This window comes from Parasphingomonas zepuensis (assembly GCF_036663735.1).
Taxonomy (GTDB): Bacteria; Pseudomonadota; Alphaproteobacteria; order Sphingomonadales; family Sphingomonadaceae; genus Sphingomonas.
On record NZ_JAXOJO010000002.1, the window covers coordinates 111,382 to 166,824 of the forward strand.

Genomic DNA, 55,443 nt, shown 5'->3' on the forward strand with positions numbered 1-55,443 from the left:
AGATGCCCCGGTCGCTCGGGCAATAGAAGGGCCCCATCGCGCTCTGCGCCGCGCCGCAGCCGGACTGGCCCTGGCCGCCATAGAAGACGAGCTTGGGCTGGGCGAAGCGTTCGCCGCTGCGCGAGAACAGCGCGGCCCAAGTCTTGTCGGCCGAACTGAAGGCGTTGCACGCGGCCTTGCTCTGGGCGTTCAGCGAACAGCTCGAAGCGGCATCGGTGCCGGCCTTGGGCTGCCCGGCCTGCTCCGTCGGAGCGGAAAGCTGGTTGCCGCCGCCGAGGATCGAGGGAAGACCGCCGCCGAAAACGGCGAATAGGATCAGCAGCACGACCACGCCACCGCAGCCGAACCGGCTGAACACGAGCGGCAGCAGCCCGAACAGCATGCCGCCGCCACCGCCGCCGCCGCCGAACCCCAGGCCGCCGCCCTGGCCGCGCTGATCCTCTACGTTGATGTTGGGATCGAAATCGTCGAGCCGCATTGGAGTTTCCCGGGGTCGTTGCCGATGCGGCATGAATGCGCGGCGGCCCTGGTTGTTGCAAGCGTCGCGCAGATTCCCGCGCGCGCCGTGTGGCGCGCGGGCGATGCATGACGCGTTTTTCATCAAAACGGCCGTTGATCCCGTCGCCCCGGCGGCGCATGTGCGCGCTGATGGCCGATGCGAAACATCCCAGGCCGCTGCGCCAAGCCGACGCGCTGCCGCTGCCCGAATGCGTCGCCCTGGTGTTGCAGGGTGGCGGCGCGCTGGGCAGCTATCAGGCCGGGGTGATCGAGGGTCTGGCGTCGAGCGGGATCGAGATCGACTGGGTCGCCGGCATCTCGATCGGTGCGGTCAACGCGGCGATCTTCGCGGGCAACCCGCCGCACAAGCGAGTCGAGATGCTCACTGCCTTCTGGGACATGGTGACCTCCTCCTTGCCGAGCTTCCCGATCTACCCCGACGATCATCTGCGCGAATGGCTGCACGAATGGTCGGCCGGCTATGTGATGATGGCGGGCGTGCCGGGCTTCTTCGCCCCGCGCCGGGTGTCCCCGGTGTTCGCCGTGCCGGGCACGCCGGAAGCGCTGAGCTTCTACGATTCAGCGCCGCTGAAGGAGACGCTCGATGCGCTGGTCGATTGGGATCTGCTGAACAGCGGGCCAGTGCGCCTGTCGGTCGGTGCGGTCGATGTCGAAAGCGGCAATTTCGCCTATTTCGACACGACCGATACGCGGATCGACGCGCGCCACATCATGGCCTCCGGCGCGCTGCCACCGGGCCTGCCGCCGATCGAGATCGACGGGCGGCTATGGTGGGACGGCGGGCTCGTCTCCAACACCCCGCTCACGCATGTGCTCGATCACCAGACCGAGCCGCTGCTCGCCTTTCAGGTCGATCTGTTCGCTGCGGCGACCGAGCGGCCGAGGACGATCATGGACGTGGCGGCGCGCGAAAAGGAAATTCGCTTCTCCAGCCGGACCCGGCAAGTGTCCGACCAGGTGATGCGCATCCGCAAGGACCGCGAGATCGCGCGCAAGGTGCTGGCCAAGCTGCCGGCCGCCCTGCGCGACGATCCCGACGTGCTGGCGCTGGCGGCGAATTCGGCGGAACATCCGGTCAATCTCGTCCAGCTGATCTATCGCACCAATGCCTGGGAAGGCGGATCGCGCGACTTCGAATTTTCCGCGCGCACGATGCGCGAGCATTGGCATGCCGGGCACGCGGCGGTGAACGAGACGATGGTCAACGCGCGGCTGGTCGCGGCGAATATCGAGACCGGCAAGAGCGCGGCGTTCGACCTGACGGCACATACCCCGACCATCTGACTTCAACGACGGAGAAAGCCATGTTCCTCAAGGGCAAGAGCGCGATCATCACTGGTTCCACCTCGGGCATCGGGCTGGCCTATGCCAAGGTGCTGGCGGGCGAGGGCGCCAGCGTGATGATCAACGGCTTCGGCGACGCGGCGGCGATCGAGACCGAGCGCGCCGCGCTTGAAGCCACGAGCGGCGCGAAGGCGCTGTACGACGCGGCCGACATGACCGATCCGGCGGCGATCGCCGCGATGGTCCGGCGCTGCCATGACGAGCTTGGCGGGCCGGACATCATCATCAACAATGCCGGCATCCAGCATGTCGCGCCGATCGAGGATTTCCCGGCCGACAAGTTCGAGGCGATCATCAAGATCAACCTGACCTCCGCCTGGTACATGATGCAGGCGGCGGTGCCCTATATGAAGGCCGCGAAATGGGGCCGGATCATCTCGACCGCATCGGCCCATTCGCTGGTCGCGAGCCCGAACAAGAGCGCTTATGTGATGGCGAAGTTCGGCATCGCCGGCCTGACCAAGACGATCGCGCTGGAGACGGCGACGGATGGCATCACCGTCAATTGCATCTCGCCCGGCTATGTCTGGACCCCGCTGGTCGAAAACCAGATCCCCGATACGATGAAGGCGCGGGGACTGACGCGCGAGCAAGTGCTGAACGACGTGCTGCTTTCCGCCCAGCCGACCCGCGAGTTCGTGACCGCCGAACAGGTCGCCGCATTCGCGCTGTTCCTGTGCCGGGACGAGGCGCGGTCGATCACTGGCGCCAATCTGTCGATGGACGGGGGATGGACCGCGGCCTGACGGAGAGCCCTACGGGTTCTTCCGGGTTGGCAAGCCGGACGCGGCATGGTTAGTTGCGCGTACGCTACAAGAAAGAACCGGTCGCCTTGAAAAGACTTACCCTGGGCCTGTGCGGCTGCGCAGTGCTGGCCGGTTGCGGCGGCAAGGTGGACAAGCCCGTCGCGATTGCCGCGGCGCCGGTGGTCGTGCCGGTGACGACGCCGCCCAAGCCAGTGCGACCGTTGCCGCCCTTGCCGGTCACGCTGAAGGTGACGAGCATGGACTGGCATATGGTGGCGACCGACCGCGACCGCGAGCGGTTGCGCACCTGGCGCAACGCCTGGGTGACCGCGCTCGGCAAGATCCGCACGGCCGGCCGCTCCGCCGAACTGACCGGGCAGGGCGCGCTGTTCGAGCCTGATCGCGCGCTGAGCAACGCCGCACCGCCCGCCGGACGCTATCGCTGCCGCGTGTTCAAGCTGGGCGCGAATGGCACCGCGATGCGCGATTTCACCGCCTATCCGCCCTATGAATGCCGCATCAACGACGAAGGCGAAGTATCGAGCCTGTACAAGGTCGGCGGATCGCAGCGGCCGATCGGCCTGCTGTTTCCGGACGGCGGATCGCGCCAGGTGTTCCTCGGTACGATGATGTTCGGCGACGAGAAGAAGCCGATCGATTACGGCCGCGACGATGGCCGCGATATGGCAGGTTACGTCGAGCGCGTCGGCGAGAAGCGCTGGCGGCTGGTGCTGCCCTGGCCGAAGTTCGAATCGATCGTGGACGTCGTGGAGCTGGTCCCGGCGGAATAGCGCGCCGCTCGTCATGACGCGTGGCGGGGCGCTGCCCCGATGGTGCCGCGAAGGTCAGGTCGCCTGCCGGATGCGGCCCCGCTGAGATTCTACCGCCGAGCGCTATATATAGCCAGCTGATCAGATCGGGCTTGATGGGGGAGTAACCCTTATGCCGATGCTGGCACATCGACGCGCGAAGTCCCTGCGGGCGACGTGCTGGTCATTGTCGATGCTAGCGGCACACCTTTGCGTCAGGAGAATCTTTGTTAACTCGACCGTGCGAAAGATCGTCGAGGCGGTCGGCGTTACGCTTGTCGTGAACTCCATCGGGAAGAGTGCCGAAAGGCTCGAAGCCATAGATTAAACTCACCGAATTACTGCATAGTGCCGCACCTATAGGTATTTTAAGCGCGCGTAACGAGGTTGCTTGGATAATATCGCCACACCTCTATTTCTTTAAATATCGGAGGGCGAGGGCCGGCAATGGGAAATGAGCTCAAGCGGCAGTTACTGGCTGTTTACCCTGACGGACGTGAAAAAGGATTCTGTATAACCATATCGTCACCGGAAAAGATCGGAGATGAGTATGTTTGTAACGTTGATTCAGAGGGCGTTTTGTCTGAAATGGCAATGAGGTCATTCGGAATTGATGGCTTGGGAGCGATGACTTATGCGCTGCATTTGATGGATGTGTTGATATTTGAAAGAGAAAATTCATTCAGGATCGAATGGCCAGATAGGACTGAATATTCTCGTTCGAAAATAGATAATTATAGGTGGTCTTGATTTTAGATTCTGGGCCGGCGCCAGGCTTGCGTCGCCGAATTTGCGACATTCCGTGCAACCACACTTGATTTACATTGGGCGCTTTATCGTGAAATTCGCCCCGCAGTCACCCAAAATCGACCGCGACCTCGATGACGAGCGGTCGAATCAGCGGCGGCAACTGGCCTGCTAGGCGACCGATCCGACACCACCATTGATTGGGACGGCGATGGCCGGATGACGGGCGAATACGGCGTTTCGGCAGCTGGTGTGAAGGCGGTAATATGTTTCTGCCATGAAGTGCCACCCTGCTGGAGGTCACTGCGAATCCTGCTGCTCGTCGAGGCCCGTTTTCCATGTCAGAAATCATGAAGAGGCTCGGGTTTATCGAGCAACTGCGCCCATATGTTGCCGACGATGCTGCCCTTTCGCGCATGCGCGTTGATTTGCATGATTTGATCGAGGCGAGTGAGTGGTTGCTGTCCGAGGTCAAAAAAAGAGAAACCGGTCTGATGACACCAGAGGAGCTGGAAAGCTTCTTGATAGATCTCGATGTACATTACATCCTTCATGTTTCCTTTCATATAAAATCTCTGAAAAGCGAAATTAACGCATCTCTCGAAAAATTTCCTGAAAATTGAATTATTGGAGGAAGGGGCCCAGTAGGTGGACGTTTTTGTCGTACAGCATGTTCATGAACTGGAAGACGGAGAGGAAGATGTAAAATTTATAGGCGTATATTCGGACATGAAAAATGCCCAAGATGCCGTTAACCGTACAGTGAAGCTTATTGGGTTTAAGGATAGTCCGCGTGGGTTTTGTATAGATAAGTATTTGGTTGATGAAGATCACTGGCGTGAGGGTTACGTAACCATAAAACACCGATGACGGGCTGTGGTGTAATTAACGGATGAGTGATTTTTTTTACGCGGCGGCACATGGATACACGGATAGTCCCTGCGGTCGCTACATTTTATGTCGTGGCGATAGGCGTGAGAGCGTGTATTTTTGGGGCGCCGACTGCTCTTTATATCTCGAGCTTCACGCTGAGGCGGTGCTGACGGTCCAATTCCATCTTCTTCTATGCGCCAGCTGCGTCGGCGTGTGGGGTTAGACGTGTCGGGAATGGCTCGGGACGCGCTGCCCCGGCCGACGGCGGACCTATTCAAAGACGTGTGAATGTCAGGCGCATTTCGACCATGCCCCGTCACGTATGTCGCTTAAAGTACTAATATAACAAATAAATTGTGCAATTTATGCGGAATCGAAAATGTCAGCAACCCTCATGACATTTTCAACACGCCGCTGCGGTGCGCTCGATTCAATTGCGTCGGCCGCGCAGCTAAATGGCTGTCTCTGCGCACTCGCCTGGGGGTGCCGCTCTTTCTCATCTCCGGCGAAAATCCGTGGCCAGGACCAGCGCGTCGATATCACTTCGACGCCCTCGGGCCCATCACGGGAGGATGCTCATTGGGCGCCGGTCTAGGAGGGCATCACGATAGGGTGTCCCTAGGTCTACAAAGATCCTTTCCCGGGCGGCAACCACTCCGCCGACCAATCCGGCAAACTATTTGTGGGCACGGTTTCTTGATGAATCGCAGCTACCGCCATGCCCGGATACACGATTGACGGCTGTCTCACCGCGCCGCTCCTCAAACGGTAAGAGTGGTTAAAATGAAACCGGATGAAAGGGTTGCACTGCTTAAACGGCTAGCGCGTGTCCGGAATACGGAGGTCGCACGCAACGGGAGGCAGGTCCCAACCAGTGTATCTGTCTTACTCTCCATGCTCGCTTCCGAAACAGATTCCGACGAAAGATATCAAATATACGAGCATATTGTATTTGAGTGTAAGTTTTGTGAACGGTCGGATCTCGAAGTAGAATTTGCAAAAGAAAAGCACTCGGAATTCAGTGAATTAACTTCGTTGACCAACTATTCTCAAGCATTGATTTCCGATGGTCAATTTTTTTTGGGGTTGGCGGCGGCTAAGGAAGCTCTGAATATTGCGATTCAGGAAAAGACAATAATAAATTCCGTGGCGGTGGATTATGTCCGTGAGGCGATAAGGACCAAATCTGTAGAGGCTGTAAATGATGCACTCAGGGCCCTTATCGCGTCGATGGATTGCCCGCGCACAGCCGACAGCGTGCTGGAATTGGAATGGATGGGCGATGCTCAATCGCTGGGCGCAGATGAGGGGCTGCTAGCAATCATTCGATCGATAGCCAACGATAACATAGGTCGTTGACGCGTCTGATAACTCCTTCGCGACTTCCGATCCTCCCGTTGGCCCATGCAGCGGCCGCGTTTCATCGGAGGTAGCTGATCACGAAAATAAGTAATTTAGCATTACGAATTTCGCTCTTGATGCTGGGGGAAGGCAAAATGCGAAAAGTTGGCCGTACGTTAGTGGAAATTTTATTTTCATTTCTGATGAGCGTCGCAATTTGCGGGATTATTGCGGCGATTTATGAAATCAGTATCGGGCGAAATGTAGGTTTTAATTCAGATTTGTTTCTTATTGCTCCATGGGGGATACTTCTTTTCCTGATTACATCATTCATCAGCGTAAATGGTAATTTATTGTTGGCCGCATTTCTGGTCTTTATCATGGCGGCACAAATGAAGATAAATAAATTTCCGATCAGATTGTTCGCTACGTCGGCTGTTTTTTGTATTTCAGTATTCGTCGGTATTTATAGATCTAAGTACATTGTCACATAGTTTATGTTTAATAGAATAGGCGAGAATTCCGGATTGCTGTGTTAATTCGAAGCCCGAACTCCCTTACGATCCACGCGTAAAGCTCCGGCGATTTAGTCGCCACCTCGGCGCGTGAGAAGGGCGGGCGCGACAACTGGACGTACAGCACAGCACTTGCCGTCATCGCGAAGAACTCGATCGGGTGGCTGAGCATATAGGCGCTGGGCGGATAAAGGCCGGCCGCACGCACGCTGTCGTAGAAACGGAGTATCTCGGCATTCTCATACCCGCCCGGCAAACGCAGCAGATGATAGCGGTGCAGCATCTCATGGAGCAGCACTGGATTGTCCGCCGGCACCGCGCGCCGTTCGAAATGAATGCCGTCCGGCCCGATGCGCGACATGCTGCCGGGCATGGTGTCGACCGCGATGCGCTGAGACGCGAAGAAGGCGAGGATGGCGGGATCGATCGGCAGCGCCTCGATCAGGGCGATCTGGGCGGCAAGCGCGGTGGCGATCTCCGGTGTCTCCGGGGCGCCCTGCCAGTCGATCCGGAAATGCGGCTCCAGCGCCAGGGCAGGAACAGGCAGGATCGTCGCGCAAAGGCCCCCGGCCAGCAACTCGCGGCGGCTGGTCCGCATCAACGGCCGGCGGCGTCTTCGACTGGGTGCAGGATCGCGGCATCCTCCCGGCGCTCGGGCCGGATATAGATGGAGGACAGGGTCGGGATCGCTGCCTTGAGCTCCATCTCGATCCCCTCGATCAATATTTCCGCCGCGCCCATGGGCAGCGTGTCGCGGAAATCGGCGCTGATCGCGACGAAGATGCTGTCGGGCGCGGTGTGGATCGTGCGGACATGGTTGACCCAGGTGATTTCCGGGCGCGCATCGACGATCGCGCGCACTTTCGCGACGATCGCCGGATCGGCACCCTCGCCGATCAGAAGGCCCTTGGCCTCGCGTGCCAGCAGCGCCGCGACCACGCCGAGCAGCAGGCCGATCGCGATGGACGCGGCGCCATCGATGCGGGGATCGGCCCAGGCATGGCTTGCCCAGACGCCGATTGCCGCGATCAGCAGGCCGGCCAGCGCGGCGGAATCCTCGAACAGCACGATGAAGCCGGCCGGGTCCTTCGAGGTGCGCACCGCCTGCCACCAGCCACTCCCGCGCACCGATCCGGCGAATTCGCGCATGGCGAACAGCCACGACGCGCCCTCCATGACGAACGCGATCGCGAGTACGACATAGTTGATCGTCGGATCGCGCAATGGCTCGGGCTCGGCCATGTGCATCCACCCTTCATAGACGGACACGCCCGCGCCCACCCCGAAGATCAGGATGGCGACGACGAAGCTCCAGAAATAGAGCTCGCGGCCATAGCCGAAGGGATGTTCGCGGTCCGGCGGCTGCCGGCCGCGGCGCTGGCCGTACAGCAGCAACAGCTGGTTGAGGCTGTCTACGACCGAGTGGAAGCCTTCGGTCAGCATCGAGGAGGAACCGGAAATCGCCGCCGCGACGAACTTCGCCGCGGCAATGCCGAGATTGGCGGCCAGCGCCGCATAGATGACGAGGTTGGAGCCTTGCTTCGTCGTCGCCAATATCAAGCTCCCTTCTGCAGCCATCTACGCGCAGAAGGCGGGAGCGCACCAGCGATTGAAACGATCCACGGTCGCGTGTTATAACATACGTATGAACGCACCGATGAAAACCTCGAAGAAGTTGAAGCTGATCAAGATCGGCAATTCGATGGGCGTGATCCTGCCCAAGGAGGTGCTGGCAAAGCTGGGCGTCGAGGCAGGCGATTCGATCGACCTTAGCGATACGCCGGGGGGGATCCAGATCCGGCGGCATGATGGGGGCTTTGCGGAGCAGATGGAACTTGCGCGCGCGGTGATGAAGCGCCGTCGCAACGCCCTGCGCGAACTCGCCAAATAACGGCATGGCGCAGGAGTGGGTCTGGGTCGATATCGCGGTTGCGCTTGCCGCGCACGGCGAGCAGCTTGCCGAGCATGGCGGTGCGGCCGGCGTTCGCGATATGAGCATGCTGGAAAGCGCCATGGCGCGCCCGCTCAATCTGATCGCTTATGGCGAGCCCGATATTGCCGATCTCGCGGCGAGCTACGCCTTCGGGATCGCGCGCAACCATCCTTTCGTGGATGGCAATAAAAGGACCGCCCTGGTGGTGAGCGAGACGTTCCTGGCGCTGAACGGCCATATGCTCGATTGCGATGATGTCGAACTCGTCACCACTTTCCTCGCGCTCGCGGCAGGCGAGTTGACGGTCGAGGCCCTGGCGACCTGGTTTCGGGAGCACGCCACTCGAGCGGCCTGACCGTGAAGAATTCCTACTGGGATCTTGTCGAGCAGCTACTTCATCGTCGCACATGGAAATGCCCGCCGGCGTTTCCGCCGGCGGGCATCCTTTCCTCCCCAGGAAACTTTCAAGGCACCGCTTGGGCGGCTTCCTATCGTGACGCACAGTACAACAGGCAGCCGCGCGGGCTGTCCTGGCGGCACCTATCGCTGTGTCGGGCGCAAGTCAGGCAGCTTCCCGACCGCGCCGATGTCGGGTTGTCGTTGCGGCCGGTCCTGGCGTTGAAATTCTGTAAACTATTGACAGAACGCAGATCTCTCGCGATTCCGGCGCGCGGCCTCAACCCGGCCCAGGCCTCGCAGGGAAGACACTATGGCGGACCGGAAACTCTTTGCAGGCCATGCGGTGCGACGCCTGCGGCGGCAGGCCGGCCTGACTCAGGCGGCAATGGCGGAGGCGCTGACGATCTCGCCCAGCTATCTCAACCTGGTCGAGCGCAATCAGCGGCCCTTGTCGGCCTCCCTGCTCGTGAAGCTGGCCGAAAGCTTCGACTTCGATCCGCGCGCGCTTGCCGCCGGCGAGCCGGGTGGCGGCGAGGCGGCGATCCGGCGGCGGCTTGCGGATCCGATGTTCGCGGATCTGGAGGTGGACCGCAACGAGCTCGAGGAGTGGCTGGCCGGTGCGCCGGGCGGGGCGGAGGCATTTGCGCGCGCCTATGATCGGATCGGCGCGGGCGCGGGCCCCTCGGACTTAAGCGATCCCATCGTCGAGGTGCGGCGCGAGATCGAGCGGTGGCGCGGGCATTTCGCCGATCTCGACGCGGCGGCGGAAAAGCTCGCTGACGAGTTGCGGCTCGGCGCGGGCGATCTTTACGGCGCGATCGCAGAACGGTTGCGGGTCAAGCATCAGCTGACCATCCGCATCCTGCCAGTCGACGTGATGCCCGATCTGCTGCGCCGGCTCGATCTCCACGCCCGGCAGTTGCAGCTGAGCGAGACGCTCGATCCGGCGTCGCGGACCTTCGCTGCGGCCTTCCAGCTGGCCCAGATCGAGGCGCGCGGCGAGATCGACGCGCTGGCCAAGGGCGCCGGCTTTGCCGATCGCGCGGCGGAGCGGCTCTATCGGCGGCATCTCGCGAGCTATTTCGCCGCCGCGGTGATGATGCCCTATGCGCGGTTCCTGCGGGCGTGCGAGGCGACCGGCTATGATCTGGAACTGCTGCAACGGCGCTTCGGCGCAGGTTTCGAGCAGGTCGCGCATCGCCTGTCGACGCTCCAGCGCGTTGGCGCGCGGGGTCTGCCCTTCTTCCTGGTTCGGATCGACCGGGCCGGCCAGGCCTCGAAGCGCTTTTCCGGCGCGAGCGGATCGCCGCTGGCCGAGGCGGAGGGGCGGTGCCCGCTATGGCGCGTGCACCACGCGTTCGACCGGCCGGGCAGTCTCGCCGTGCAGCTGGTGGAGCTGGAGGACGGGGCGCGGTGGCTCACCATGGCGCGCACGGTCGCACCGCAGGGTGGGCGCTACGGCGCGGTGCCGGTCGAGTTCGCGGTCGGGCTTGGTGTCGCCGCGGCGTTCGCCGGATCGCTCGCCGTCGCGCGCGGGATCGATCTGGCCGGGCCGGCGACGCCGATCGGGCTCGGGTGCCGGGCGTGCATTCGCGAGAAATGCCCGCAACGGTCGGCGCCACCGATGGGGCGGACGCTGCTGATCAACGAGCGGGAGCGCGGCGTCTCGCCGTTCACTTTCGGCGGCGATTGAGTGTCAGGTATTTACAAGATTACAGAACAAATCAGCATTTTGTGACACGGTGACGCACTACTCCCTAGTGGAATAGCGCGAAAGGCTGTCAATTTGTGTACCGATCTCGCCATCATCAAGCGAGGGACGGACTGTGACCTACCAAAGCGACATCACGCAAATGCGCCAGATCATCGGCGGCAAGAACGGTACGTGGGACGGGATCGACGCTGAGTCGGTCGCCCGCATGCGCCTGCAGAACCGTTTCCAGACCGGGCTCGACATCGCGCGCTACACGGCGGCGATCATGCGCAAGGACATGGCGGCCTATGACGCCGATCCGGCCAACTACACGCAATCGCTGGGCTGCTGGCACGGCTTCATCGGCCAGCAGAAAATGATTGCCATCAAGAAGCATTTCGGCTCGACCGAGCGGCGCTATCTCTATCTGTCCGGATGGATGATCGCGGCGCTGCGTTCCGAATTCGGGCCGCTGCCCGACCAGTCGATGCATGAGAAGACCTCGGTGCCGGCGCTGATCGGGGAACTTTACACCTTCCTGCGGCAGGCCGATGCGCGCGAGCTGGGCATGATGTTCCGCGAGATCGATGCCGCGCGCGAAGCGGGTGACCAGATCAAGGAGAAGCAACTGCTGACCGCGGTCGAGAATTACCAGACTCACGTCGTGCCGATCATCGCCGATATCGATGCCGGCTTCGGCAATGCCGAAGCGACCTATCTGCTCGCGCGCAAGATGATCGAGGCGGGCGCCTGCGCGCTGCAGATCGAGAACCAGGTTTCCGACGAGAAGCAGTGCGGCCACCAGGACGGCAAGGTCACCGTGCCGCACGAGGACTTCCTCGCGAAGGTCCGTGCCTGCCGCTACGCCTTCCTGGAACTGGGCGTCGAGGACGGCATCATCGTCACGCGCACGGACTCGCTCGGCGCCGGCCTGACCAAGCAGATCGCGATCAGCCACACGCCCGGCGATCTGGGCGACCAGTATAACGGCTTCCTCGATTGCGAGGAGATCACGCCGGAGAATGCGCGCAGCGGCGATGTCATCATCAACCGTGACGGCAAGCTGCTGCGGCCGAAGCGGCTTGCGTCGAACCTCTATCAGTTCCGCGCCGGCAGCGGCGAGGATCGCTGCGTGCTCGACAGCATCACCTCGCTGCAGAACGGCGCCGACCTGCTGTGGATCGAGACCGAGAAGCCGCATATCGAGCAGATCGCCGGCATGGTCGACCGCATCCGCGAAGTGATCCCGAACGCGAAGCTGGTCTACAACAACTCACCCTCGTTCAACTGGACGCTGAACTTCCGCCAGCAGGTGTACGATGCCTGGGTCGAGCAGGGCAGGGACGTCTCCGCTTATGATCGCGCGCGGCTGATGAGCGTCGATTATGACGGCACCGAGCTGGGCGACGAAGCCGACGAGCGCATCCGCACTTTCCAGGCGGACAGCGCGAAGCGGGCGGGTATCTTCCATCACCTGATCACGCTGCCGACCTATCACACGGCCGCGCTGTCGACCGACAATCTGGCGAAGGAGTATTTCGGCGAGGCCGGCATGCTCGGCTATGTCCTCGGCGTGCAGCGCCAGGAGATCCGCCAGGGCATCGCCTGTGTGAAGCACCAGAATATGTCCGGCTCCGACATCGGTGACGATCACAAGGAATATTTCGCCGGAGAAGCCGCGCTGAAGGCGGGCGGCGCGCATAATACGATGAACCAGTTCGCGGCGTAACGCTGACGATCCGGTGCGAGAACGGCTCGGGGCTAAAGCCCCGGGCCGTTTCTGTTGCAGCGTCTGGCGCGCCACCGCCGCTGGCCGATGAAATGCTACCGTTGCAGCATGTTTGTCCCGGCTTGCAGCGATTTTGCAGCCCGCCCTTGCGATCGGAGCCTCTCCCAATCGCAGGAGCGCACCATGGTTCCGCCTTCCCCGAGCGCCGCGCGCCGGCCTGAAAACATGTCGTTCGTTTCCGCATCGTCGTGGCGGTGACGATGGAAAACAGTTCGACCGTTACGCTGTTCCACCCGACATTGTCTCACAATAAGGGTCGCAAGCCGCCCGCCGCCGGCCCGACATTGCTCGGCCAGCGGATCGTCGCGCTGGATGTGCTGCGGGGCTTTGCGCTCCTCGGCATCCTCTTCCTAAACATCGAGACGTTCAGTGGTCCGGCCATCCTGCACGACGTGCCGATGGGAACGGGCAAGCCGGCATTCGTTGGCTGGCATGCCCAGCTCGATCTCGCGATCGTGACGATCAAATGGATGTTTTTCGAAGGCAAGATGCGGACGCTGTTCGCGATCCTGTACGGCGCCGGGATCGTATTGCTGACCGAAAGGCTGGATCGGCGCGGCCCGCCCGGAACGGCGTTCGGCATCTTTTGTCGGCGCAACCTGTGGCTGCTGGTCTTCGGCCTGCTGCACGGCACGCTGATCTGGCATGGCGATATCCTGACGCGGTACGCCCTGGTCGCGCTGCTGTTCCTGTATCCCCTGCGCCGCCTCGCGGCACGGCCCCTTGTCATTCTGGGCCTGTCGATCGGAATCCTCGGTGGCACCTTCGGGGTCGCGCGCACCGTCCATGCGCCGGAGGTGCTGGCGGCCGAACGCCTGCGCGCCGACGGTGAGGCCGCGCTTGCCGCGCACCGCATTCCATCCCCGCAGCAACGCGCCGCGCTGGAGGCCGACGAACGGGAGCGGTCCCGGCTTCCGGCGAAAACCGCAGAAAGCATCCGGGAGGGGAGGCTTCCCTATGTCCAGAGCATCGCGCCGCGCGCCGATACGTATCTGGATTCCCTGATGGGCTATTTCCGCAGCGGCATGTTCCTGGAGGTCGTCGGGAACATGCTGCTCGGCATGGGGCTCTACAAGACCGGCTTCCTGGCCGGTGCGCGATCGGGACGCCGCTATATGGCGACGGCGGCGCTGGGATACGCGATCTCGATGCCGATCGTCCTGGTCGGCATGACGATGGCCCATGCCGGCGGCTTCTCGCTGGCGGCGGCTACGCGCTGGCTGTATCTTCCCTATACGCTCGAAGTCGTCGCCGGGGCGGTCGCCAACGCCTCGCTGTTGCTGCTGATCATTCGCAACGGCTGGCTCGCGCCGGTCACCGCGGCTTTGGGGAATGTCGGCCGGACAGCGTTCAGCAACTATATTCTCACCAGCCTGCTGTGTCAGTTCGTCTTCGCCTGGGGCCCCTGGAAGCTTTACGGGGCGCTCGAATATTATCAGCAGGTCTATGTGGTGGTCGCGGTTTGGACGCTAAACCTTGCCGCGAGTGCGCTCTGGCTTCGCAGTTTTGCCTATGGCCCGCTTGAATGGGTCTGGCGCTCGCTGGTCTACCGGAAGCGCCAGCCGATGCTGCGACAGCAGGCCGCCTAGATCTTGAGCAGCAGGATCGGCACCACGACACCGGCGGCGAGCATGACAGTCGAGACCAGCCGGGTGGCGCGGCTGTTCAGCGCGATGACGATGCCGAGCACGGCCGAGAGGATCAGGCCGATCGACATCAACGCCGCGAATATCTTGAACGGTAGCGCGGATGGTTTCGGCTTCTGCGCGACCTTGGGGGCAGGCTTCGCTGCCGGTTTCGCATGCTCGTCGGCGTCCGTCGCCTTGGGCTGCGGGAGGCGATCGTCCTTGTGGACGCTGGCCAGCCAGACGATCCATGCCGGCGGGGTGCTTCCCCAGCCTTTCTCCTCCTGCAGGCGGAACGTCTGCAACGCACCGCTGAGCGCGAAGAAGATGATCGCCGGCGCCAGGAACATGCCGATATACAGGTGATAGCGGCGCAGCGCCTGCTGGGTCTTGGCTTTCATGCCGCAGACCTAGCTGGGGCCAAGATCGGCGGCAAGCGGGGGCCTGCTCAGCTCGCCCTGGTGACCCGCCACACCGTGTTGCCGAGATCGTCGGCGATCAGCAGGCCGCCGGCCTTGTCCACCGCCAGGCCGACCGGGCGGCCACGCGCCTGCTGTTTCGCATTCAGGAAGCCCGTCACGACATCCTGCGCCGGGCCGCTGGGTTTTCCCCCGGCGAAGGGCACGAACACGACCTTGTAGCCGTTGAGCGGATCGCGATCCCAGCTGCCATGTTCGCCGACGAACGCACCGTTCCGATATTGGGCGGGCAGGTTGGCGCCGGTGTAGAAGGCAAGCCCGAGCGGCGCGACATGCGAACTGAGCGCGTAATCGGGGACGATCGCGCGGGCGACGAGATCGGGACGTTGCGGCCTGACCCGCGCATCGAGATGCTGGCCGTAATAGCTGTAGGGCCAGCCGTAGAACCCGCCGCGCTGCACCGAGGTCAGGTAATCGGGAACGAGATTGGGGCCGATCTCGTCGCGCTCGTTGACGACTGCCCACAGCTTGCCGCTTTGCGGGTTCCACGTCAGGCCGTTGGGATTGCGCAGGCCGCTGGCGAAGATGCGGTGCGCGCCCGTCACGCGGTCGATCTCCCAGATCGCGGCGCGGCCGGCTTCGGCGGCGATGCCGTTTTCGGTGATGTTGCTGTTCGATCCGACCCCGGCATAGAGTCTCGAACCGTCCGGGCTCGCCACCAGGCTCTTCGTCCAGTGATGGTTGATCGGGCCGCCGGGCAGATCGGTCAGCTTCGTACCGGCGCCGTCGATGCGGGTGGCGCCGTCGACATAGGCGTAGCGCATGACCGCGTCGGTGTTGGCGACATAGAGATCATGGCCGACCAAGGCGACGCCGAAAGGCGAGGTGAGCCGATCCAGGAAAACAGTGTGCAGCTCTGGCTTGCCGTCGCCGTCAGCGTCGCGGAACAGGATGATCCGGTTGCCGCCCTGGGCCGCTGCGCCGGCGTGCTTCTGCACCATCCCCATGACGATGTCCTTGGGACGATGGATCGGCTCGGACGGCCCGCTGCTTTCGACGATCAGGATGTCGCCGTTGGGCAGGACATAGGGCTGCCGCGGATGCATCATGCCGGTCGCCAGCGCTGCGATCTTCAGCCCGGGCGCGACGCTTGGCGTCTCGCCTTTGGCCCAGGCGACTGGCTTGGCCACGCGTATCGGTGGCAGAAGATATTGCTGCGGCGCGGGCAGGACCGGGTTGGCGCCGATCTGCGTGCTCGGGTCGGCCGGTTTGCTGCCGCCGCATCCCGCGAGGCTCATGGCTACACCGGACAGGAGGATGAGCGATGCGCGCATGGGGATTCCTTGATTGAGCGGGCGCATCACGCGGCCGCTCCGACGCCGTCGCGGTGAACCATTTTCCAGCCCATCCAGCCGGTGAAGGCGAGGATCAGCACGACGATCGCGGACAGCGTAAGGCCGGTGGGCACGACCGAGGTGTAGCCGTCGCGGCTGTGAACAAAGGCATTGACCAGCGACAGCACGACCGCGATCGCATTACCGACGAGATGGGGCCAAGCCGGCTTGAGCGCACGGATCCGGCGGCTGAAGACGAAGTCGATCAGCCCGGCGACGACCGCGAGCCCGGCGAAGATCAGGCCTGCCGTCAACAGCCACACCGACATGGTTTCCCACAACATGTTGGCGGTCAGCGCGTAGATGATGTCGGTCACGAGGGTCGCCACGAAGCAGCCGATCGGGATGGGCACCAGCAAAATGTGAAGGGGATGTCCTGCCACCGTGGCGGTGGGTTGCCGGGTATCGGTCATCATCGGTCGTCCTGTCCCATCGGGAAAGCACGGTCCCGAGGTGGCGCTAGTACGATCCGGGTCGTCGAGGGTTCCGGCCAATGCGTCTGCAGCACATGACAAATTCTTCATGTCGAGCACGTTACGCCGGCCTTTGCGAGGTTCTTACGGCATTATCCCTGTTACTTGCCGGGGCCGGTTCTAGACTTTTCTCGTCGCGGTTGAATCCACATCGCCAGGCGGTCCCTCACGCTGGATTTGCGCCAGCCAGCGCGCGCGCAGCAGCGCCGGCCGGGTCGGGTAACGCGTATCGAGAATGTCCGCGACGAGCATGCGATCGAGCCGGAAGCTGCGGAAATCCTCGCGCAGCTCGCACCAGGCGATCAGAATCCGTCCACTGTCGTGATAGCCTAGCAGCGCCGGCCAGACGGTGCGTTCGGTCAGCCGGCCGTCCTCGGCGCGATAGGACAAGGCGATCTTGCGGCCGGCCCGGATCGCGTGGCGCAGCTCCGTAGCGTCGACCGCATCCTCCGGCATGCGCCAGGCCGGCGGCGTGCGGGCGGCGGGATCGTCGAGCAGGGGCCGCATCTCGGGCGGCACCACCGCGGCGATCTTTGCGATGAGGTTGCGGGCTGCGTGGGCGAGCGCGGCATCGCCGTGCCCCGCCACCCATTGCGCGCCCAGCACCGCTGCTTCGACTTCCTCGGGATTGAGCATGAGCGGCGGCAGGTCGAAGCCGCCCTCGAGCACATAGCCGACCCCCGCCTCGCCGCGGATCGGCACGCGCTGGCCGATCAGCGCTGCGATGTCACGATAGACCGATCGTTTCGAGCTTTCGAGCTCGGCCGCGATCGCATCGGCAGTGATCGGGCGCCGCTCGCGGCGGAGGATCTGGACGATCTCGAACAGGCGGTCGGCGCGGCGCATGGCGGAGCTTTAACGGAGGGATGCTGCCACCATGCTGTCAGCAGCATGGCAGTATGTCGACCCCGCAACCACGGGAGAAAAACGATGCTCAGGACTTATCATGGCAGCTGCCACTGCGGCGCAGTCACTTTCGAAGCCGATCTCGATCTCGCGGCCGGCACGGGGCGGTGCAATTGCTCGATCTGCACCAAGCGTCGGGCCTGGGGCGTGAACATCAAGCCCGATGCGTTCCGCCTGATTCAGGGACAGGAGGCTCTGTCCGACTATCAGTTCGGCACGCTTTCCCTCCATCACCGCTTCTGCACCACATGCGGCTGCGCGCCGTTCGGCGCTGGCCATGTCGAGGCGATCGGCGGCGACTTCGTCAGCATCGCGGTCAATTGTCTGGACGACGTCACGCCCGAAGAGCTGGCGAGCGTGCCGGTGCATTACTCCAATGGTCGCGACAATCGCTGGTTCGAGCCACCGGCCATCACGTCCTATCTGTAGCGTTAGTCGAGCTTCACGAACGCCAGCGCATTGTTGGGGTTCATCGGCACGACCAGCTGGTTGCCGGCCACATCGTGGCACATCGAGGCGGCGCTCGGGATGCCGGTCGCGATCAGCTGAACCGGCTGGCCGGGGCGGAGGCGTGAGATGCCACCGTTCACCACGCTGCTGACATATTTGGTGCCGTCCGGCATGATGACGATGCCGTCATTGCCGGGCTGCGCCGCATGCTCGGTCCGGACCAGCTTGCCGGCCGGCGAGAAGGTCAGCACCGCATCGTCGCCGATATTCACCACGACGATATTGCCGTCGCGGTCGATCGCGACGCCGTTCGGCCGGGACAAGGGCGCGCCGTCGAGGAAGACTGACGTCTTGCCGTCAGCCGTGATGCGATAGATGCGCCACGGCGTCTGGGCGTCGGCGGTGCCGGTCTGCGATCCGTAGATCGTGCCGTCGGCCGCCACCGCGATATCGTTGAGCCAGGCGACGTCCGGGCTGGCGATATCGCCGGCGGGGGCGCCGGTCGCGAGGTCGAAGAGGCGGATCACGGAGACGCGCTTCGCCCCATCGGCGGTGCCGCCGTCGCTGTCGGCGAGATAGAGCTTGCCGGCATGGACGTCGCTGCCGAAGGGCTGATTCAGCACCAGGCCGTTGCGGTTCACCCCGATCCAGCGGGCGGTGTGGACCGAGCCGTCATGGTTGATCAGCGAAACGAAGCCGTCGTTCGGCGCCTCGTTCTGCGCCGCACCACGATTCACCGCGATAATGAGGTTGCGCGTCGGATCGTAGCTGCAGCTCTCGGCATTCACGAGAGCGCCGAACACCTTCACGTTGGACGAGATGGCCGAGAATTTGCCGTCCGCCGTCACGCCCAGCGGTGTGCCCGCGACGAACGGCTGTTGCGCCGGGGGCGGGGTGGGCGGGGTCGTTTGCTGCGCCGAGGCGGCCGTGCAAGTGAACAAGGCGCCAAGGGCGGCCTTCGCGATAGTCTTCATGGTCTTCCCCCCGTGTTCATCCGTCAGGCGCCGGCGTTGGTCAGCCGCTCCAGTTGGGCCGCGCTCAGCTGCAGTTGGAGCGATCCGGCAAGCTCGTCCATCTGCGCGACACTGGTCGCGCTGGCGATCGGCGCGGTGACGCCGGGTTGCGCCGCCAGCCAGGCGAGCGCGATCTGGGCGAGCGTCGCGCCCGTATCAGCGGCAACCTCGTCCATGGCAGCAAGCACGGCCGCGCCCTTGCCCTCGAGCAGTTCGCCCATCTGCCCGCCCCGCACGCTCTTGCCGAAATCCGCGGTCGAGCGATATTTGCCGGTCAGGAAGCCGGATGCGAGCCCGTAATAGGGCACCACGCCGATATCGTGGACGACGCAATAATCCTGCAGCTCGCCCTCGAACTTGTGGCGACTGACGAGATTATATTCCGGCTGGAGTACCTGATAATGCGGCAGGCCATGCGCCTTCGCGGCGTCGTTCGCCGATTTGAGGCGCATGGCGCGGAAGTTGGAGGCGCCGAGCGCGCGAACCTTGCCAGCGTCGATCAGCTTCCCGAACGCCGCGAGCGCGTCTTCCTGACGCACTGCATCATCGTCCTCATGGGCGAAATAGAGATCGATTTGCTCGATGCCGAGCCGCATGAGCGATTCGTCGGCCGCGGCGGCGATCCGCGCCGGCGCCAGTCCCTTGCCGCCCTCGCCCGGCAGCATGCCGACCTTGGTCGCGATCTGGACCTTGTCCCGCTTGCCGCCGGTTTTCAGCCATTCGCCGATCACGCGCTCGGATTCGCCGCCGACATGGCCGGGCACCCAGCTCGAATAGAGATCGGCGGTGTCGATCATCGTCCCGCCGGCCGCGACAAAGGCATCGAGCACGGCGAAGCTCGTGTCGCGGTCAGCCGTCCAGCCGAAGACGTTGCCGCCGAGCACGAGCGGGGCGATGTGGAGATCGGTGGCGCCCAGGCGGCGAAGCGATGTCATGACGATTGTTCCTCGGTTGCGTTGAGCGACACGGCGTTGATGTCGACGCTGTTGGCATCGAGCATTGTCGCGGCATCGTTGAGTGCTTGCGCCTCGGCGCGGCTGGTCGTGCCGGGTGTGCCGTCGCTGCCCTGGCAGGCGGTGAGGCACAGGGCGGCCAACAACAGCCCGCCAGCGCTTGCAACGGTCATGGGTACTCTCCGGACGCCCCGAACGGCTCGGGGCTGGTTTCAGCTATGGCGCGGTTGGCCGGCTTAGTCTTCGATGTCGCGGCCGACCTTCTTCAGCGTGTTGCCGGTGGCGTCGAGCGTTGAATCGGCGGCGTTGCCGACCGCATTCCCGGCATTGTCGATCGACGTCTCGGCGGCGCCAAGTGCGCGGTCGGCGGCGGCTTCGGTGTCGCCGGCGGCTTCACTCATCGTCGCATTGGCGTCGGCCGCGATGGTATCGGCTGCCTCGGCGGTTTCGTTCTGTGCCTTGGGGCTGCACGCAGCCAGGCCAAGGGCAGCGGCGAAGGCGATCGGCGCGATCAGGAATTTCGTCATCTGTCAGACTCCTCGTGTCAGATGCGCGCCATGAGGGGCGCGTCGACGCGGACGCTATCGAACGGGCGGGACGGGTGCAATCCGGTTCGCCCACAGGCTATGTCCCGCAGTACATATAAAGATATCTTTATATGGCCCGTTGACCTCATATAAAGATATCTTTATATCTAATTCCATCATGACCCAAGCTCTCGATATCTTCCGCGCGCTGGCCGACGGGACCCGCCTTCGTATCCTCGGCCTGCTGCGCTCGATGGAGCTCTCGGTCGGCGAACTGGCGCAAGTGCTCGGCCAAAGCCAGCCGCGCGTCAGTCGGCATGTGAAGATCCTGTGCGATGCCGGCCTCGCCGAACGCCGCAAGGAAGGCAGCTGGGTGTTCGTCGCGCTGGGCAAGGCAGCCAGGGTCAACCCGATCCTGGCCTCGCTCGACGAATGGGGCAAGATCGAGCCTGACCACTGGGCGGTGGCTGACGCGGCCCGGTTGGCCGCCGTGCGCGCCGATCGCGCTTCTTCGGCGGCGGGCTGGTTCGAATCGAACGCCGGGCAATGGGATGCGATCCGGTCGCTGCACATTGCCGAGAGCGAGGTCGAGGCAGCCATGTCGGCAGTGCTCGGCCTTGACGGGGAAACGGGCACGCCGATCGGCCAGCTGATCGATATCGGCACCGGTACGGGGCGGATGCTCGAACTGTTTGCGGGTCGCGCCAAACACGCGCTGGGGATCGACCGCAGCTCCGAGATGCTTCGGCTGGCGCGCGCCAAGCTGTCCGAACGCGGGCTTTCCAATGCCGAATTGCGCCAGGCCGATCTTTACGCATTGCCGCTCGGCGACGGGGAGGCCGATGCCGCCATCCTCCATCACGTACTGCATTTCGCGCAGCAGCCTGGTGCCGCGATCGTCGAGGCCGCCCGGGTGCTGGCGCCGGGCGGGCGTCTGCTCATTGCCGATTTCGCGCCGCACGATCGCGAGGAGCTCCGCACCCGCGACGCACATACGCGGCTCGGCTTCTCGGATGAGCAGATCGCCGCGTGGTTCAGTGCGGCCGGGCTCGTGCCGGCAAGGACCGAGACGCTGGAAGGCGGCGAACTGACCGTGAAGCTGTGGCTGGCGCGCAAGGCGGGCAGCCCCATGGAAATACCGGTACAAGAGGTGAAGGCGGCATGATGACCAGGAACCCAGCAAGCGAGGCACGGCGCGCGCAGGCGTCGCCGCTGTTCGCCGATCTCGCCGGCGATTCGCAGGTATCGTTCGAATTCTTCCCGCCGAAATCGGCCCAGACCGAAGAAACCATGTGGGAGGCAGTGAAGACGCTCGAGCCGCTCGGCCCGCGCTTCGTGTCGGTCACCTATGGTGCCGGCGGGACGACGCGCGATCGCACGCATGCCTGCGTGGCACGCATCGAGCGCGAGACGAGCCTGGCGGCCGCCGCGCACCTCACCTGCGTCGGCGCGACCAAGGCCGAGGTCAATCAGGTCGCCGAGGAATATTGGGCTGCCGGCATCCGTCACGTCGTCGCGCTGCGGGGCGATCCGCCGGTCATGGGCACGCCGTTCGTCAGCCATCCCGACGGGTACGAGAATGCAGCGGCGCTGGTCGCCGGTCTGCGCAAACTCCATCCCTTCGACATCTCGGTCGCGGCCTATCCGGAATGCCATCCGGATTCGCCCGATGTTCGCGCCGATATCGACAATCTCAAGCGGAAGATCGATGCCGGCGCCAACCGGGCGCTGACGCAGTTCTTCTTCTCGCCCGAGGCGTTCTTCCGCTTCCGCGATCGCGCCGCCGCGGCGGGGATCACGGCGGAGATCGTGCCGGGTATCCTGCCCGTATCGAACGTCGCGCAGACGCGGAAATTCGCCGATATGTGCGGGGCGGGCATCCCCGACTGGATGGGGCGGCTGTTCGACGGGCTGGACGATCATCCCGCCTCGCGCCAGCTGGTGGCCGCGACGATCGCCGCCGAAATGTGCCGGCGACTCTATGCCGGCGACGTGCGCAGCTTCCACTTCTACACGCTCAACCGCGCCGAGCTGAGCTTCGCGATCTGCCACCTGCTCGGGCTGCGCGCCAAGCCGCCGGCGCGCGAGGCAGCGGCGGCATGACCATGTCCAACGAAGCAGGTGACGCCATGACGGCACGCGAAAAACTGCTGGCCGAGGCTGCCAAGCGCATCCTGATCACGGACGGCGCGTTCGGCACCGAGATCCAGAACTGGAAGCTGAACGAGGCCGACTATGCCGGAGCGCTCGGCCTGGCCAAGGACCAGAAGGGCAATAACGACATCCTCGCGCTGACCAAGCCCGAGGTGCCGGAGACCATTACACGCGCCTATCTCGATGCCGGGGCCGACATCGTCTCGACCAACACGTTCAGCGCGAACGTGATCAGCCAGGCCGATTATGCCGCCGAGGGGCTGGTGAGGGAGATCAACATCGCGTCCGCGCAGATCGCCCGCCGGCTGGCCGACGATTATGCCGCGAAGGACGGCCGCCCGCGCTTCGTCGCCGGGGCGATCGGGCCGACCAACAAGACCCTGTCGCTGTCGCCCGACGTGAACGATCCGGGCTTCCGGGAGATCGACTTCGATTATCTGAAATCGGTCTATCGCGAGCAGACCGAGGCGCTTCTGGATGGCGGCGTCGATTTCATCCTTATCGAGACGGTGTTCGACACGCTCAACGCCAAGGCCGGCGTCATGGCGGTGCTCGAGGCCGCGGAACAGCGTGGCCACGACGTACCCATCATGCTGTCGATGACGCTGACCGATCTTTCGGGCCGCAACCTGTCGGGCCACACGGTCGAGGCGTTCTGGCACGCGGTGCGCCATGCCCGGCCGCTGACGATCGGGCTCAACTGTTCGTTCGGGGCGGAACAGCTGCGCCCGCATGTCCGCACCCTCAGCGACATCGCCGACACGCTGATCATGGTCTATCCCAATGCCGGCCTGCCCAACGAGCTCGGCGAATATGACGAGCAGCCGGCGACTACCGCCGGGCTGGTGCGCGAGTGGGCGGCGAACGGGCAGGTCAATATTCTGGGCGGCTGCTGCGGATCGACGCCCGAGCATATCGCGGCGATTGCGCAGGCGGTGGCCGAACTCGCCCCGCGCACGCCCGCTACGCCCCCGGTGAAGACGCGGCTTGCCGGTCTGGAACCGATGACGATGGCGGCTTAGCGCGGGGATAACCCCGACCGTTCGTGTCGAGCGAAGTCGAGACACAATGACGGTGCGCTGACTCAGGTTTCTCGGCTTCGCTCGAAACGAACGGATTTTATTTTGGCCTCTGCCCCCTCAACCGCCCAGTTCGTCAATATCGGCGAGCGCACCAACGTCACCGGATCGGCGCGCTTCAAGAAGCTGATCATGGCGGGCGATTATCCCGCCGCGGTCGAGGTCGCGCTGCAGCAGGTGGAATCGGGCGCTCAGGTGCTCGACGTCAACATGGACGAAGGGCTGCTCGACGCCGAGGTGGCGATGACCACCTTCCTGAAGCTGATCGCCGCCGAGCCCGATATCGCGCGCATCCCGTTCATGATCGACAGCTCGAAATGGGCAGTGATCGAGGCCGGGCTGAAATGCGTCAGCGGCAAGCCGATCGTCAATTCGATCAGTATGAAGGAGGGTGAAGCTCAGTTCCTGTATCAGGCCAAGAAGGTGATGCAGTACGGCGCCGCCGTCGTCGTCATGGCATTCGACGAGACCGGTCAGGCGGATACCAAGGCGCGCAAGGTCGAGATTTGCGAGCGCGCCTACAAGCTGCTGATGGGCATCGGCTTTCCGCCAGAGGACATCATCTTCGATCCCAACATCTTCGCCGTCGCCACGGGGATCGAGGAGCATAATAATTACGGGAACGACTTCATCGAGGCGTGCAAGGAGATCAAGGCGCGGTTGCCGCATTGCCACATCTCCGGCGGGCTTTCGAACCTCAGCTTCTCGTTCCGCGGCAACGAGCCGGTGCGGCGCGCGATGCACTCGGTGTTCCTCTATTATGCCATCCCCGCCGGGCTCGACATGGCGATCGTCAATGCCGGTCAGCTCGATGTGTACGACACGATCGACCCGGAACTGCGCCAGGCTTGTGAGGACGTTGTCCTCAACAAGGATGACGGCGCGACCGAGCGGCTGATCGCGCTCGCCGAACGCTATAAGGGCACGGACGAGGTCGCCGAGAAGCAGATGGCGGAATGGCGCGGCTGGGGTGTCGCCAAGCGGCTCGAGCATGCGCTGGTGAAGGGCATCGACGCGCATGTCGTCGACGATACCGAGGAAGCGCGTCAGCTCTACGATCGCCCTATCGAAGTGATCGAAGGGCCGCTGATGGACGGCATGAACGTCGTCGGCGACCTGTTCGGCTCAGGCAAGATGTTCCTGCCCCAGGTGGTGAAATCGGCACGCGTGATGAAGAAGGCGGTGGCGCATCTGCTGCCCTTCATCGAGGCGGCGAAGGAGCCCGGCGCGCGCGGCAAGGGCAAGATCATCATGGCGACCGTCAAGGGCGACGTGCACGATATCGGCAAGAACATCGTCGGCGTCGTGCTCCAGTGCAACGGCTTCGACGTGGTGGATATGGGCGTTATGGTGCCCTGGTCCGACATCCTGAAGGCAGCGAACGAGAATGACGCCGACATGATCGGCCTGTCGGGCCTGATCACCCCGTCGCTCGACGAGATGGTCACCGTCGCCGAGGAGATGAAACGCGCCGGCATGAAGATGCCGCTGCTGATCGGCGGCGCCACCACGTCCAAGGTCCACACCGCGCTGCGTATCGCGCCGGCCTATGACGGTCCGGTCGTGCATGTGCTCGATGCGAGCCGTGCGGTCGGCGTTGCGTCGACCCTGGTCAGCGACACGCAGAAGGACGCCTTCGTCCTAAAGACGGCCGATGAATATGAAGCCGTGCGCGTCGCTCGCGCCGGCCGGACCCAGAGCGAACTGCTGACGCTGCAGGCCGCGCGCGACAACGCGTTCGAGGCCGATATGAACATGAAGCCGCCGATGCCGAAGCAGCCGGGCGTGCATGTCTATCGCGAGTGGGACCTGGCCGAGCTGCGCGAGATCATCGACTGGACGCCCTTCTTCCGCGCCTGGGAACTCGCCGGCAATTATCCGGCGATCCTGGAGGACAAGGTGGTGGGCGAGAGCGCCCGCAGCCTGTTCGCCGATGCACAGGCGATGCTCGACAAGGTCATTGCGGAGAAATGGCTGGTCGCGCGTGCGGTGGTCGGGCTGTGGCCGTGCCGCCGCGAGGGCGATGACGTGATCATCCATCTCGAGGATGAGAGCCATGTGAAGCTGCCCTTTCTGCGGCAGCAGATCGCCAAGCGGGAAGGGCGGGCGAACATGTGCCTGGCCGATTTCATCAGCCATGACGGCGACTGGATCGGCGGCTTCGCGGTCAGCATCCACGGGATCGAGCCGCATCTCGCGCGGTTCAAGGCAGCGATCGACGATTATTCGGACATCCTGCTGAAGGCGCTGGCCGATCGCCTCGCCGAAGCCATGGCGGAAATGATGCACCTGCACGTCCGCACGACTTTGTGGGGGTATGCGCCGGAAGAGCAGCTCACCAACGAAGCGCTGATCAAGGAGCAATATCGCGGCATCCGCCCGGCGCCGGGCTATCCGGCCTGCCCCGATCACAGCCTGAAGCCGACCCTGTTCAAGCTGCTCGACGCGCATCACGCGACCGGCATCTCCCTGACCGAGAGTTTCGCGATGCTGCCGACCGCGGCCGTTTCCGGCTTTTACTTCGGGCACCCCCAGGCGGAATATTTCGGCGTGGCGCGGGTCGGCCGCGATCAGCTGGAGGAATATGCCGAGCGGCGCGGCGTCGACCTGCCGACGGCGGAGCGCTGGTTACGGCCGAACCTGGACTGATGTTGTCGGGGGCGTTTGCCCCTAACGCCAGACCGTCTGGGCCTGATAGTCGGGCGAATACATCGTCATATATTGCGCCATGCGCGGCCGGTCGGCGCTGTTCGGGCTCGCGCCGTGCGGCAGTTCCTGGCGCCAGATGATCAGGTCGCCGGCCCGCGCCGCGATTTGCTGCGCTTTCGCGCTGAGATCGACCTGGCGCGGATCGGCGGTGCCGAGCCCGTCGAGCCACGATTCGATCCCGCGATGGAATCCGGGAACCAGCTCGAACGCGCCCTGGTCCGCGCTCGTGTCCGTGAAATAGAGGATGCCCTGAGTGGCGAAGGGGATCGGCAGCGTCAGGCTGACGTCCCAGTGCAGCTTGGGGCCGGGAAAGGCCCGTCCCGGGCGCTCAGGCGGGTTGAAGCTCATCCGGTCGACCGAGGACCAGAGGTTGGCCGTTCCCCAGAGTTGCGCGAACGCCTTGTGCGCGCGGGCGGAACGCCTGATCGCGTCGAGCGCGGGATCCTGGAAGACCTGGACCATGATGCCGTTGTTGCGCACCCGGTACCAGCTGTCCGGATCGTCGGGCCGCGCCTGGACGGTTCGCCAGAGCAGGGTTTCCGCGGCCCTGGCTTCGTCCGCCGTGATCGCGTTGCGCACGATCACATAGCCATGCTCGTCCCAATGCGCGAGATCGGCGGCGTCCAGTACGGGCGGGGCGTCCTCGATCGCCCTGAGCCGGCGGCTGGTTGCTTCCGGCACCGGCGCGCCGTCGAGCCAGGCGTGATAGCGATCGAGCGCATCGGGATCGGGTAGGCCGGCGATGGCGGCGATCCACGCTTCGAAAGCCGGATAGTCTGGAGTCTCGATGCCGACGTGGCGCATCGTCTGCTCGAGCCCGAGGCCGAGCATGTCGAGCAGGATCCGCGCCTGCATGTCCGGTATTGACTGTGCGTCCGCCTGCCGGGTCCGCCGCGCCCAATAGTCGTAGAGACCCCGGACATGCGGAAATGCGTCGGTACGGTCCGCTATGGCTGCTGGCGATGACGGCATGATTCCCCCTGCCTCTGACCATCGGCCAGATCGGGGCCGCGCGTCAATTGCCCGGGCAGGTCGATCCGGGACCAGCATCGAAATCGAGGCAGCGTCCATCGGGCTTGGGCCCGGCGACGGGCAGGCCGATCAGGCCGGCCAGAGTCGGCATGATGTCCACCGTCTCGACTGACAAAGGCTGCTCGAATCCGGTCATGCCCTTGCGCCAGAACAGCATCGGCACGCGGCGGTCATAGTCCCAGAAGCTGCCATGGGTGGAGACATAGCCCTTGGTTGGATCGGGGATCGGCGTGATCCGCGGTTTGAGCGCGACGACGATGTCGCCCGATCGCGGCGCGTAGAAGGAGGCGCGGGCGCGCTCGATCAGGCTCCACGTTTCGGGCGGGCCGCTCGGGTCGGGCGTCGCGGCGATCTGGGCAGCGGTGAAGGCTGCGGCGACCTGCGGATGCGCGCGGATGCGGGCCAGCGCCTCCGTCACGACCCGGGCGCGCTGGGCTTTGGTCAGCGCAGGGTCGATCCACACATCGCCCGATCCGGTATCGCCGTAGAGCAGCTGAGTCTTGGTCTTGAGCTTCAGCTTTGTGGCGATGTCCTTGCCGATATCGGCAAGGCGAAAGGCGGGATCGATCCGCTGCGCCATCGGCGCGGCATGCTCGCGGTTGCGCTCGGGCAGGTCGTGGCCGCCATGATCGGCGGTCAGCACGACCGCATAGTCGATGCCGGTCCGGTCGAGCACGTCGAAGAACGACCCGAGCGATCGATCGAGATTGGCGAGTTGCACGCACATCTCGTTGCCGCCGGTGCCATAGGTGTGGCCGACATAATCGGTCGCCGACGCCCCGACGATGAGCAGATCGGTCGTGTCGCCCTGTCCAAGCTTCATGTCCTGGAACATGCCCGCCGCAAGCGCCAGGATCGTCGCATCGAAGGCGGGGGAGGCGCGGAACGAGCGCGTGTCGCCCGCGGCGCGCGCGAAGCGGCCGGCTCCAACGGTCTGCCCGCCGCCGATCGGGATCGCGCGATCGTGCGGTAAACAGAAATCGGGTTCTTCCAGCGCCGTCTGCGGCTGCGCGATCAGCGCGGTGACCGCGGCGTTGGTGCGGGCGACGACCGGCGGCGTGGCGCGGCCGGCATAGGAGACAAAGCCAGTGCCGTTCCACCACCACAGCTCATCGACCTGGTGCCCGCCCATCATCACCGCAGCGCGGTCCTTGCCGGCGACTGAAACGACCCGCGTTGCCGGATTTGTGGCCTTCATCCGTTCGCCGAGCGTGGGGACCAGCAGATGCTTGTCGGAGACAGTGTAGTTGACCGAGGAACTGCCGGGGACGCTCTCGTCCTCGCTGCAATAGATGCTCTTGTCCTTGCGCGGGTTTTTCAGGTCGGTCCAGTTGTTGGCGATGATGCCGGTATGCCCGGGACGGAACCCGGTGAGGATCGTCGAATGGCCGGGGCAGGTCTCGGTCGCGGCATGGCTCTGATAGCCGGAAGGGAATACGGCGCCGTCGAGCAGCCGCGCGAAGCCGCCGGTGAAGCGGTTGCGATATTCGGCGAACAGATCGGCGGAGAACTGATCGACCGAAATGGTGACGATCAGCTTGGGCGCCTTGCGTGGCGCTGGAGCGGGAGTCGGCGCCGGCGTTTCCTGGGCCTGGATCGGCGCGGCCCATAGGGCGATGGCAAGGGCAGCGATCGAGACCAGAATCTTCACGTGCATTTTCTCCGCGCTCAGGTGCAATGCACCGCGCTCGCCGCTATGGGCGAGTGCGTGACTGCCGACAAGGATGGGCGATGCGCGCGTTCGGTTACCTGATTGTGACGATCCTGGCCGCGCTGTTCGCGGCCGGCGGCGCGCATGCGCAATCGCCGGCGGCGCCCGGCAAGGCCAGGCATCTCGCGATGCGGCTGGTCGCCGAAACCGTCACGCCCGCCGCGGGGCAGGCAGTGACGCTGGCACTCGACACCCGGCCGGAGCCGGGCTGGCACGGCTATTGGCAGAACCCCGGCGATGCGGGCTTTCCCGCGACCCTCACTTGGGTGCTCCCCCGAGGCGTGACCGTCGGCGAACCGGTCTATCCCGTGCCGGGCACGCTGCTGATGGCCGGGCTGATGAACTATGTGTTCGAGGCGCCCTATGCGCCACTGGTGACGTTGCAGATGCCGGCCGGGCTCGCTGCCGGCACATCTTTGCCGGTCAGGCTCCACGCGCAATATCTCGTCTGCACCAAGACCCTGTGCGTGCCAGAGGAAGCGGACCTGTCGCTTGACCTGACCATCGGCGACGGCGCGGTCGCCCCGGCCGATCGGGCGCGGTTCGATGCATGGCGCAAGGCGATCCCCAAGCCGCTCGACGCGAAGGCGCAATTCCAGGCCGAGGGCGGCAAGCTGCGCATCGGCGTGCCCTATCCGGCGGATGCCCCGCTTGCGGACGCCTATTTCTTCCCGATCACAACCGGTCGCATCGATTATGCAGCACCGCAGCGCGTGACCCGAGACGGCGATCTGGTGGTGATCGAGGCCAAGGCCGGGACGGAGGCCGGGCAGGGCTCGCTCGGCGGCGTGCTGCGGATCGCGCCGGGGCAGGGGCTGATGGTGACGGCAGTTGCCGGAACCGTCGCCGCGGCGCCCGCGGGCGTGCCGGACGGCGTCTGGATCGCGACGCTGATCGCCTTTGCCGGCGCGATGCTCGGCGGGCTGATCCTCAACATCATGCCGTGCGTCTTTCCGATCCTCAGCCTCAAGGCACTGAGCCTCGCGCGCGGACATCTCGACGAACGCTCGGCGCGGCACGAGGCGCTGGCCTATGCTGCGGGGGTGATCGCGGTATGCGTGGCGCTGGGCGGCGCGATCCTCGCGCTGCGGGCGGGCGGCACCGCGGTGGGCTGGGCGTTCCAGTTGCAGGATCCGCGCGCGATCATCGTATTGCTGCTGCTGACGGTGGCGCTGGCGCTCAACCTGAGCGGGCTATTCGAGATTCCGACGCCGGGCTTCGTCAACAATGCCGGCGGCACGGGCGGCGCCTTCGCGACTGGCGCGCTCGCGGCATTCATCGCGACGCCGTGCACCGGGCCGTTCATGGGCGCGGCGCTGGGCGCGGCGCTGATCCTGCCCTGGCCCGCCGCGCTCGCCGTGTTCGCCGGGCTCGGGCTCGGTCTGGCCTTGCCGTTCCTCGCACTGGGTTTCGTGCCAGCGCTGCGGCGGCGCCTGCCGCGGCCCGGCGCCTGGATGGAGAATTTCCGCCGCTTCCTGTCGATCCCGATGTGGCTGACGGCGATCGCGCTCGTGTGGGTACTCGGGCGCCAGACCGGTGTCGATGGCATGACCCAGGGTCTGCTCGTCGCCCTGACCGCCGCGATCGTGCTGTGGGTGGCAGGGCGCCGTCAGGCGCGGGGGCTCGCTTTTGGCACGGTTGCAAGCGCGGCGCTGGTGGCAATCGTCGCGGGCGGCATCTGGCTGGCGGCGACCGCCACCCGCCCCGCCCGGGCAAGCGCGCCCGCCGTCGGCGCGGTCGAGCCGTTCAGCGAAACAAGGCTTGCCGCGCTCCGGTCTGAGGGCCGGCCAGTCTTCGCCTATTTCACGGCTGACTGGTGCCTCACCTGCAAGGTCAACGAAAAGGTCGCGATCGAAACCGAGGCAACGACATCGGCTTTTGCTGCGCACAAGGTGGCGGTGCTGGTCGGCGACTGGACTGGCGGCGATCCGGTGCTTGGTCGGTTCATCGAGGCACACAACCGCGCCGGTGTGCCGTTATATCTCTATTACGCCCCTGGCGCCGCCGCGCCCCAGGTGCTGCCGCAGGTGCTGACACCCGGCATGCTGGCGGCATTGGGCTCCTGAATTTTCCTTTCGATGGCGTGAAGAACGGCCCTTGTGCGCCGCAGCAATTCGTCGCAGCATGGAACCAGGCGGCATATGGGGGCTTTACCGTTCGATGGGGACACGACCGGCGTTTGACGAGATCATGGGGCAGAGCGGCTCGACCAGGCCGCGACCCGAACTCGCCGCGCTCGGTCGCTGGCTCGACGAGACCCCCGATGCGGAGCTGCGCCGACGCCAGCAATCGGCCGAAGCGACCTTTCGTCAGCTCGGCATCACTTTCGCAGTCTATGGCGACAGCGATGCGTCGGAACGCATCATCCCATTCGATATCGTGCCGCGCATCTTCCTGGCCGATGAATGGGCGCGGCTGTCCGAGGGGCTGGTTCAGCGCGTCGAGGCCATCAACGCGTTCCTCGACGACATCTATGGCGAGCGGAAGATCCTGAAGGCCGGCGTGCTGCCGGAGGACCTGATCTTCGGCAATCCGCAATTCCGCCCTGAAATCGCGGGCATGCGCCCGCCGCATGGTATCTGGGCGCATATTTGCGGCATCGATCTCGTCCGTACCGGGCCTGACGAATTCTTCGTGCTCGAGGATAATGCCCGCACGCCATCGGGCGTCAGCTACATGCTGGAGAATCGCGAGGCGATGTTGCGGCTCTGCCCGGAGCTGTTCCGTGAATTCCGCGTGGCTGCCGTCGACAGTTATCCGGACCGCTTGCTGGAGACGATGAAATCCGTCGCGCCGCATGGATCTGGCCAGAATCCGGTGTGCGTTGTGCTGACGCCGGGGCATTTCAACTCCGCTTATTACGAGCACAGCTTCCTGGCGGATTCGATGGGGATCGAGCTGGTCGAGGCGGCCGATCTCGTGGTCGACGACGATATCGTGTGGATGCGGACGATCGCCGGGCGCGTGAAGGTCGATGTGATCTATCGCCGGATCGACGACGATTATCTCGATCCGCTCGTCTTCCGGCCGGATTCGATGCTCGGTGTGCCCGGCCTGATTGCCGCTTATGCGGCGGGCAATGTTGCGCTGCTCAACGCACCCGGGAACGGCATCGCCGACGACAAGGCGATCTACAGCTATATGCCCGAGATCGTCCGCTTCTATTCGGACAGTGAGCCCAAGCTGCCCAATGTCGAGACCTGGCGCTGCCGCGAGCCGCAGGCGCTCAAATACGTCCTGGATAATCTGAAGGACGTGGTGGTGAAGCTGGTGGATGGTTCGGGCGGCTATGGCATGCTCGTCGGTCCGACCGCGACCAAGGCCGAGATCGAGACCTTCCGCGCCGCGCTCATCGCCGAGCCGCATCGCTATATCGCACAGCCCACCCTGGCGCTCTCGACTGTGCCGACGCTCAGCGAGGCCGGCCTTGCCCCGCGCCATGTCGATTTCCGCCCCTTCGTGCTGACCGGTTCGAAGAGCATCCAGGTCGTGCCCGGCGGCCTGACCCGGGTGGCGCTGAAGGAAGGCTCGCTGGTCGTGAATTCGTCGCAGGGCGGCGGGACCAAGGATAGTTTCGTGCTGATGGACGGCGGGAACGTGCAGGCCCAGGTGCAGACTGCGGACGGCATGAGCCAGGTACAGGGGCAGTCGTCGTGAGCGCGGCTACGCAAATCCTCCCCGAACGAGCTCGGGGAGCTATCTGATGCTCTCCCGCACTGCCTCATCGCTCTATTGGCTCGGTCGCTATATCGAGCGGGCAGATTTCATCGCGCGCCTGGTCGAGGCGACCGTGCGGCTCGACGTGCTCTCGCCGCGTCCGGCGGGCGAAGCGGCCTGGGCCAGCGCGCTGGCGGTGACGGAGACTGACGACGCCTTCGAGGCGACGGGCGAGACCATGACTCAGCAGCATGTCGCGCGGTTCCTCACGCTCGACGGAAGCCATCCCGGCTCGATCGTCCGCTGCCTCGATATGGCGCGTAACAATGCCCGCGCCGTCCGCACCGCGCTGACCCGCGAGGCCTGGACCGCGATAAACCGCGCCTGGCTGATCTTCCACAGCCGCACCAGCCCCGGGGGCGCCACCGCGACGCTCGGCCTGGTCGATGCCGTAAAGACCGAGGCGCGCGGTTTCGAAGGCGCGATCCACCGCATGCTGCGCAACCAGACGACCTGGTTCATCCGCCTCGGCCAGGCAGTCGAGCGGGCCGACAACACGGCGCGCCTGCTCGACGTAAAATATCATCTGCTGCTACCCGAGGGCGAGCGGGTGGGCGGCGTGGTCGACCGCGATCAATGGACCACGATCCTGCAGACCGTGTCGGCTGTCACTGCGTATCGCTGGCTCTATTCGGAAGGGCTGCGGCCGGCGAACGTGATCGACCTGCTGATCTCCCGCGCTGAATTGCCGCGCAGCCTCGCCGCCTCCGCCGAGGAGACGCTCGAGATTCTGAACCTGCTCGCCAAGCGCACCGGGCTGCACGGTGAGGCTGACCGGATGGCGCGGATGCGGCAGTCGCGGCTCGCCAAGACCCGGTCCGGCGAAGTCATCACCAGCGGGCTGCACCAGTATCTCCAGGCCTTCAAGGCAGAGAATGATCTGCTCCACGAGGCCATTGGCCGGCAGTTCAAATTCGGATGAGGCTCACGATAGATCACCGAACGATCTATCGTTTCTCGGTGCCGCAGGGGCGCCTCACCCAGATGCTCCGCTTGACGCCTGAGGACACGCACGATCAGACCGCCGCCGGCTGGCAATTGCATGTCGATTGCGACGCGCGGATGCGTCCCGGGCGGGACGGCTTCGGCAACCGCGTCACGATGCTCTATGTCGAGGGCCCGATCGAGCATATCGAGATTGCCGTCTCCGGCGAGGTGCTGACCAACCGTTCGAACGGCGTGGTGCACGGCACGCACGAGCCCCTGCCGCCACCCTTGTTCCTGCGCTCCACCGGCCTGACGGCGCCGAGCGAAGGGCTGGGCGCGTTCGCCGCCGAAGCGGTCGCCGCGACGGTCGACCCGGTCGAGCGGCTGCACGCCCTCAACCTCGCTTTCCACGACCGCTTCGCGCTCGATCGAAATCGGCCGGTCTCGGGGCGGAGCGCGGCCGAGGCGTTCGAGCTCGATACGGCGACCCCGCGCGATCTCGCGCAGATGTTCGCCGCGGCTGCGCGCGGGCTCGGCGTGCCGGCGCGTTATGTCTCGGGCTACAGCGTGGCGTGCAACCTGGGCGACATGTCCCCTGCGCCGCATGGCTGGGCGGAGGCATTTGTGCCGGGGCTGGGCTGGGTGGCGTTCGATCCCTGTACCGGGCTGTGCGCCGACGAGGCCTATGCGCGGGTCGCCGTGGCGCTGGATTCAGCCGGCGCCGCGCCGGTTGCTGGATCGCGGCTGGGCGAGGGCGACGAGGAGCTGGACGTCGACCTGCATGTCGGCCGTGCCAACGGGCAGGATTGATCGGTCAGCCGGTCCGGCCTGGCTGAAGTGATCGCACCGCGCGCTCGGCGGGTATCTCAGACCAGTTCGTTCGCCATCAGGACGTTCTTCTGCGCGGGCGGCGCATAGGTTGCGTCCTCGTCGGTCAGCAGCGTCCAGCCGTTCGGCCCGAGCACCTCGATCGGGCGATAGCGGGTCTTGTACGCCATCCGCTCGGAGCCCTTCACCCAATAGCCGAGATAGACATAGGGCAGGCCGATGCTGCGCGCGCGCAGGATGTGATCCATGATGATCATGTTGCCCAGGCCGGCGCGTTCCGCATGATCCGCGTCGAAGAAGCTGTAGATCATCGACAGGCCATCGGTCTGCTGGTCGGTCAGGCAGGCGCCGATCAGCCGGCCGCGCTGGCCGTCCCGCGGCGGCTCGCGATATTCGACGATGAAGCTGTTGACTGGCGAATGCTCGACCATGTCGGCATAATCGCCTTCGTCCATATCTGCCATGCCGCCGCCGGGGTGGCGCGACGCCAGATAGTGCCGCAGCAACTGATATTGCTCATCGGTGGCCCAGGCGCGGCAGGCATTGACCTCGAGATCGGCGTTGCGCCGGATCTGCTTGCGCTGGGTCGCGTTGGGCACGAAATTCGCCGCGACCACGCGGACGGAGACACAGGCAGTGCAGCCCGCGCAGCTCGGGCGGTAGGCGACCGACTGGCTGCGGCGAAAGCCGATCCGGCCCAGCGCATCGTTGAGCTCGCCCGCGTGCGGCCCGTTCAGTTCCGTGAAGACCTTTCGCTCCTGCCGCCCGGGGAGATAGGGGCAGGGCGACGGGCTGGTCACGAAGAAACGCGGAAAGCGAAATGGCGCAGTCACCGCTTCTGGTCCCCTTTCTCACCGATGCTGATGCACGGCGCGCGACCGTTATGAATCGCCAACGTCGTGATGAAAAGCCGCTTTACCATGAAAGAGGGTTAACGCATCGATTTGGGGAAGTATCGGGATTTACGCGCGGCGCATCCCGAGAACCAACATCATAGTACATTGCGCGACTCGCGACCAGAGGCGCGGGACTCGCTTCACCGCACGGGTGATTCGCTTCGTCAGGCAAGTTCGACGGGGCTGACCTCGTAACCGCCGGCGCGCAGCGCGGCCATCAGCCGGTCGAGATGCGCCTTGTCGCGCGTCTCGCACTCGATATCGGTGATCAGGCCCTTGGCGGGCAGCGTCGTGAACACGCGCTGATGATAGATTTCGATGATGTTGACGCGCTCGGCGTCGAAGATGCGCGCGACGTTGAACAGCGCGCCGGGCTGGTCCTGCAGCCTGATGCGCAGGCGCGCGAGCCGTCCCGAACGGGCGAGATCGCGCAACAGGACGTTGGCGAGCAGGCGCGTATCGATATTGCCGCCGCACAGCACGACGCCGACCGTCTTGCCGCGGAAGCGGTCGGGATAGGACAGCAGGGCGGCAAGGCCGGCGGCGCCGGCCCCTTCGACCACCGTCTTCTCGATCTGGAGCAGCAGGCTGACCGATTCCTCAAGGCTGCGCTCGCTGACCAGCACGATGTCGTCGACCAGCGCCTCGACGAAGCGGGCGGTGATCGTGCCCGGCTCCTTCACCGCGATGCCCTCGGCCAGGGTATCGCCGGCGCACGGCATGTCGGTGCCGTTGATGCGGTTGAACATGGACGGGAACAGCTCGGCCTGCACGCCGATCACCTCGATCGGATGGTCGGCCGCGCGCGCGACGGTCGCCATGCCGGAGATCAGCCCGCCGCCGCCGATCGGCGTGATGAACGTGTCGATCGCCGGCGCATCCTCGAGCATCTCGATCGCGACCGTGCCCTGGCCCGCGATAACGCGGGCATCGTCGAATGGATGGATGAAGGTATAGCCGCGCTCGGCTTCGAGCTCGCGCGCATGGGCGAAAGCCTCGTCGAAGGTGTTGCCGAACAGGATCACGGTCGCGCCGTGCCCCTCGGTCTGAGTCACTTTCACCGTGGGCGTGTTGATCGGCATCACGATGGTCGCTGGGATGCCGAGCCGGTTGGCGTGATAGGCGAGGCCCTGCGCGTGGTTGCCGGCCGAAGCCGCGATCACGCCCCTGGTCTGCGGGTTGAGCTGCAGCAGCGTGTTGAGCGCGCCGCGCTCCTTATAGGCAGCGGTGAACTGCAGATTCTCGAACTTCAGATAGACGGTCGCACCGGTCAGCTTCGACAGGGTGTGGCTGATGAAGGTCGGGGTGCGAACGATGGATGCGGCGATCCGTGCATGTGCCGCCTGGACGTCGGCCAGGGTGACGGGGAGCGGTTCTGCGGCGGGGAGCGGTTCGGTAGCCATAAGCGCGCGGACTAGGCGTTGAATCCGATGGCCGCAATGGCCGTTACGGCACGCACCATGCGCCAGTATCGCGCGCGACATATCTGGCGCGTCGGGAAAACACCCCGTATCGCGGGCGGCATGACCAATATCGCATTCATCGGAACCGGGGTGATGGGCGCGCCGATGGCGGGCCACCTCGCCGCTGCCGGCCACACCGTCACCGTCTATAATCGCTCACGCACCAAGGCCGATGCCTGGGCGGCAAAACATGGCGGAGCGGTCGCCGCGACGCCGGCCGAGGCCGCGGCCGGAAAGGATGCCGTGTTCAGCTGCGTCGGCAATGACGACGATCTGGCCGAGGTGACGCTGGGCGCCGACGGCGCGTTTGCGGCCATGGCGCCGGGCGCGCTGTTCGTCGATCATACCACCGTATCGGCGAAGATCGCCCGGCGGCTGGCGGAAGCGGGCGAAGCCAAAGGCCTGCTCGTCGTCGATGCGCCAGTCTCGGGCGGGCAGGCAGGCGCCGAGAACGGCAAGCTCTCGATCATGTGCGGCGGCAGCGCGGCCGCGATGGCGGTCGCCGAGCCGCTGATGCAGGCCTATGCGCTGCGCATCGTCCACATCGGCGACGCGGGCGCCGGGCAGACGACCAAGATGGTCAATCAGATCGCGCTCGCCGCCGCGGTGCAGGGCATTGCCGAGGCGCTGCGCTTCGCCCAGGCAAGTGGGCTGGACACCGACAAGGTGTTCGAGGCGGTTTCGGGTGGCGCCGCGTCGAGCTGGCAGATGGTCAATCGCTGGGAAACGATGAGCCAGGACAAGTTCGATTTCGGCTTCGCGGTCGATTGGATGCGCAAGGATCTCGGCCTCACGCTCGACGAGGCGAAGCGCAACGGCGCGTCGCTGCCGGTGACCGCGCTTGTCGATCAATTCTATGCCGATGTGCAGAAGATGGGCGGCGGCCGCAACGACACGAGCTCGCTGATCCGCAGGTTGCCGCGGTGAGATTGCTCCTCGCGGCCGCAACGGTCCTGCTGACGGCCACTCCGGCGCTGGCCGATTCGCTGGTCGATAACGTCACTGGCATGACGCTCGACAAGGACGGCAAGGTTGTCCATTTCAATGGCCTGCTGATGACGCCCGACGGCAAGGTCGTCCGACTGCTCCAGCCGAACGACAAGCGGCCGGAAAAGCTCGATTGGCGCGCCGACATGAAGGGCAAGGTGCTCCTTCCCGGCTTCATCGACGCGCATGGCCATGTGATGGACCTCGGCTTTCGCGATGTTGAGCTCGATCTGTCGGGGACGAAGTCGCTCGACGAGGCGATGGCGAAGATCGCTGCCTATGTCGCGGCCAATCCCGAACGGAAATGGATTCTCGGTGGCGGCTGGAACCAGGAAGTCTGGGGCCTCGGCCGCTTCCCGACCGCGGCCGATCTCGATGCAGTGGTCAGCGACCGGCCGGTATGGCTGGCGCGTGCCGACGGCCATGCGAGCTGGGCGAACAGCGCGGCGATGAAGGCGGCGGGCATCACCGCGAAAAGCGTTTCTCCCGCGGGCGGGCGGATCGAAAAGACCGGTACCATCCCCAACGGCGTGTTCGTCGATTCGGCGATGGCGCTGGTCGCTAAGGCCGTGCCGCAGCCTTTGCCCAAGGATCGCGACGCTGCCTTTCTAAAGGCGCAGGCGACTCTGCTCAGCCTTGGCATCACCGCGACCGCCGATATGGGCACCAGCCTCGACGACTGGCTCAGCTATCGCCGCGCGGGCGATACGGGTGCGCTGCGCATCCGGATCATGAGCTATAGCGCCGGCGTCGAGACGGCGGTGCGCATCGGCGGTGCCGGGCCTACCGGCTGGCTCTATGCCGATCGGCTGCGCATGGGTGGCGTGAAGCTCTATGCCGACGGCGCGCTGGGATCGCGCGGGGCATGGCTCAAGGCGCCGTACAGTGACGTGCCCAAGGAGTCCGGCCTCGGCTTCATGGCCGATGACGTGATCCGCAACCTGATGAGCCGCGCGGCAATGGATAATTATCAGGTCGCCGTCCATGCGATAGGCGACAAGGCCAATGCGCAGGTGCTCGACGCGATCGAGGAATTGTCCGAGACGTATAAGGGCGATCGTCGCTGGCGCATCGAACATGCCCAGATCGTCGATCCGGCCGATCTGCCGCGCTTCGGGAAACACGGTACGATCGCCTCTATGCAGCCGGTTCACCAGACATCGGACCGGACCATGGCCGAGGCCCGGCTCGGGCCGGACCGGCTCGGCGGCGCCTATGCCTGGGCCTCGATGCTGAAGAACGGATCGGTCCTGGCGTTCGGATCGGACTATCCGGTCGAAAGCCCGGATCCGTTCGCCGGCTGGGCGGCAGCGTTCACGCGGCAGGATGCGACCGGGCAGCCCTTTGGCGGCTGGCGCCCGGAGGAACGCGTGACGCGCGAGCAGGCCTGGTGGGCCTTCACCGGCGGTGCTGCCTATGCCGGTTTCGCCGAGGAGAAATTCGGCCGTCTTGCACCCGGCCAGCGTGCCGACTTCATCATCGTCGATCGCGATCCGTTGCTGGCGAGCCCAAGCGATCTGCGGGCGACCAAAGTCCAGGAGACCTGGGTGGGCGGGCACAAGGAGTGGGTGCGGAAATAGGGCCGTGCTCGCCGACCGACAGGCCGGATCGCCCCCTCCACAAAGAAACGGCCGCGGCACCCACCGGTACCGCGGCCTGATTGTCCGGCATTAGCGAGGAGAAGGCGTCAGGCGACTTCGGATACCGGCGCCTCGACCTCGTCCGGATCGCGCAGCACGTAACCGCGGCCCCAGACGGTCTCGATATAATTCTCGCCTTCGCAGGCCATGCTCAGCTTCTTGCGCAGCTTGCAGATGAACACGTCGATGATCTTCAGCTCGGGCTCGTCCATCCCGCCATAGAGATGGTTGAGGAACATTTCCTTGGTCAGCGTCGTGCCCTTGCGCAGCGAGAGCAGCTCGAGCATCGCATATTCCTTGCCGGTCAGGTGGACCCGGCTGCCGTCGACCTCGACCGTCTTGGCATCGAGGTTCACCGCCAGCTTGCCGGTGCGGATGACCGACTGGCTATGGCCCTTGGAGCGGCGGACCACGGCGTGGATTCGCGCGGTCAGTTCCTCGCGGTGGAACGGCTTGGTGACATAATCGTCGGCGCCGAAGCCGAAGCTGCGGACCTTGGAATCCATCTCGTTGATGCCTGAAAGGATCAGCACCGGCGTTTGTACGCGGGCGACCCGGAGTTTCTTGAGCACTTCATAACCATGCATGTCGGGCAGGTTCAGATCGAGCAGGATGATATCGTAATCATAGAGCTTGCCCAGATCGAGGCCTTCCTCGCCCAGATCGGTCGTATAGACGTTGAAGCCTTCGGTCGTGAGCATCAGCTCGATCGCCTTGGCAGTCGTCGGCTCGTCCTCGATCAGCAGCACGCGCATGTGGCAGTTCCCCCGTCGCTTACAGCGCTCGACCCCCCTCAGGTTCGATGCACCCTGCACAAACTATTAACCTGTCAGGGCATGATGGCAAAAGGTTAATTCTTCGCTAACCGGCCTGAATCCACGAGTCGCGAGGGGTGACTCGGCCCGAAAGATAGCTTGGCATATAATTTCAGGCCGCAGCCGCAGCATCGCGGGCGCAGATGTTGCGGAACCGCTCGGTGAGGAAAGAGATCAGCGCCTCGACCCGTGCTGGTCGCAGATTGCCCGGCGGTGTGAGCAGGTGCAGCGCGATCGGCGGGCTGTGCCACTCGGTCAGGATGGCCTCCAATGTGCCCGCCGCCAGATCGCCGCCGACGATGAAATCGGGCAGCATGCCGATCCCCAGCCCGGTCCGCAGCGCCGGCAGCAGGGCATCGCCGCTGTTCGATCGCAACGGCCCCGCCGGCCGCACTGCAACCTCGGCGCCGCCGGGCCCGAGGAAGCGCCACGGGCCGGTGACGTTGGTATAGCCGAGGCAGGCATGCTCGCCGAGCTGGGCCGGATGAGTCGGCCGGCCCTGCTTTTCGAGATAGGCGGGCGCGGCGACCAGATGAGTCGCGATCGGCCCGAGCCGCCGCGCGCGCAGCGAGCTGTCGGGCAGGTCGGCGATGCGCAGCGCAACGTCGATGCCCTCCGCGACGATATCCACCTTGGCGTCGGACAGATGCAGATCGATCTCGATGCCGGGATGCTCGGCGAGGAATTCGGCGATCGCCGGGGTCAGGCTGATCAGCCCGAGGGTCATCGGCGCGGTCACGCGGATCAGGCCGGTTGGGGCGGTCGCCGCGTCATGCGCGGCTTCCTCGGCGGCGATCGCCTCGGCCAGGATCCGCGCGGCATGTTCAGACAGGCTCCGGCCGCTTTCGGTCAGGGTCAGGCGGCGCGACGTGCGATGGAACAGCGACTGACCGAGATGCGCCTCGAGCCGGGTGACGGCTTTCGATACGGTCGCCTTGGAAACCCCGATCGCGTCGGCCGCGCCGCTGAACGACCGGTGCTCAACGACGGAGGCGAAGATCGCCCAGGCTTCGAGATCCGGCAGACGCATGCATTCCTCCCCGATGTCGTTGACGACTTAACACTGGAAACGATCGGTTTCCAGCGTTTCCATTTACGTCGTGATCCAAATGCTTATCTTGGCGGCAACAAGGAGACACAGCATGATCGAGAAAAGATCGTTCGAGAGCCTGGGCCATGCCGATCACGGCTGGCTCAACGCCCGCCACCATTTCAGCTTCGCCAATTATTATGATCCCGCCCGCATGGGCTGGGGCGCGATCCGTGTCTGGAACGATGACGAGATCGGGCCGAACTCCGGATTCCCGGCGCATCCGCACCGCGACATGGAGATCATCACCTATGTCCGCAAAGGGGCCATCACCCACAAGGATTCGATGGGTAATGAAGGCCGCACCGGCGCTGGCGACGTGCAGGTGATGAGCGCCGGCACCGGCGTGCGCCATGCCGAATATAACCTCGAGCCCGAGACGACGACGCTCTTCCAGATCTGGATCGAGCCGAAGCGGACCGGCGGATCGCCGAGCTGGGGCGCCAAGCCCTTCCCGAAGAGCGATCGCAGCGGCCGGTTCGCCGTGCTGGCGAGCGGCTTTGCCGAGGACAAGGACGCCCTGCCGATCCGTGCCGATGCCCGGGTGCTCGGCGCGACGGTTAAGGCCGGCGAGACGATTACGCACAGCGTGGGGGAGGGGCGCCACGCCTATCTCGTCCCGGCGACCGGTGCGATCGAGATTGACGGCCAGGCCTTCAAGGCACGTGATGGCGTCGCGATCGGCGGCGGCCAGACCGTCGAGATCAAGGCGATCGAAGACACCGAACTGGTGCTCGTCGACTCCGAATGACCGAGTTCCTGTCCCGCCCCGTCCCCCCGGGGCGGGAACAGGCCGGGGGCGGGCTTTCGTCCTCCCCGAACGCCCGGCAGATCGCTGCCGGGCACCCGCCCCCGGATTTTTCCCTTTTTCGATTCCCGTAACCACCAAAGGAGACTGCAATGTCCAAGGTCCTCGTGCTCTATTACTCGTCCTATGGTCATATCGAGCAGATGGCTGACGCCGTCGCCGAGGGTGCCCGTTCGGCCGGCGCCACCGTCGACATCCGCCGCGTGCCCGAAACCGCGCCGGCCGAAGTGGTCAAGGCAGCCGGCTTCAAGGCAGACACCGCGCATCCCGTGATCGAGAGCGTCGAGGCATTGGCCGATTACGATGCGATCATCATCGGTGCGCCGACTCGCTTCGGTCGCATGCCCAGCCAGATGGCGTCCTTCCTCGATCAGGCCGGCGGCCTGTGGTTCCGCGGTGCGCTCAACGGCAAGGTCGGCGGCGCCTTCACCTCGACGGCGAGCCAGCATGGTGGCCAGGAGACGACGCTCTTCTCGATCATCACCAATCTGCTGCATTTCGGCCTGACCATCGTCGGCCTCGATTATGGCTTCACCGGCCAGATGGGCGTGCAGGAAGTGCACGGCAATTCGCCTTACGGCGCGACGACCATCGCCGACGGCGACGGCAGCCGCCAGCCGAGCGCACCCGAACTTGACGGTGCTCGCTATCAGGGCCGCCGGATCGCCGAAGTCGCGGCCAAGCTCGCCGCCTGATACACTTGTGATCGATGAAGGGCATCCGCGGTCAATCCGCGGGTGCCCTTTTTCATGCCTGAGACGGACCTGCCACGACGCCGGGGATCAGCCCCAGAGAAACATGCTAGGCCAGACCAGCGGGATCGGCAGCACCAGCGGCGCTGGCGTCGCATGAGCAGTCTGGATCGGCGGCGGATCGATCATCGGGCGAGCCGGGAAACGCATTCGCGCCCGCGCGAAAACCTGTCGTGCCTGCATCGCCCCAGGCGCACGGGCGGACCGGCCGACCCAGCGCCAGTGCCACGGCTCCCACGTCACTTTCTGGGCATTGCCCGCCGGGAAGGACAGTTCGAACCCGAAATCGCGCGCATGCGCCATCAGCCACCGGCCGGCGGGGGTGGCTGCCATGCACTGCTCGAGGTCCCGGCAACCCGGCGCTGGCCTAACGCCGAAATCGATCGCATAGCCGGTGGCATGTTCGCTGAAGCCTGGCGGCCCGACCGAGTGCGCGCGCTGAATCGCGTTGCGGCAGGCATCGCCGGGCACGCCATCTCGACAGAAAACGGCACGCTGGCGCGCCACTGCGCGGTAGCAGGAGACGCCTTTGAGCTGGTGCGCGATCCCCGGCGTGGCGTTGGCGGTTTCGATCAGCTGCGTCAGATCCGCCGCCGCATCCCGCTGCAGCCGGCACGGCGCGCCCAGGGCAAAGCCCGGCGATGCAACTGTCGTCAGCTCGCTTGGCGGCACTTCGGCATAGGGCAGGTGCCCGAGCAGCCGCCCATCGGCGTCCGGAATGCCGATCCCGCCGGGCATTGGCGCGGCGAGGGCAGTGCCGGGTGACGTCGTGCCGGCAAACGCGGGCGCGGGCATCAGCCAGGTCGCCGCCAGCATCCCGATCGCCTGCTGTGCAGTCAGCTTCACATAGCGTCCCTCTGGCCTGCGCGTGCGCGGAGTGGCAAGGACGTCCAATGCTCGTAAACCATGTCCTGTTCCTCGACGGCGAAGCAATCGTCATCGACAAGCCCGCCGGCCTCCCGGTCGACCGTCCCCGCGACGGCTCGATCAGCCTTGAAAACCACCTGGAAAGCCTGGCCTTCGGCTTTCGCCGCTGGCCGCAGGCCGTTCACCGGCTCGATCGCGATACGTCGGGCTGCCTGTTGCTGTCGCGCAATCCCAAGGCGCATGCGCGCTTCCACCACGCCTTCGAGGAAGGAAGCGTGGAGAAACGCTATCTCGCCGTGCTTGAGGGCGTGGTCGAGGGTGAAAGCGGGCTGATCGATCTGGCGCTGTCAAAGGTCAGCACCGCCGAGACCGGCTGGCGGATGAAGGGCGATCCGAAGGGCAAGCCCTCGCGCACGGCCTGGCGCGTGCTCGCGGTGCGGGACGGGCGCAGCTTCGTCGAATTCAGGCCCGAGACCGGCCGCACCCACCAGATCCGGGTCCATGCGGCCGAGGCGCTTGGTGCACCGGTGGTCGGCGATCCGGTCTATGGGGACGGCGTCGGCGAAAGCCTTCTCCACGCTGCATCCCTGCTGGTCCCACGCGCGGGCAAGGACCCGATCAAGGCCGAGGCGCCGCTGCCCGAACGCTTCTTGAAGGCAGGTTTCGGCCAGGACCTGCCCGTCCCGGAAAGCGCAGGCTAGCGCATTTCGACTTGGCTAGATCCATCCACCCCGTTCGGGCTGAGCTCGTCGAAGCCCCGCTCTTCTCTCTTGGAAAGACAGAACAGCCCTTCGACAAGCTCAGGGCGAGCGGGGAGAGGCAGTTCCAGCCAACCGAGTTCTGCTCTAATCGACCGGCTTGCCGCGCAGGCTTTTCACGGTCGAGCGTTTCGCCTTGCCCTCCATCCGGCGGGCCTTGGCGGCCTTGGACGGCTTGGTCGGGCGGCGCTTCTTCGGCACGATCGTCGCCTCGCGGATCAGCGCCAGCAATCGCTCGCGGACTTCCTGCCGGTTGAGCAGTTGCGATCGCGCGCCTTCGCTCTTGAGCACCAGGATGCCGTCCCGCGTCAGGCGGCTCCCGGCCAGTGCCTCGAGTCGCGTCTTCACTGCCTCGGGAAGGTTGGGCGAATTGCGCACGTCGAAGCGCAGCATGACCGCGGAATCGGTCGTGTTCACCGATTGCCCTCCCGGACCGGAAGAGCGGGCGAAGCTCTCCTCGATCTCATCGGCATCGATCGCGATCGAACGGGTGACGGGGATCATCGGCATCGGATGACCTATCTCAGGGACGGGGCCGTCGGACAATGGGTCGCTGGCGGTTGCGGATACCCTGTCCTACATAGCGGCCCCGGCCTGTGCCGGTACGACGAGGATGTTGATGTACGATTTTGCCATCGCCGGGGATTCGAAGGCCGAACTCTACCGCGACCTTAACGCCGCGCTCGACGCGCTCACGGCCGACGAGCCGGACGCGATCGCCAACATGGCGAACGCGGCGGCACTGCTGTGGCAATATCTGCCCGATCTCAACTGGGCGGGTTTCTACCGGCTGGTCGGCGATGAACTGGTGCTTGGCCCGTTTCAAGGCAAGCCGGCCTGTATCCGCATCGCGATCGGCGCTGGCGTCTGCGGCGCGGCCGCCGCGAGCCGCGAGACTCAGCTGGTCGAGGACGTCCACGCCTTTCCTGGTCATATCGCCTGCGATGCGGCGAGCCGGTCCGAACTGGTGGTGCCGATCCTGCATGAGGGGCGGCTGCTCGGCGTGCTCGATCTCGATAGTCCCAGCGCCGCGCGCTTCGATGTCGAGGATGCCGCCGGATGCGCCGCCCTGGTCCGCCTGCTCGCGCCGCGCATCGCCGGCTGATCGCGGCCGCTACGGCCCGGCGAAGGTGACGAGGCTCTCCGCGCCGTCCGGCCCCAGCGACGAGACACCGACGAAATTATCGTCGACGGGCACGCCCTTCAGCACCTCGGTCAGGGCCGGTGCCGGCACGTCGATCGATTTCTGCCAGTCCTGCGCATCGTTGCGCCGCCAGTGGAGGCGATAGCCGGTGGCACCTTCGACCGGCTGCCACTTCACCGTCGTGTCATAGCCAAGCGCCCCGGAGATGGTGACGTCCGCCGGCGCAGCCGGAGCCGCGGCGAGGCGGCGGATCGTTGCGACATTGATCGCGGTCACCTTGGCCAGATAGGCGAAGTCCATCTTGTCGATCGTGTCGCCATAGACGATCCCGTTTTCGGTTCGCAGGTCCTGGTGCTGCCCCTTCCAGTTCTCGGCGGCGACGGTGAAGCGGATCGCCGGATAGCCCAGCGCCAGGAACGGGCTATGGTCGCCGCCGCGGCCGAAGCGGTCGGGCCGCCGGTCGACGAACACGTCGATCCCGCCCTTGATCTTGCCCGCGATCCCGTCGACGGCCTTGGCCAGCGCGCGCGACGCGCCGTCGTCCTCGCCGCCATTCTGCCGGCGCTTCAGCAGGGTCGGCAGGTCCTCCGCCGCGCCGATCCCTTCGGAAAAGACCCGCACCCTGTCGGCGACACGAACGCCGTCCTGGCCGATCGTGTTGCCGACGATGTCGTTGTTGAGCATTGCCGAGACGGTCCAGTTCCGCTGCTTGGCCGTCTCGGCCAGCAGCGTGCCGCCCCACAATCCCTGCTCCTCGCCCGAGAAGAGCGCATAGACGATCGTCGCGCGGAATTTCTGTTTGGATAAAATTCGCGCGGCCTCGAGCACCAGCGCCACGCCCGAACCATTGTCGTTCGCGCCCGGCGCATCGCTGGTCGCGTTCATCACATCGCTGACCCGGCTGTCGATATGCGCGCCGATGATGATCACGCGGCGCGGCTCGGTGCCCTGCTGAAATCCGAGCACATCGACGATCTCGATGCCGTTCGGCGCGCGCGGGCCGGTGAAGGTTCGCGCGATATTGGCGCTTTCGATGCAGCCGTCGCACCGATCGGAGATGCGCGTCAGTTCGCCCGCCGCCCAACGCCGCGCCGCGCCGATGCCGCGCACCGGGTCCTCGGTGTCGGAAAGGCTGTGCCGCGTGCCGAAGCTGACCAGCTTCTCGACCGTGGCCTTGAGCCGCGCCGGATCGGGCGTCTCCTGCGCGGCGGCGGGGGTGGCGAGGAGGAGGGCGAGCGGGATGAGGCGATACATGCGCCGATGGTGACGGGGAGAGGGGCCGCCTTCAACCCCTCATCCGCCGCGGAAGCCCGGCATGGTCGGAAAGACCCGTCCCGAATCAGCTCAACCGGTCGATCGCCTCGCGGTCGAGCGATCCGGGAATGATCATCAGCGGAATCGGCAGCATGCCACCATCGGCGCTGGCGAAATGGGCCACCAGCGGCCCCGGCGCGCCGGTGGCGGCAGCGCCCAGCACCAAAGCCGCGATATCGGGGTTGGCCGCGATCATCTCGCGGATGATCTTCGGGCCCTCGCCCTGCCGCACGGTGATCGATGGCCTGAGCCCTGATTCCTCGAGCAAGGTCCCCGCCGCCCCGGCGACGAGCGCCTCGGCATGGATTCGCGCTTCATCCTCGATCGTCGCCTGAACGCCGCCGAAGGCGACGAACTCGGCGGGCGGTATCAGGGTGAGGATCTCGACGCCGCCGCCGGTCTTCACCGCGCGCCGCGCGGCAAAGCGCAAAGCGATCTCGCTTTCCGGATTCTCGTCGATCACGACCAGATAGATACGCATGTGGCTCTCGGCCTCCCCTATGTCCGCTAGGTGGCGCGGTCCTGCCCGCCGCGCAAGAGCCGCGGCGATGCCGCCGTTGCGCGCGCGGTCTTGACCCGGGCGGTATCGGGCGCGAAGGGAACGGGCCGCTACGGATTCGGTTAGAGGAACGCCTCCCCATGTCGATCGAGATCAAGATGCCTGCGTTGTCGCCCACGATGGAGGAGGGCACGCTGGCGAAGTGGCTCGTGAAGGAAGGCGATACGGTCAAGTCGGGCGATCTCATGGCCGAGATCGAAACCGACAAGGCGACGATGGAGTTCGAAGCGGTCGACGAAGGCGTGATCGGCAAGATCCTCGTCGCCGAGGGCACCGATAACGTGAAGGTCGGCACCGTGATCGCGACCTTGCTGGAAGACGGCGAGAGCGCCGATGCCACGCCCGCGCCGAAGGAAGAGCCAAAGGCCGAGGCGCCGAAGCAGGAAGCACCCGCCGCACCGGCGCCAGCCGCGCCTGCGCCGGCAGCCGAGGCGCCCAAGCCTGCTGCTCCCGCATCCGGCGACCGGGTCAAGGCAAGCCCGCTCGCGCGCCGCATCGCTGCAGAAAAGGGCGTCGAGCTGTCGGCGCTGGCCGGTACCGGCCCGAACGGCCGCATCGTGAAGTCTGATGTCGATGGCGCGAAGCCGGGCGCTGCGCCCGCCGCAGCCGCATCCGCATCCGCATCCGCATCCGCGCCCGCCGCGGAACCTGCAGCACCGGCCGCCGCAGTTGCTGCGCCAGCCAGGCCCGCCGTCATCCCGGACATCCCGCACAGCGCGGAAAAGCTGTCGAACGTCCGCAAGACGATCGCGCGCCGCCTCACCGAATCCAAGCAGACGGTGCCGCACATCTATCTCACGGTGGATATCCGGCTCGACAAGCTGCTCAAGCTGCGCAGCGAATTCAACGCTGCGCTCGAGCCGCGTGGCGTGAAGCTGTCGGTCAACGATCTGCTGATCAAGGCATTGGGCGTCAGCCTGATGCAGGTGCCGAAGTGCAACGTGATGTTCACGCCGGATCAGCTGATCAGCTTCCAGCGCGCCGACATCTCGGTCGCGGTCAGCACGCCCTCCGGCCTGATCACGCCGATCATCGCCGAGGCCGATACCAAGGGCCTCGCCGCGATTTCGGAGCAGATGAAGGATCTCGCCGCCCGCGCCCGCGACAACAAGCTGAAGCCGGAGGAATATCAGGGCGGCACCGCCAGCCTGTCCAACATGGGCATGTTCGGCATCAAGCAGTTCGAGGCAGTGATCAATCCGCCCCAGGGCATGATCATGGCGATCGGCGCGGGTGAGAAGCGCCCCTGGATCATCGACGATGCGCTCGGCATCGCGACGATCATGTCGGCGACCGGCAGCTTCGATCACCGCGCGATCGACGGCGCCGACGGCGCGCAGCTGATGCAGGCGTTCAAGGCGCTGGTGGAAAATCCGCTGGGCATGGTGGCGTGAGGGCGCGGTGAAACGCACGCTGTACGAACTGCTCCATATCGCCGCCGGCCTGATCGGCACGGCGCTGATCGCCTGGGTCGCAGCCTGGAGCGTGCCCTATGCGACTCAGTCGATCTGGCAGGTTGCCATAGTGGCGATGGTGATCGTCGCGTTCATGGGGGTTCGCCCGCTGCGCCTGGCGTGGCGCGCCGATCAGGCAGCGAAGCACGGCCAGCCCCGCGCCAATGGCTGATGCCGCCCCGGACATCCGGCGAGCGATCGGCGGCCCTGCGCAGGCGGTGAGGGGCACCTATATTTCACTATCGATGGGCGCGGACGACAGGCCGAACCCGGTTTTCGCAGAGGGACATCCACGTGGCTGACAGTTTCGATCTCATCATCCTCGGCTCCGGTCCCGGCGGCTATGTCGCGGCGATCCGCGCGGCGCAGCTTGGGCTCAAGACCGCGATCATCGAGCGCGAGCGGCTGGGCGGCATCTGCCTCAACTGGGGGTGCATCCCGACCAAGGCGCTGCTGCGCACGTCGGAAATCTATCATTACATGACGCACGCCGCCGATTACGGCCTGACCGTCGAGAAGCCGGGCTATGACCTCACGAAGATCGTCGAGCGCTCGCGCAAGGTTGCGGGCACGCTCAACGCGGGCGTGAAGGGCCTGATGAAGAAGAACAAGGTGACGGTCTATGAAGGCACCGGCACCATCACGGCCAAGGGCAAGCTGACCGTCAAGCAGGGCGACAAGACGACCGAGCTCGAGGCGAAGAACATCATCGTCGCGACCGGCGCCCGCGCCCGCGATCTCCCGTTCGCCAAGGCCGACGGCAAGCGCATCTGGACCTATCGCCACGCGATGGTGCCGGAGGAGATGCCGACGAAATTGCTGGTGATCGGCTCCGGCGCGATCGGCGTCGAATTCGCGAGCTTCTATTCGGATATGGGCGCCGAGGTGACCATCGTCGAAATGCTGCCCCGCGTCCTCCCGGTCGAGGACGAGGAAGTCTCCGCCTTCATGGAAAAGGCGCTGACCAAGCAGGGCATCAAAATCGTCACCGGCGCCGGCATCGAGGGCCTGACCCCGGGCGCCAATGGCGTGACGGCGAAGATCAAGGGCAAGGACGGCACCGTCACGTCGGAAGAGTTCAGCCACGCGATCGTCGCGATCGGGATCGTGCCGAACACCGAGGAGATCGGGCTGGAGAAGCTCGGCGTCGAGACTGACCGGGGTCACATCAAGACCGATGGCTATGGCCGGACCAATATCGACGGGATCCTCGCCATCGGCGACGTCACCGGCCCGCCCTGGCTGGCGCATAAGGCGAGTCATGAAGGCGTGGTCTGCGTCGAGCAGATCGCGGGCGAGAAGCCGCACGCGTTCGAGACCTGGAACATCCCGGGCTGCACCTATTCGCGGCCCCAGGTCGCGTCGGTGGGGCTGACCGAGGCCAAGGCGAAGGAAGCCGGTTACACCGTGAAGGTCGGCAAATTCCCCTTCATCGGCAACGGCAAGGCGATCGCGCTGGGCGAGGCAGAGGGCTTCGTGAAGACGGTGTTCGACGCGAAGACCGGCGAGCTGCTCGGTGCGCACATGGTCGGTGCCGAAGTGACTGAGCTGATCCAGGGTTATGTCGTCGCCCGCCAGCTCGAGACCACCGAAGCCGAGCTGATGGAGACCGTGTTCGCCCATCCGACGCTCAGCGAAATGATGCACGAAAGCGTGCTGGGCGCCTATGGCAAGGCGCTCCACATCTAGGATGCATCCACTCGGTTCGTGCGAGGCAGAGACCGGGTAGCCGTACCGACGACGGCGCGCGCGTGACGCCTCTTTCTCGATATGCCACCTCGAAAATCTCGATGGCTACCCGGGACGGACTGGGATTGCGTTGATGCCGGACATTTCACTGAACAGTTCTGCCGGCCCCGCGCGCCTCATGGGGGCGGGGGCCGCCCTTTTGTGCCTCGCCGCGCTTGCCCTTTGGTGGCCGGGCGTAGCCGAATATGATTCGGTCGAACAATATAGGCAGGCCCTGAACGGGATCTATCTCGATTGGCATCCTCCGATCATGGCGCGGCTCTGGGCAATGCTCCATTCGTCCGGCCCGGGCGCATACCCGATGTTCGTATTGCAGATGGGGCTCTACTGGTCGGGTCTCGGCCTTTTTGCGGCGGCGCTCGCGCGGACGGGGAGGGCGCGCGCCGGAGTGGCCGTGCTCGCGCTCGGTGCCCTTCCGCTCTTCGCCGGGTGGCAGGCCGCGGTCCTGAAAGACACTCAGATGCTCGGCGCGATCCTTGCCGCGGTCGGGCTCGTCGGCTGGTGGAGGCTATCAGGCAGGCGGCTGCCGATCGCCGCCGTCGCCGCCATCGTCCTGTTGCTGACCTATGCGACATTGGTCCGCGCCAACGCGGTATTCGCGGTGGTTCCGCTGGCAGTAATGCTTGCCCCGTGGCCGATGCGTCTCTGGCAACGCGGTCTGGCCGCCATCGCCGGCATCCTGCTGGTGCTCGCGGTGGCGTCGCCGATCAACCACGGCCTGCTCGGTGCCGGGGAGACCAAGGTCACGCGCACGCTCCCGATCTACGATCTCGCCGGCATCGCGCATTTTTCCGGTGCCAGCGATGGCCTCACCCCCGCGGAGCGCGCCCTGATCGCACGCCGCCGTTGCTACCAACCCTATTTCTGGGACCCGCTCGGTGACGATGCGCATTGCGGCAGCATTGCCGAGCGGCTCGAACTGCTCCCGGCCCGGACGCTCGTCGCGCAATGGCTGGGCTCCGCCCTCCATCATCCGGTCGCGTATCTCGAGCATCGGCTCGCCCACCTCAACTCGACGGAGCGCCTGTTGGTGGCACGAGGACGACCGGATGCTGCACCCCCGCTACGTTCCGAACCGAATGACCTGGGTTTGGCATCGCCCGGACCGGTCGCCGCGGCGATCGCGCGGGCAGGGGGCTGGCTTGCCGAAACGCCGCTCGGCTGGCCGATCGCCTGGATTGCGCTTGCGGTGATCGGCCTCTGCGTCGCCCTTGGCCGCGCGAAGAGTCCACCCCGCGATCTTGCCTTGGCGCTCCTGGTGTCGGCACTGGCGCTCGAGGCGAGCTTCGCTGTGGTCAGCATCGCCTCGGACCTGCGCTATCATCTCTGGCCGATGATGGCGGCTGCGCTGGCGACAGTCTTGCTGGCAGGGGAACGGCCTCTCCCGCGCCGGACGTTGCGTGTCGGCGGTGCAGCGCTCCTGCTGATCGTTGCTGCCGGCACTGCCGCGCGCGTCGCGCTCCCTCAAAGTCCCGCCACGTATCGCGGCATGCTCGGCTGAGCGGCAAGGCTGCGCCTAATCCGGCGTCAGCGCCAGCAGCCCCAGCGTCAGGCGCCGATATGCCGCACGGACTTCCGCACTGGTCGCAGCTGGGTTCGCGGACGCGGCGATCCGCAATACCCCCTGGGTGAACGCTCCGAACAACAGATGCGCAAGGCTCGGGACCAGGTCGCGCTCGATCAGTCCGGCATCGGCCACATGGTCGAGCGCATGCTCGCCCAGCTCGACGCGCAACGTGCCTTGCAACGCGTTCCATTCGTCCGTGCCAAGCACGGCGGGCCCGTCGATCAGCAGCAATTGCCGCGTCTCGCGGCTTTCATAGACATCGAACAACATGCCGCTGCCGGTCACGATCTCGTCGATGCTGTGCTCGACATGGTCCATCGTGCCGCGGGTGACATGGTCGACGATCTCGTCGATCACTGCCTGGCAGGCAGCACGGAACAGGTCGCGCTTGTCCTTGAACTGATAATAGACCGCTCCCTTGGTCAGCCTGGCACGCGCCGCGATCTCGTCGACCGACACCGCCGCATAGCCCCGCTCCGCAAACAGCGTACGTGCCGCTCCTACCAGTTTCCCGCGGTTGAGCGTTGACTCCATACTCTCGGTATGTTGTCATACTGTCGGTATGACAAGGCCCGCATTCTCGCCGCCTGCCGCCATCGGCATCGCCACCACGCTGGCGCTGTCCGTCATTACCGGCGCCTTTCTCGCGCATGGCGGCTGGACTTATGAGGGCGCAGCCGCTGCCGCCCGGTTGACGGCTCGCCTGTCTTTCCTCTGGTTCATCGCGGCGTGGTCGGCTTCGGCACTGGCGCGGCTATGGCCGGGTGGGTGGCGGACGGCGCTGCTCCGACGGCGGCGATCGGTCGGGCTGGCATTTGCCGCGACTCACACCGTGCATCTCGCCGCCCTGCTCACGGCGATCTTCGTCTTCGGTCACGGTACGAAGATGGTGACCGTCATTGGCGGGGGAATCGGGTATCTGTTCGTCTTCGCCATGGCCATCACGTCGAACGACACCTCCGTGCGCCGCCTTGGCCCGCGCCGCTGGCGCCTGCTCCACGCGACCGGCGGCTATGTCATCGCCGGCATCTTCGCTTTTTCCTATCTCGGCCGCGTGCCGGTCAATCCGGCATTGGGCGTGCCGATGCTGTCGCTGCTCGGCGTCGCTGCGCTGCTGCGCATCCTCGCCTGGGCTCGTCGCAGGGCAGGGGCCCGGGCGCGATCGTTCCCGCGCCAATCGACCTGGGCGGACTGAACCTCGCGCCGCCTCGCTCGTTGAAGGCTTTCCTCAGCGAGTAGACCGATGCCCCACGCCAGCACGATCGTTACCTGCAACGGGCCGGACTGCCCCAATGCCTTCGATATCGTCCCGCTTCAGCCGCGTAACGGCACGCTCGATGCTGTGTGTCCGGTCTGCAAGGGGCACGGCCAGTGGAACAACGAGATCGATCTGGTGAGTTTCCGCTGCAAGCGCACGATCTGCGATCATTGCCACGGCGCGGGCTGGGTCGAGACCGGGGATGATCCGGTCGTGCTTCCCGATATCGAGATGACGGCCGGGGGCTATCCGAAATGGACGACTCGCTTCGCCCCGAAAGGGGAGGTGGCCGCGCCGGCCCCTGATCAGGCCAGGCTGATCCTGCCGTAAGCGATCAGGCAGTCCGCGCGAATTCGGCGATCAGCGCGGAATAGTCCGCCATTTCCGGAAACGTGTCATAGCTGTGCCGCGCCGGCGTAGTCGCCCAGGGCAGCGCCTCGCTGCGAAAGGTCTCGATGAACGGCGCGTAGCCGCTGGTATCGTCGAGCATCGTGGCGCGGACGTTGAGGAAGCCGGGCTCGGGGTTGATCCGGGTGAACACCCAACTCTTGCACCAGTCGCAATGATGGTGGCGCGACTGGTCACCGTGCAGTCCACCGATCACCGGCTCTCCCTGAACTACCTCGAATGCGTCGCTGGGTACGGCGATGCTGAGCGAAAAGGCGCTGGCGCTCATTTTCTGGCAGCCGGTGCAGTGGCACGCCATGGTCAGGATCGGCGGCGCGGAAATGCGGAAGCGCAATTGCCCGCAGCGGCAACCGCCTTCCTGCGGCAGCTTCGTTTCGGCCATGGTGGGTCTCCCGTCATGCTGGACTCGACCGTCCTGCCACGGGCACAAACGTCACGACAAGGGGAGGGGTGCTATGCCGTTCGCAATTCTGTGGCCGACCTTCGCGCTGGTGGCGCTGATCATTCTGGTCTGGTTCTGGCTCACGGTGGAGCGGGGGCGCCACATCAAGCGGAGGCCGCCGACGGCGGAGGACTTTGCCACCGGTGAAGCGGCCCTGCGCTATTTCGCGCCCGTCGAGATGCCCGCGAACAATTTCCGCAATTTGTTCGAGATGCCGGTGCTCTATTTCGCCATCGTCCCGCTGCTGATGATCACGCATCAGGGGAACCACGTGCAGGTGGCATTGGCCTGGGCGTTCGTGCTGCTGCGCGCCGTCCACAGCTTTATCCACATCGTTGTGCGCAAGGTGATGTTCCGCGCGCCGGTCTATTGGCTGGGCAGTGCGGTGCTGATGGCGATGTGGATCGGCTTCGCGGTCGATATCGCGCGCGCGGCGCGATAGCATCGAGGTTCAGGCGGCGGCACCGGCCGAACTGACCAGGCTGATCTCGGGTGGTGAGGACGGCCCGGTGCGGTCGAACACGCGGCCGGCGGCACCGGCGGCGATATGCTTCAGATGGCCGTCGACCGAAGCGCCGTTCTCGATCGAGATGGTCTCATATTCGACATCCCCGGAGATCCGCGCGGTGCGCTCGACCGTCAACTGGCGTACCGATACAGATCCGTCGATCGAGCCCGCAATGCGGGCCACCTCGGCTTTCACCGATCCGCTGATCCTGCTGTCCGTGCCTTGCACCAGGTTGCCGCAATCGACGTTGCCATCGATGCGGCCATCGATGTGCAGATCGGCGGTGGCGGCGACATTGCCGGTGACGACGACGTCGGGCCCGAGCACCGAAAACATGCC

The 55,443-nt window shown here is 65.2% G+C and carries 59 protein-coding genes (2 of these 59 cut by a window edge); 35 read left to right on the forward strand and 24 right to left on the reverse strand.

The features are described from left to right. Nucleotides 1-478, reverse strand: the 5' portion of a protein-coding gene (gene ypfJ / locus U1769_RS07040) for a KPN_02809 family neutral zinc metallopeptidase (protein ID WP_332714052.1). 440 nt of this gene lie to the left of the window's left edge; 478 of the gene's 918 nt are visible here — the first part of the coding sequence; the start codon lies at nt 476-478; its stop codon lies off the left edge, out of view. 170 nt (nt 479-648) lie between these two features. Between ypfJ and U1769_RS07045 the strand changes: the two genes are divergently transcribed. The 8 genes from U1769_RS07045 (at nt 649) to U1769_RS07080 (ending at nt 6,873) form a co-directional block, all read left to right on the forward strand. After that, the gene (locus U1769_RS07045; protein WP_332714055.1) at nt 649-1,803 is read left to right on the forward strand and encodes a patatin-like phospholipase family protein; all 1,155 of its coding nucleotides are present in this window, start codon (nt 649-651) and stop codon (nt 1,801-1,803) included. Between the two features lie 20 nt (nt 1,804-1,823). Beyond that, on the forward strand, nt 1,824-2,609 hold the full coding sequence (locus U1769_RS07050) for a 3-hydroxybutyrate dehydrogenase (protein WP_332714058.1): 786 nt from the start codon (nt 1,824-1,826) through the stop codon (nt 2,607-2,609). An 86-nt stretch (nt 2,610-2,695) separates the two neighbouring features. Continuing rightward, a complete protein-coding gene (locus U1769_RS07055; protein ID WP_332714060.1) occupies nt 2,696-3,400 on the forward strand; it encodes a DUF4893 domain-containing protein in 705 nt (234 codons plus the stop codon). A 465-nt stretch (nt 3,401-3,865) separates the two neighbouring features. Then, nucleotides 3,866-4,168, forward strand: a complete 303-nt coding sequence (locus U1769_RS07060) for a DUF6968 family protein (RefSeq protein WP_332714063.1) — start codon at nt 3,866-3,868, stop codon at nt 4,166-4,168. Nucleotides 4,169-4,515: 347 nt separating this feature from the next. Further along, on the forward strand, nt 4,516-4,788 hold the full coding sequence (locus tag U1769_RS07065) for a hypothetical protein (RefSeq protein ID WP_332714066.1): 273 nt from the start codon (nt 4,516-4,518) through the stop codon (nt 4,786-4,788). Nucleotides 4,789-4,813: 25 nt separating this feature from the next. Continuing rightward, entirely contained in the window at nt 4,814-5,035 is a 222-nt protein-coding gene (locus tag U1769_RS07070; RefSeq protein WP_332714069.1) for a DUF7336 domain-containing protein, read from the forward strand. Between the two features lie 897 nt (nt 5,036-5,932). Further along, entirely contained in the window at nt 5,933-6,397 is a 465-nt protein-coding gene (locus tag U1769_RS07075; RefSeq protein ID WP_332714072.1) for a hypothetical protein, read from the forward strand. A gap of 119 nt (nt 6,398-6,516) precedes the next feature. Next, nucleotides 6,517-6,873 (forward strand): hypothetical protein, encoded by a 357-nt coding sequence (locus U1769_RS07080; RefSeq protein WP_332714075.1) that lies wholly within the window; start codon nt 6,517-6,519, stop codon nt 6,871-6,873. Nucleotides 6,874-6,880: 7 nt separating this feature from the next. Here U1769_RS07080 and U1769_RS07085 read toward each other — a convergent pair whose 3' ends face one another. Together U1769_RS07085 and U1769_RS07090 are read right to left on the reverse strand one after the other, a co-directional pair. After that, nucleotides 6,881-7,492 (reverse strand): hypothetical protein, encoded by a 612-nt coding sequence (locus tag U1769_RS07085; RefSeq protein ID WP_332714078.1) that lies wholly within the window; start codon nt 7,490-7,492, stop codon nt 6,881-6,883. Continuing rightward, nucleotides 7,492-8,448, reverse strand: a complete 957-nt coding sequence (locus tag U1769_RS07090) for a cation diffusion facilitator family transporter (protein WP_332714081.1) — start codon at nt 8,446-8,448, stop codon at nt 7,492-7,494. The genes U1769_RS07085 and U1769_RS07090 overlap by 1 nt, the downstream gene beginning before the upstream one ends. Before the next feature lie 91 nt (nt 8,449-8,539). Here U1769_RS07090 and U1769_RS07095 point away from each other — a divergent pair, with 91 nt between their 5' ends. The 5 genes from U1769_RS07095 to U1769_RS07115 all read left to right on the forward strand — a co-directional run bounded on the left by U1769_RS07095 (nt 8,540) and on the right by U1769_RS07115 (nt 14,297). Continuing rightward, the gene (locus U1769_RS07095; protein WP_332714083.1) at nt 8,540-8,785 is read left to right on the forward strand and encodes an AbrB/MazE/SpoVT family DNA-binding domain-containing protein; all 246 of its coding nucleotides are present in this window, start codon (nt 8,540-8,542) and stop codon (nt 8,783-8,785) included. Nucleotides 8,786-8,789: 4 nt separating this feature from the next. Next, nucleotides 8,790-9,182, forward strand: coding sequence for a type II toxin-antitoxin system death-on-curing family toxin (locus U1769_RS07100; RefSeq protein ID WP_332714086.1), 393 nt, complete (start codon nt 8,790-8,792; stop codon nt 9,180-9,182). Between the two features lie 354 nt (nt 9,183-9,536). Next, complete coding sequence (locus U1769_RS07105; RefSeq protein WP_332714089.1) at nt 9,537-10,919, forward strand: helix-turn-helix domain-containing protein; 1,383 nt, start codon at nt 9,537-9,539, stop codon at nt 10,917-10,919. A 133-nt stretch (nt 10,920-11,052) separates the two neighbouring features. After that, nucleotides 11,053-12,648: an isocitrate lyase gene (locus U1769_RS07110; protein ID WP_332714091.1), complete on the forward strand. Its 1,596-nt coding sequence runs from the start codon at nt 11,053-11,055 to the stop codon at nt 12,646-12,648. A gap of 260 nt (nt 12,649-12,908) precedes the next feature. Next, nucleotides 12,909-14,297: a DUF418 domain-containing protein gene (locus U1769_RS07115; RefSeq protein ID WP_332714094.1), complete on the forward strand. Its 1,389-nt coding sequence runs from the start codon at nt 12,909-12,911 to the stop codon at nt 14,295-14,297. Here the strand turns inward: U1769_RS07115 and U1769_RS07120 are convergent. From U1769_RS07120 to U1769_RS07135, 4 genes are all read right to left on the reverse strand, one after another. Continuing rightward, nucleotides 14,294-14,734 carry a hypothetical protein gene (locus U1769_RS07120; protein ID WP_332714097.1) on the reverse strand — a complete coding sequence of 147 codons (441 nt, stop codon included), beginning with the start codon at nt 14,732-14,734 and terminating at the stop codon, nt 14,294-14,296. The genes U1769_RS07115 and U1769_RS07120 overlap by 4 nt on opposite strands. Nucleotides 14,735-14,781: 47 nt before the next feature. Beyond that, nucleotides 14,782-16,086, reverse strand: a complete 1,305-nt coding sequence (locus U1769_RS07125) for a PQQ-dependent sugar dehydrogenase (RefSeq protein WP_332714100.1) — start codon at nt 16,084-16,086, stop codon at nt 14,782-14,784. Between the two features lie 26 nt (nt 16,087-16,112). Beyond that, nucleotides 16,113-16,559, reverse strand: coding sequence for a DUF2231 domain-containing protein (locus tag U1769_RS07130; RefSeq protein WP_332714103.1), 447 nt, complete (start codon nt 16,557-16,559; stop codon nt 16,113-16,115). Nucleotides 16,560-16,739: 180 nt separating this feature from the next. Continuing rightward, nucleotides 16,740-17,465, reverse strand: a complete 726-nt coding sequence (locus U1769_RS07135; RefSeq protein ID WP_332714105.1) for a helix-turn-helix transcriptional regulator — start codon at nt 17,463-17,465, stop codon at nt 16,740-16,742. 84 nt (nt 17,466-17,549) lie between these two features. Here U1769_RS07135 and U1769_RS07140 point away from each other — a divergent pair, with 84 nt between their 5' ends. Then, nucleotides 17,550-17,954, forward strand: coding sequence for a GFA family protein (locus U1769_RS07140; protein ID WP_332714109.1), 405 nt, complete (start codon nt 17,550-17,552; stop codon nt 17,952-17,954). Nucleotides 17,955-17,956: 2 nt separating this feature from the next. Here the strand turns inward: U1769_RS07140 and U1769_RS07145 are convergent, their stop codons facing one another. From U1769_RS07145 to U1769_RS07160, 4 genes are all read right to left on the reverse strand, one after another. Next, complete coding sequence (locus U1769_RS07145) at nt 17,957-18,949, reverse strand: SMP-30/gluconolactonase/LRE family protein (protein WP_332714112.1); 993 nt, start codon at nt 18,947-18,949, stop codon at nt 17,957-17,959. A gap of 23 nt (nt 18,950-18,972) precedes the next feature. Continuing rightward, entirely contained in the window at nt 18,973-19,923 is a 951-nt protein-coding gene (locus tag U1769_RS07150; RefSeq protein ID WP_332714115.1) for an aldo/keto reductase, read from the reverse strand. Beyond that, complete coding sequence (locus tag U1769_RS07155) at nt 19,920-20,114, reverse strand: hypothetical protein (protein ID WP_332714118.1); 195 nt, start codon at nt 20,112-20,114, stop codon at nt 19,920-19,922. Before U1769_RS07155 ends, U1769_RS07150 begins: the two co-directional genes overlap by 4 nt. Nucleotides 20,115-20,177: 63 nt before the next feature. After that, complete coding sequence (locus tag U1769_RS07160; RefSeq protein ID WP_332714122.1) at nt 20,178-20,468, reverse strand: hypothetical protein; 291 nt, start codon at nt 20,466-20,468, stop codon at nt 20,178-20,180. 178 nt (nt 20,469-20,646) lie between these two features. Between U1769_RS07160 and U1769_RS07165 the strand changes: the two genes are divergently transcribed. From U1769_RS07165 to metH, 4 genes are all read left to right on the forward strand, one after another. Next, the gene (locus U1769_RS07165; protein WP_332714125.1) at nt 20,647-21,633 is read left to right on the forward strand and encodes an ArsR/SmtB family transcription factor; all 987 of its coding nucleotides are present in this window, start codon (nt 20,647-20,649) and stop codon (nt 21,631-21,633) included. Then, nucleotides 21,633-22,571 carry a methylenetetrahydrofolate reductase [NAD(P)H] gene (gene metF / locus U1769_RS07170; RefSeq protein WP_332714128.1) on the forward strand — a complete coding sequence of 313 codons (939 nt, stop codon included), beginning with the start codon at nt 21,633-21,635 and terminating at the stop codon, nt 22,569-22,571. The genes U1769_RS07165 and metF overlap by 1 nt, the downstream gene beginning before the upstream one ends. A gap of 26 nt (nt 22,572-22,597) precedes the next feature. Then, complete coding sequence (locus tag U1769_RS07175; protein WP_332715749.1) at nt 22,598-23,644, forward strand: homocysteine S-methyltransferase family protein; 1,047 nt, start codon at nt 22,598-22,600, stop codon at nt 23,642-23,644. A gap of 102 nt (nt 23,645-23,746) precedes the next feature. Next, the gene (gene metH, locus U1769_RS07180; RefSeq protein ID WP_443030243.1) at nt 23,747-26,350 is read left to right on the forward strand and encodes a methionine synthase; all 2,604 of its coding nucleotides are present in this window, start codon (nt 23,747-23,749) and stop codon (nt 26,348-26,350) included. 21 nt (nt 26,351-26,371) lie between these two features. Here metH and U1769_RS07185 read toward each other — a convergent pair whose 3' ends face one another. Together U1769_RS07185 and U1769_RS07190 are read right to left on the reverse strand one after the other, a co-directional pair. After that, nucleotides 26,372-27,382 (reverse strand): phytanoyl-CoA dioxygenase family protein, encoded by a 1,011-nt coding sequence (locus tag U1769_RS07185; RefSeq protein WP_332714131.1) that lies wholly within the window; start codon nt 27,380-27,382, stop codon nt 26,372-26,374. Between the two features lie 43 nt (nt 27,383-27,425). Further along, nucleotides 27,426-29,087, reverse strand: coding sequence for an alkaline phosphatase family protein (locus tag U1769_RS07190; RefSeq protein WP_443030333.1), 1,662 nt, complete (start codon nt 29,085-29,087; stop codon nt 27,426-27,428). 86 nt (nt 29,088-29,173) lie between these two features. Between U1769_RS07190 and U1769_RS07195 the strand changes: the two genes are divergently transcribed. The 4 genes from U1769_RS07195 to U1769_RS07210 all read left to right on the forward strand — a co-directional run bounded on the left by U1769_RS07195 (nt 29,174) and on the right by U1769_RS07210 (nt 34,607). Then, nucleotides 29,174-31,219, forward strand: a complete 2,046-nt coding sequence (locus tag U1769_RS07195; RefSeq protein WP_332714136.1) for a protein-disulfide reductase DsbD family protein — start codon at nt 29,174-29,176, stop codon at nt 31,217-31,219. A 94-nt stretch (nt 31,220-31,313) separates the two neighbouring features. Continuing rightward, nucleotides 31,314-32,810: a circularly permuted type 2 ATP-grasp protein gene (locus U1769_RS07200; protein WP_332714138.1), complete on the forward strand. Its 1,497-nt coding sequence runs from the start codon at nt 31,314-31,316 to the stop codon at nt 32,808-32,810. A gap of 46 nt (nt 32,811-32,856) precedes the next feature. Then, nucleotides 32,857-33,792, forward strand: a complete 936-nt coding sequence (locus tag U1769_RS07205) for an alpha-E domain-containing protein (RefSeq protein WP_332714141.1) — start codon at nt 32,857-32,859, stop codon at nt 33,790-33,792. Continuing rightward, on the forward strand, nt 33,789-34,607 hold the full coding sequence (locus U1769_RS07210; protein ID WP_332714144.1) for a transglutaminase family protein: 819 nt from the start codon (nt 33,789-33,791) through the stop codon (nt 34,605-34,607). Before U1769_RS07205 ends, U1769_RS07210 begins: the two co-directional genes overlap by 4 nt. A gap of 56 nt (nt 34,608-34,663) precedes the next feature. On the opposite strand, the gene U1769_RS07215 is transcribed toward U1769_RS07210, so the two are convergent. After that, nucleotides 34,664-35,458, reverse strand: a complete 795-nt coding sequence (locus tag U1769_RS07215) for an arginyltransferase (protein ID WP_332714146.1) — start codon at nt 35,456-35,458, stop codon at nt 34,664-34,666. Between the two features lie 227 nt (nt 35,459-35,685). Continuing rightward, on the reverse strand, nt 35,686-36,924 hold the full coding sequence (locus tag U1769_RS07220) for a threonine ammonia-lyase (RefSeq protein ID WP_332714148.1): 1,239 nt from the start codon (nt 36,922-36,924) through the stop codon (nt 35,686-35,688). A 120-nt stretch (nt 36,925-37,044) separates the two neighbouring features. Here U1769_RS07220 and U1769_RS07225 point away from each other — a divergent pair, with 120 nt between their 5' ends. Together U1769_RS07225 and U1769_RS07230 are read left to right on the forward strand one after the other, a co-directional pair. Next, a complete protein-coding gene (locus tag U1769_RS07225; protein ID WP_332714150.1) occupies nt 37,045-37,911 on the forward strand; it encodes an NAD(P)-dependent oxidoreductase in 867 nt (288 codons plus the stop codon). Further along, the gene (locus tag U1769_RS07230; protein WP_332714152.1) at nt 37,908-39,551 is read left to right on the forward strand and encodes an amidohydrolase; all 1,644 of its coding nucleotides are present in this window, start codon (nt 37,908-37,910) and stop codon (nt 39,549-39,551) included. Before U1769_RS07225 ends, U1769_RS07230 begins: the two co-directional genes overlap by 4 nt. 107 nt (nt 39,552-39,658) lie before the next feature. On the opposite strand, the gene ctrA is transcribed toward U1769_RS07230, so the two are convergent. Together ctrA and U1769_RS07240 are read right to left on the reverse strand one after the other, a co-directional pair. Continuing rightward, on the reverse strand, nt 39,659-40,366 hold the full coding sequence (gene ctrA / locus U1769_RS07235) for a response regulator transcription factor CtrA (RefSeq protein WP_332714153.1): 708 nt from the start codon (nt 40,364-40,366) through the stop codon (nt 39,659-39,661). A gap of 172 nt (nt 40,367-40,538) precedes the next feature. Then, nucleotides 40,539-41,456 (reverse strand): LysR family transcriptional regulator, encoded by a 918-nt coding sequence (locus tag U1769_RS07240; protein WP_332714155.1) that lies wholly within the window; start codon nt 41,454-41,456, stop codon nt 40,539-40,541. A 112-nt stretch (nt 41,457-41,568) separates the two neighbouring features. Here U1769_RS07240 and U1769_RS07245 point away from each other — a divergent pair, with 112 nt between their 5' ends. Together U1769_RS07245 and wrbA are read left to right on the forward strand one after the other, a co-directional pair. Beyond that, nucleotides 41,569-42,267: a pirin family protein gene (locus U1769_RS07245; protein ID WP_332714156.1), complete on the forward strand. Its 699-nt coding sequence runs from the start codon at nt 41,569-41,571 to the stop codon at nt 42,265-42,267. 149 nt (nt 42,268-42,416) lie between these two features. Next, complete coding sequence (gene wrbA, locus U1769_RS07250) at nt 42,417-43,019, forward strand: NAD(P)H:quinone oxidoreductase (protein WP_332714158.1); 603 nt, start codon at nt 42,417-42,419, stop codon at nt 43,017-43,019. A gap of 87 nt (nt 43,020-43,106) precedes the next feature. On the opposite strand, the gene U1769_RS07255 is transcribed toward wrbA, so the two are convergent. After that, entirely contained in the window at nt 43,107-43,922 is an 816-nt protein-coding gene (locus U1769_RS07255; protein WP_332714160.1) for a M15 family metallopeptidase, read from the reverse strand. A gap of 47 nt (nt 43,923-43,969) precedes the next feature. Between U1769_RS07255 and U1769_RS07260 the strand changes: the two genes are divergently transcribed. After that, entirely contained in the window at nt 43,970-44,644 is a 675-nt protein-coding gene (locus U1769_RS07260; RefSeq protein WP_332714163.1) for an RluA family pseudouridine synthase, read from the forward strand. Between the two features lie 144 nt (nt 44,645-44,788). On the opposite strand, the gene arfB is transcribed toward U1769_RS07260, so the two are convergent. Continuing rightward, the gene (gene arfB / locus U1769_RS07265; RefSeq protein WP_332714166.1) at nt 44,789-45,211 is read right to left on the reverse strand and encodes an alternative ribosome rescue aminoacyl-tRNA hydrolase ArfB; all 423 of its coding nucleotides are present in this window, start codon (nt 45,209-45,211) and stop codon (nt 44,789-44,791) included. Between the two features lie 109 nt (nt 45,212-45,320). Here arfB and msrC point away from each other — a divergent pair, with 109 nt between their 5' ends. Beyond that, nucleotides 45,321-45,806: a free L-methionine (R)-S-oxide reductase MsrC gene (gene msrC, locus U1769_RS07270; protein WP_332714169.1), complete on the forward strand. Its 486-nt coding sequence runs from the start codon at nt 45,321-45,323 to the stop codon at nt 45,804-45,806. Between the two features lie 9 nt (nt 45,807-45,815). Here msrC and U1769_RS07275 read toward each other — a convergent pair whose 3' ends face one another. Beyond that, nucleotides 45,816-47,099 carry a M20/M25/M40 family metallo-hydrolase gene (locus U1769_RS07275; protein WP_332714172.1) on the reverse strand — a complete coding sequence of 428 codons (1,284 nt, stop codon included), beginning with the start codon at nt 47,097-47,099 and terminating at the stop codon, nt 45,816-45,818. Between the two features lie 85 nt (nt 47,100-47,184). Then, the gene (locus tag U1769_RS07280; protein WP_332714175.1) at nt 47,185-47,640 is read right to left on the reverse strand and encodes a universal stress protein; all 456 of its coding nucleotides are present in this window, start codon (nt 47,638-47,640) and stop codon (nt 47,185-47,187) included. A 158-nt stretch (nt 47,641-47,798) separates the two neighbouring features. Between U1769_RS07280 and U1769_RS07285 the strand changes: the two genes are divergently transcribed. The 4 genes from U1769_RS07285 (at nt 47,799) to U1769_RS07300 (ending at nt 52,422) form a co-directional block, all read left to right on the forward strand. Then, on the forward strand, nt 47,799-49,112 hold the full coding sequence (locus tag U1769_RS07285) for a pyruvate dehydrogenase complex dihydrolipoamide acetyltransferase (RefSeq protein WP_332714178.1): 1,314 nt from the start codon (nt 47,799-47,801) through the stop codon (nt 49,110-49,112). Between the two features lie 7 nt (nt 49,113-49,119). After that, entirely contained in the window at nt 49,120-49,344 is a 225-nt protein-coding gene (locus U1769_RS07290; protein WP_332714181.1) for a hypothetical protein, read from the forward strand. 122 nt (nt 49,345-49,466) lie between these two features. After that, nucleotides 49,467-50,861, forward strand: coding sequence for a dihydrolipoyl dehydrogenase (gene lpdA / locus U1769_RS07295; RefSeq protein ID WP_332714184.1), 1,395 nt, complete (start codon nt 49,467-49,469; stop codon nt 50,859-50,861). A 133-nt stretch (nt 50,862-50,994) separates the two neighbouring features. After that, complete coding sequence (locus tag U1769_RS07300; RefSeq protein WP_332714186.1) at nt 50,995-52,422, forward strand: hypothetical protein; 1,428 nt, start codon at nt 50,995-50,997, stop codon at nt 52,420-52,422. Between the two features lie 15 nt (nt 52,423-52,437). Here the strand turns inward: U1769_RS07300 and U1769_RS07305 are convergent, their stop codons facing one another. Further along, nucleotides 52,438-53,022, reverse strand: coding sequence for a TetR/AcrR family transcriptional regulator (locus tag U1769_RS07305; protein WP_332714189.1), 585 nt, complete (start codon nt 53,020-53,022; stop codon nt 52,438-52,440). 28 nt (nt 53,023-53,050) lie between these two features. On the opposite strand from U1769_RS07305, the gene U1769_RS07310 reads away from it, so the two are divergent. Both U1769_RS07310 and U1769_RS07315 read left to right on the forward strand, forming a co-directional pair. Next, nucleotides 53,051-53,683 (forward strand): hypothetical protein, encoded by a 633-nt coding sequence (locus U1769_RS07310; protein ID WP_332714192.1) that lies wholly within the window; start codon nt 53,051-53,053, stop codon nt 53,681-53,683. Between the two features lie 48 nt (nt 53,684-53,731). Beyond that, on the forward strand, nt 53,732-54,076 hold the full coding sequence (locus U1769_RS07315; RefSeq protein WP_332714195.1) for a hypothetical protein: 345 nt from the start codon (nt 53,732-53,734) through the stop codon (nt 54,074-54,076). Between the two features lie 4 nt (nt 54,077-54,080). On the opposite strand, the gene U1769_RS07320 is transcribed toward U1769_RS07315, so the two are convergent. Next, a complete protein-coding gene (locus tag U1769_RS07320) occupies nt 54,081-54,536 on the reverse strand; it encodes a GFA family protein (RefSeq protein ID WP_332714198.1) in 456 nt (151 codons plus the stop codon). Between the two features lie 73 nt (nt 54,537-54,609). On the opposite strand from U1769_RS07320, the gene U1769_RS07325 reads away from it, so the two are divergent. After that, nucleotides 54,610-55,038, forward strand: coding sequence for an MAPEG family protein (locus U1769_RS07325; RefSeq protein WP_332714201.1), 429 nt, complete (start codon nt 54,610-54,612; stop codon nt 55,036-55,038). A gap of 9 nt (nt 55,039-55,047) precedes the next feature. Here U1769_RS07325 and U1769_RS07330 read toward each other — a convergent pair whose 3' ends face one another. Then, nucleotides 55,048-55,443, reverse strand: the 3' portion of a protein-coding gene (locus tag U1769_RS07330; RefSeq protein WP_332714204.1) for a bactofilin family protein. 87 nt of this gene lie beyond the right edge of the window; 396 of the gene's 483 nt are visible here — the last part of the coding sequence; the start codon falls outside the window, past its right edge — the gene reads right to left on this strand; the stop codon is at nt 55,048-55,050.

Bases quoted from the DNA above. Each gene is read 5' to 3' on its own strand.
- U1769_RS07045 (WP_332714055.1), top strand. From the start codon at position 649: ATGGCCGATGCGAAACATCCCAGGCCGCTGCGCCAAGCCGACGCGCTG.
- U1769_RS07050 (WP_332714058.1), top strand. From the start codon at position 1,824: ATGTTCCTCAAGGGCAAGAGCGCGATCATCACTGGTTCCACCTCGGGC.
- U1769_RS07060 (WP_332714063.1), top strand. From the start codon at position 3,866: ATGGGAAATGAGCTCAAGCGGCAGTTACTGGCTGTTTACCCTGACGGA.
- U1769_RS07065 (WP_332714066.1), top strand. From the start codon at position 4,516: ATGAAGAGGCTCGGGTTTATCGAGCAACTGCGCCCATATGTTGCCGAC.
- U1769_RS07075 (WP_332714072.1), top strand. From the start codon at position 5,933: ATGCTCGCTTCCGAAACAGATTCCGACGAAAGATATCAAATATACGAG.
- U1769_RS07080 (WP_332714075.1), top strand. From the start codon at position 6,517: ATGCTGGGGGAAGGCAAAATGCGAAAAGTTGGCCGTACGTTAGTGGAA.
- U1769_RS07085 (WP_332714078.1), bottom strand. From the start codon at position 7,492: ATGCGGACCAGCCGCCGCGAGTTGCTGGCCGGGGGCCTTTGCGCGACG.
- U1769_RS07095 (WP_332714083.1), top strand. From the start codon at position 8,540: ATGAACGCACCGATGAAAACCTCGAAGAAGTTGAAGCTGATCAAGATC.
- U1769_RS07100 (WP_332714086.1), top strand. From the start codon at position 8,790: ATGGCGCAGGAGTGGGTCTGGGTCGATATCGCGGTTGCGCTTGCCGCG.
- U1769_RS07105 (WP_332714089.1), top strand. From the start codon at position 9,537: ATGGCGGACCGGAAACTCTTTGCAGGCCATGCGGTGCGACGCCTGCGG.
- U1769_RS07115 (WP_332714094.1), top strand. From the start codon at position 12,909: ATGGAAAACAGTTCGACCGTTACGCTGTTCCACCCGACATTGTCTCAC.
- U1769_RS07120 (WP_332714097.1), bottom strand. From the start codon at position 14,734: ATGAAAGCCAAGACCCAGCAGGCGCTGCGCCGCTATCACCTGTATATC.
- U1769_RS07125 (WP_332714100.1), bottom strand. From the start codon at position 16,086: ATGCGCGCATCGCTCATCCTCCTGTCCGGTGTAGCCATGAGCCTCGCG.
- U1769_RS07130 (WP_332714103.1), bottom strand. From the start codon at position 16,559: ATGACCGATACCCGGCAACCCACCGCCACGGTGGCAGGACATCCCCTT.
- U1769_RS07135 (WP_332714105.1), bottom strand. From the start codon at position 17,465: ATGCGCCGCGCCGACCGCCTGTTCGAGATCGTCCAGATCCTCCGCCGC.
- U1769_RS07140 (WP_332714109.1), top strand. From the start codon at position 17,550: ATGCTCAGGACTTATCATGGCAGCTGCCACTGCGGCGCAGTCACTTTC.
- U1769_RS07145 (WP_332714112.1), bottom strand. From the start codon at position 18,949: ATGAAGACTATCGCGAAGGCCGCCCTTGGCGCCTTGTTCACTTGCACG.
- U1769_RS07150 (WP_332714115.1), bottom strand. From the start codon at position 19,923: ATGACATCGCTTCGCCGCCTGGGCGCCACCGATCTCCACATCGCCCCG.
- U1769_RS07155 (WP_332714118.1), bottom strand. From the start codon at position 20,114: ATGACCGTTGCAAGCGCTGGCGGGCTGTTGTTGGCCGCCCTGTGCCTC.
- U1769_RS07160 (WP_332714122.1), bottom strand. From the start codon at position 20,468: ATGACGAAATTCCTGATCGCGCCGATCGCCTTCGCCGCTGCCCTTGGC.
- U1769_RS07165 (WP_332714125.1), top strand. From the start codon at position 20,647: ATGACCCAAGCTCTCGATATCTTCCGCGCGCTGGCCGACGGGACCCGC.
- metF (WP_332714128.1), top strand. From the start codon at position 21,633: ATGACCAGGAACCCAGCAAGCGAGGCACGGCGCGCGCAGGCGTCGCCG.
- U1769_RS07175 (WP_332715749.1), top strand. From the start codon at position 22,598: ATGACGGCACGCGAAAAACTGCTGGCCGAGGCTGCCAAGCGCATCCTG.
- U1769_RS07185 (WP_332714131.1), bottom strand. From the start codon at position 27,382: ATGCCGTCATCGCCAGCAGCCATAGCGGACCGTACCGACGCATTTCCG.
- U1769_RS07195 (WP_332714136.1), top strand. From the start codon at position 29,174: ATGCGCGCGTTCGGTTACCTGATTGTGACGATCCTGGCCGCGCTGTTC.
- U1769_RS07200 (WP_332714138.1), top strand. From the start codon at position 31,314: ATGGGGACACGACCGGCGTTTGACGAGATCATGGGGCAGAGCGGCTCG.
- U1769_RS07205 (WP_332714141.1), top strand. From the start codon at position 32,857: ATGCTCTCCCGCACTGCCTCATCGCTCTATTGGCTCGGTCGCTATATC.
- U1769_RS07210 (WP_332714144.1), top strand. From the start codon at position 33,789: ATGAGGCTCACGATAGATCACCGAACGATCTATCGTTTCTCGGTGCCG.
- U1769_RS07220 (WP_332714148.1), bottom strand. From the start codon at position 36,924: ATGGCTACCGAACCGCTCCCCGCCGCAGAACCGCTCCCCGTCACCCTG.
- U1769_RS07225 (WP_332714150.1), top strand. From the start codon at position 37,045: ATGACCAATATCGCATTCATCGGAACCGGGGTGATGGGCGCGCCGATG.
- ctrA (WP_332714153.1), bottom strand. From the start codon at position 40,366: ATGCGCGTGCTGCTGATCGAGGACGAGCCGACGACTGCCAAGGCGATC.
- U1769_RS07240 (WP_332714155.1), bottom strand. From the start codon at position 41,456: ATGCGTCTGCCGGATCTCGAAGCCTGGGCGATCTTCGCCTCCGTCGTT.
- U1769_RS07245 (WP_332714156.1), top strand. From the start codon at position 41,569: ATGATCGAGAAAAGATCGTTCGAGAGCCTGGGCCATGCCGATCACGGC.
- wrbA (WP_332714158.1), top strand. From the start codon at position 42,417: ATGTCCAAGGTCCTCGTGCTCTATTACTCGTCCTATGGTCATATCGAG.
- U1769_RS07260 (WP_332714163.1), top strand. From the start codon at position 43,970: ATGCTCGTAAACCATGTCCTGTTCCTCGACGGCGAAGCAATCGTCATC.
- arfB (WP_332714166.1), bottom strand. From the start codon at position 45,211: ATGCCGATGATCCCCGTCACCCGTTCGATCGCGATCGATGCCGATGAG.
- msrC (WP_332714169.1), top strand. From the start codon at position 45,321: ATGTACGATTTTGCCATCGCCGGGGATTCGAAGGCCGAACTCTACCGC.
- U1769_RS07275 (WP_332714172.1), bottom strand. From the start codon at position 47,099: ATGTATCGCCTCATCCCGCTCGCCCTCCTCCTCGCCACCCCCGCCGCC.
- U1769_RS07280 (WP_332714175.1), bottom strand. From the start codon at position 47,640: ATGCGTATCTATCTGGTCGTGATCGACGAGAATCCGGAAAGCGAGATC.
- U1769_RS07285 (WP_332714178.1), top strand. From the start codon at position 47,799: ATGTCGATCGAGATCAAGATGCCTGCGTTGTCGCCCACGATGGAGGAG.
- U1769_RS07300 (WP_332714186.1), top strand. From the start codon at position 50,995: ATGCCGGACATTTCACTGAACAGTTCTGCCGGCCCCGCGCGCCTCATG.
- U1769_RS07305 (WP_332714189.1), bottom strand. From the start codon at position 53,022: ATGGAGTCAACGCTCAACCGCGGGAAACTGGTAGGAGCGGCACGTACG.
- U1769_RS07310 (WP_332714192.1), top strand. From the start codon at position 53,051: ATGACAAGGCCCGCATTCTCGCCGCCTGCCGCCATCGGCATCGCCACC.
- U1769_RS07315 (WP_332714195.1), top strand. From the start codon at position 53,732: ATGCCCCACGCCAGCACGATCGTTACCTGCAACGGGCCGGACTGCCCC.
- U1769_RS07320 (WP_332714198.1), bottom strand. From the start codon at position 54,536: ATGGCCGAAACGAAGCTGCCGCAGGAAGGCGGTTGCCGCTGCGGGCAA.
- U1769_RS07325 (WP_332714201.1), top strand. From the start codon at position 54,610: ATGCCGTTCGCAATTCTGTGGCCGACCTTCGCGCTGGTGGCGCTGATC.